This window comes from Streptomyces sp. NPDC005195 (assembly GCF_040608315.1).
Classification (GTDB): domain Bacteria; phylum Actinomycetota; class Actinomycetes; order Streptomycetales; family Streptomycetaceae; genus Streptomyces; species Streptomyces kaempferi.
Genome location: NZ_JBEXHZ010000027.1, coordinates 1 through 56,184 on the forward strand (window position 1 = coordinate 1; position 56,184 = coordinate 56,184).

Here is a 56,184-nt window from a genome sequence, read left to right on the forward strand (position 1 = left end):
GCCAAGGTCCGCAGCGAACGCCAGCAACGCTGGGGACGGCCACGGCCTCAAGCCGCCTAAACAACCCCGGCAAACGTTCGTGGACAACGCACTAGTAGGACTCCGTTAGGTTGCTCTGGCTCTGAGGTTTTGGCTGGTGGTGGATGTTGTGGGCAGGGGGCGGTGGCAGGTGGTGCAGGTGCCGGTCCAGCAGTTCAGCAGGTCTTGGAGGGCGTCGAGGGTCTGGTAGAGGGTGAGTCCGCTGTATCGGCTTTTGGGGCCAGGCGCTGTTCGGTGAGGAACGCGTGGGCGGCGGTGACCAGGGTGACGTGGTGGTGCCAGCCGGTCCAGGAACGTCCCTCGAAGTGGTCCAGGCCGAGGCCGTGTTTGAGTTCGCGGTAGTCGTGCTCGATGCGCCAGCGGATCTTCGCCAGGCGGACCAGCTCGGCGACCGGGGTGTCGGCGGCCAGGTTGGACAGCCAGTAGTCGGTGGGTTCCTCGGCCCCGGCGGGCCATTCGATCAGCAGCGTGACCTCGGGCAGGACACCGTCCCAGCTGCCTGGGTCGGTGGCGGCGGCCTGGGCCAGGCGGCGGGATTTGATACCGGCCGGCCGCACCCGCAGTGCCAGGAAGTGCGAGCGCATCGGTCCGCGGGAGCCTTCCCGCCAGGTCACCTCGTTGAACGCCTGCCGCCCGTGGCCGGCCGCGAGTGCGGCCACCGGGGTCGGCCTGTCGCGGTAGCGGGGCTGGGGTTTGCGGCCGTTGCCGGACCAGGCAGGGGCCGTGGGCAGCGCATCATGCGGGTGGACGGTCACATCCGAGCGGATCGCCACCACGTAGTCGATGCCGCGACGTTCCAGTCCGTCGCGGAAGTCGGCGTTCTGTCCGTAGCCGGCGTCGGCCACCAGCACCGGCGGCACCAGACCCCATCCGGCCAGCTCGTCGAGGGTGTCCAGGGCCAGGCGCCACTTCTCCCGGTGCCCGATCTCGTCGGGGATCTGGGTCTTGCGCCGACGAACCGGATCGTCCGCCCACTCCTGGGGCACGAACAGCCGCCACTGCAGGGGACAGGACGCGGTGTCGGAGACCGCGTGCACGCTCACCGCGACCTGGCAGTTGGCCTGCTTACCCAAGGCTCCGCAGTACTGGTGGGCGACCGCCACCGACATCCGGCCGTCCTTGGGAAACGACACATCGTCCACCGCCCAGGCATCCGGGCCGACCTGGGGCACCATCCGCTGCGCGAGCCGCCGTCTCACCGGCACCGGATCCCAGGTCGACTGGTTCACGAACTGCTGCAGGTTCTGCTCGTTGCCGTCCGGCAGCCGCTCCGCCATCGGCTGGATCGACTTGCGCCGCCCGTCCAGCATCAGCCCCCGCAGATAGCAGTCGCCCTTGGCCCGCTGATCCTTGCGCGGCACCGAGGCGAACACATCAGCGACGAACAGCGCTAACTTCGCCCGAGCACGGTTCACTTCATGTGCATCCACACCTTCCGCGTTCCCTCAGACAGGACCGACAGGCAGACGTAACGGAGTCCTACTAGCTGCGCGTTGCCATCGAGCTTGCTTTCATCTCCACTCGACGCGTCCATCCGACGTGATCGTGACCGAGGCGCGCACCCCGCGTCCGTGCGCCTCGCTCGACCGGCAGGCACCAGCAGGCGTGGGCGCTGAGCGTGCGCCCAGCGCCAGCGCCCACGCCTGCCTCTCCTCGATCAATCGCGCCTTCGTCATGCGTCCCAGCGGTCTTCGGAGATGCGGGCCCGGGCGTGCTCGCCCTCGTGCTGGAGCACGATCAGGGCCATGTCGTCGGCCAGTGACCCGCCCGTGTACGCGCTGAGGTCGGCGCCGATCCTGCGCACGAGGGCATCGGGTCGCTGATCGGCCCAAGTCGTCACCCGCTCCGTGAGGGGGTAGAAGCTGCCCGTTCGGTCGCGGGCCTCGGTGACACCGTCCGTGTACAGCACCAGTCGGTCGCCCTGGGCGAAACGGAAGGTCAATGGGGCGTACTCGCTCTCCGCCAGTGCGCCCAGACCCAGCGGGGGCGCGGGGACGCTGACTTCCAGCGGTGTGACGTGCCTGCCGTGCAGGAGGAGCGGCGGCAGGTGGCCGAAGCTGATCAGGCGGGCGCAGGACTGGTCGTCCGGGATCTCGAGCACGGCCGCCGTGACGAAGCGTTCACCGGGCCAGTCGTCTGGATCCCCGCGGTGAGACTGGCGCAGGTCCCAGCACACGTCGGACTCCAGGGCGGAAGCGAGCCCGGACAGTGTGGAGTGACGGTAGGCGTTGAAGCGGAAGGCGCCGAGGACGGTGTCGATGTCGCTGATGGCTCCGAGCCCCTTGCCGCGCGCGTCCCCGATGATCAGCCGGGTGGCGCCAGGCGCGCGGACCAGTGCGTAGAGGTCTCCGCCAATACGGGCTCCGGTCCCCACGGCCACGTACGTCGATGCCAGGGACACAGCTCCTGCGCGTCGTGGCAGTGGCCGCAGGAGCACGGATTGTGTGGCTTCCGAGACCTGGCTCACGATGGCCAGCTGGCGCTGGTGGCGTTCGCGCAGGCGGGTGGCGATCAGGAGCAGTGTCGAGAGCAGCACCAGGGCCAGCATCTGCACGAGTACGTTCTCGGTCGTCAGCGTGCGTCTCTCGGCTCCCGCGGCGATCAGTGCGGCCAGGGCCAGCAGAGCGGTGACGGCAGTTCGGCGGGTGTCGGCCAGGGCGGCGGCGAGTGCGAGCGGGAGGACCAGCAACTGGGCGAGGTGGATGTTTGGCGGGAGGAACCAGTCGGCTACCGGAACCGCCGCGATTGTCGCGGCCCACAGGGTCACCCATCGGTAGCCCCGTTCTCCCCTCGGTGCCTTGGGCGCCGGCGAAGGCGGTCTGCTCATCAGTGTTCTCCCAGGTTCGGGGCGCGCGTTGATGAAGGGGCGCCGCTGGTACGCACTCCGGCTGCGTCAGGGCACAGGGCGCCGGGGTGACTGCTGCATGCGTCTGGCCGCGGCGGCCGTTCTTGCTGTTCCGGCCTTGTTGAGCGGGCACGTGGTTTCACGCAGCGGCCGGCAGTTGCTGATCAGCCCAGATGATTTTGCCGTCCGGGATGTGGCGGGTTCCCCATCGGCGGGATAGCTGAGCGACGAGGAAGAGGCCGCGACCGTGTTCATCGGTGGACCGGGCGTGCCGTACCAGCGGGTGGCTGTGGCTGGCGTCGGAGACTTCGAGTGTCAGCATCTCGTGGCGGATGAGCCGGAGGCCGATCGTGCGGTCGCTCCTGCACTCGCTGCTGCAGTCGCCGTTGCCGTGGATGAGGGCGTTGGTGAACAGTTCACTGATGATCAGCTCTGTGGACTCGGCCAGGTGTTCCAGTCCCCACTGGGTCAGCTGTCGGGCGGCGAGCATGCGGGCGCGGCTCGCGACCGCGGGGGCGCTGGGGAACTGCCAGGAGGCAACCTTGTCGGTGCTCGGCGAGCACGTCCGTGCCAGGAGCAGAGTGACGTCGTCGCCCGGCGGCTTGACCCGCAGTGTGTCCACGGTCGAGGAGCACAGATCGTCCAGGGTGAGGCCGGGCCGTGAGAGGGCCGCGCGCAGACGGTTCATGCCATCGGTGATGTCCTGGTGGCGGGCCTCGATGAGACCGTCGGTGTAGAGGGCGAGCACGCTGCCTTCGGCGAGTTCCACGGTCGTGGACTCGAAGGGAACCAGCCCGAGGCCCAGCGGCGCTCCGGCGGGGAGGTCGGGGAAGGTGACCTGGCCGCAGGGGGCGATGACCGCGGGCGGGGGATGGCCGGCCCGCGCCATGGTGCAGGTGCGGGTGACCGGGTCGTAGACGGCATACAGGCACGTGGCGGCCATCATCGTGGTGTCCGGGTGACAGGGATCTTCCGCTTCCGCGAAGCGGATGACCTGCTCGTCGAGCCGGGACAGTACTTCGTCGGGAGGCATGTCCGTGTCCGCGAGGGTGTGCAGGGCCGTGCGGAGCTGGCCCATCTTCGCCGCCGCGTTGATGCCGTGTCCGACCACGTCGCCGACGACCAGGGCGACGCGAGCGCCGGACAGCGGGATCACATCGAACCAGTCGCCCCCGATGCCGTGGTGGCTGTCAGCTGGCAGGTAGCGCCAGGCCACATCAGCGGCGGAGCCGCCCGTGGGCCGATGGGGGTGCAGCAGGCGCTGCAGGGCGAGTGCCGCGGAGCGTTCGCGGGCGTACTGGCGGGCGTTGTCCAGGGCGAGCGCTGCCCAGTTGACGAGTTCCTCGGCCAGGAGCAGGTCGTCCTCCTCGAAGGGTCTGGGGTCTTCTGTCCGTGCGAAGACCTCGACGCCGAGCACTACGCCGCGGGCTTGGATCGGGACGACCATCAGCGAGTGCATGGCGTTCTCGCGGATCTTCTTCGCCCGCGCGGGGTCGTGGTGGTCGAGCCACGTGTCGGGGGATGCGTCGAGCACCGGCTCGAAGTGGGATCTCCCGGAGTGCAGGACCCCGGTGAACGGCGAGGTGGGCGGGACGAAGACGGGCTCTCCGCGAGCGAACAGGGACTCCGGTGTTCCCGGGTGGATCGAGGCCAGGCCCGCGCGGCGGAAGACGGGGATGCGCCCGTCCTGCGGGCCGAGATGGGCCAGCGGTTCCTCGCCGAGGGGGACGGACTCCGCGAGGTCGACGGTGACGTAGTCCGCGAGGAGCGGCACGGCCAGGTCGGCCAGTTCCTGCGCGGTCTGCATGACGTCCAGGGTGGTGCCGATGCGCCTGCTGACCGTGCCGAGGATGGTCAGGCGCTCTCGTGCCCGTCGGCTGTCGGAGGCGTCCACGCTCACCACGCACACGCCCAGGGCGCACCCCCGCGCGTCGTCGAGGCGGAAGAAGGACGCCGTCAACGTGCGGCAGTGCCGTTCGTTCGCTGGCAGGAAGGCGCGGTAGTCCACGTTGATCGCCGGGTCGCCGCTCACCAGTACCTGGTGCATCACCGCTTCCAGCGTTTCGGCCTCCCTCCCGGGCGTTGCCTCCGTCAGCGTGCGGCCCAGCCGCTTGCGGATAGGGATGCCGTCCTTGGAGCCCTGGGTGTCGTTGACCTGGATGCAGCGCAGGTGCGTGTCCCGTACGACGACACCGATCGGCGGACAGTTCGGCAGCCTGGCGAGGAGCGGCTCAGCTTCTGTGGCCTTGGCCGGCCACGTGGGAACCAGCGCCTTGTCGGTCGCGCAGACCACCCACCAGCCCCGGCCGTCCTGGCCGGACAGCGATGACACGCACAGGCGCACCTCGATGCTGTGGCCGTTACGGTGGCGCACCTGCACCAGGTTGGACCAGCCTCCCCGAAGGACGCTCTCCTGTGCGACCTGGGAAGCCTTTGCCCGGTCGTCTACAGCGACGAACAGGACATCGGCCGAGCGCCCCACCACCTCCGCGGCCGAGTAGCCGACAAGCCGCTGAGCGGTTTGCGACCACCCGACCACGGTCCCTCGCGCGTCGAGGAGAGCTACCGCTGGGAAGACTGCCTCGGTGGCCGACGACACCTCGGCGGCTGCTGTCTTCGCGGGACTGTCCATGGCTCTTCCCTTCTATCTCCCCCCTCGGCGATGCGGTCCCCCCACTGCTCGGTTGTTCGATGGATGGACGGGTTCAGTGCAGGAGCGATCGAGCTACCGGGCGCGTCATGCCCCTGCCACCAGCGGGAGTCTCGGCCCGTCACGCGTGCTCCGCCGGGGCCCCTGCCGGGCCTGGTCGAAGCCGATGGCCATCGGCTGACACCGACAGCAACAGGACGGCGCACGGTGGATTTCCTGCTCTCCCTCGTACCTCACGCGCCGGTCGGCGACTGCCGAGAAGGCGGTGCGGCCAGGCCCCGGAATCCCAGAACCAAAGGCGCCGGACCGATCCGCAGACCGGCGGTCTGCCCGGCGAATGCGGCGCGACCGAAGTGCGCGATCAAGCCCTACTGCGTCACCAGCGTCGTAACGGACAGTGCCACAGCAGGACCAATCACGGTGTCGGGTCCGGGTGATCACGGCCCGAGGCCAGTCCGGGCGGTGCGTGTGCTCGAAGAGCGCCACACGATTTCACGTGCTTCGTTCCTACTCATGCGGCCAACGGTATGCACACAGTGGTGCCGACTAGTGGTCCATTTCTAGGACAAATATCCATACCAATTCCTGCACACAAGCAAGATCACGATCTATGCAGACAGGACGCTCCCCCTGCTTGTGACCATGTCACTCCGGACACGCGACGGGCCCCGTCATCGCCTACAGCATGAAGCGGTCCTGGCCGTCGAGCGCCGCGATGTATACGGACTGACGGACGCCGGCTGACGGTACAGGCCATCCCCTGGGAAAGAGACCCGTGTGCAGTCGGATAAGTGGTGCACGCCAGCTTCCGTACCAGCATGGCGACGTCGTGGTCGGGCAGGTGCCAGACGGCCTGAAGGGCGGCGAGCCCGCTAGGTTCCCCCGGGCCGGGGCAGGGCAGCCGACCCGAGTGCCGCCATCGTGGCGCCGGCGCGCGATGGCGGGGCGCCCTCGGCCGGAGACGGAGTGTAGGCGGCGCCGTACTCACGGAAGAAGCGGTTGGCCTCCGCGGCGGAACCGGTCATCCGGTGCAGCCAGAACCCGTAGGCCACCGAAGCGATCTGTTCCTCGGTCAGATGCAGCTGCCACCGTTTGATCCCGTGATCGCACGACGCCGTACGGACCTGCTCGGCAAGCCCTTCGGCGGGCGAGATCCGGAGCCGGTCGGCGAGGTGGGTGAACGCGCGCAGGGCTGCCATTTGCGACGGGATGAGTTCCACCGGCCGTCGCGCAGTGGGCTCGGCGGGGGCCGGTTCGGCGCGGGAGCGGAGTCGTCCGTAGGTGAGGGGGTCGTACCCGTGCGGGGTCAGGCAGGCCGCCCACCGTACGGCCCGCCCTCCAACACGGACAGTTCCGCCCGATCCTCCCGCCCGGCCAGCTCCATCAGACCGTGTCCCGCCAGGGCGCCGGCCTGCTGCTGATGGGGCAGGAGGAACTCCGTGTCGAGGGTCCAGCCGTGCCCTATAGCCTGCCCCGCTCAGACAGCGCCTCCAACACCGGCCTCGGGACTGGTAGGCCCGCATGTTGAGGTGTCGCGTATTCCACTTCGGACAACCCTCGTGGTCACTTTGGGTGGCGAGGCCAGTGTTCGTGGTCCGTCCTCGGGCGGATAGGTTCACCGTGGTGTTCGAGCCACTTCTGGAGGGGGCATCGGTGGACATTGTCGCGATCATGGAGGCGCTGGCCGAACAGGGCATAACTGTGCTGTTCAAGGCTGATGCTGAGCGGATGGCAGAGAGGCGGAAGCCCTGGACGTTCGTGGCCAGTGGCGCCCCGTTGCGTGACGACATCCTCGTGCGTACCGATGCTGCGTCGGTGGAGCAGTGCCTCGAATCCTGCCTGCCCCGCTTGCGCGAACTGGGCTTCACTTTTCCCGAGTGACGAGGCATGCCAGCTGGCGTGGAGCGACAGACTCACCGTGTGTGGTCACCGGGGGCGTATCGGCTCCAGGTTCCGCCAGCTTCGGTGACCAGGCGGGTGGCGGTCTTGTCGTGGTAGCCCAGTGCTTTCGCGATGACGGGGGCCGGGGCTTGGAGGACGAGCTGACGGATCGCGGAGGTCCTGCCGCGCTGTGGAGGGACGCCGATCTCGCGCAGGTGGACTTGGAGGCTGACCGGGTTCATCGGTTGTCCGGGCTGGCGGCCGGGGAAGAGCCATTGTGAGCTCCGGCTGCTGGCGTAGGGCAGGTGCTGGCGGGACTGCATGTAGGCCCGTATCAAGTTGCCGACGGGCTCCGGCAGCGGTGACGGCGGGTCTCCAAGCCGGACGGTGACGACAGTCTCGTCGTCGATGACGTCGTCGACGGTGAGGCGGACGATACGACTGACTGGTTGCGCGTAGAGGAGAACGAGCGCGGCGGCAACCCGGGCCCGCAGGGGCAGGGAGTCGTCGTTGAGGACACGCCGGATAATCGCGAGCCGGCGGTGCTGGTGCAGCGGTTCCGAATCCTGCGTGATGACCGCCGTCGGCAGCGTTAGGCGGGGCATCCGGCTGCTCTTCATGCACCACCGCAGGAATGACTGGGACGGACGGCGGGTTGCCAGGCTCTCGGTGTGCCAGGCGTCGATGTCGGCCTGCTGGCAGTGCCCGATTGCGCGTCCTCGGCTGGCGAGCCATGTGAGGAAGGCGCCGGCCTGGGTGAGGTTCCCCCTGCCGGCCGGACAGCTTGATACTGGGATGGATGGTCCCGGAGGAAGCAGTTCACAGGTAGTGAGTAGCAAGAGCAACATGAGCAAGCGGTACACGGCCGAGTTCAAGCGGGACGCGGTCGCCTTGGCGTTGTCCTCGGAGAAGACGGTCACCGAGGTCGCGAGGGATCTGGGCGTGAGTCCGGAAGGGCTGCGCGGGTGGGTGAAGCAGGCGAAGGTCGACCGCGGCGAGGGGCCCGCCGGGGCTTTGACCACTGCGGAGCGTGAGGAGTTGGTCCGGCTGCGGCGGAAGGTTCGCGAGCAGGAGGCCACGATCGAGGTTCTGGGAAAAGGTGTGCCACGAACACGGGAGTTCGCTATGGGTAGTTGAGCGAAAGAACGTGGTGCTGTACGAGTGATGAAGGTAGGCCCTTCGGAGCCGCCCTGCGGGGGGAGGCTTCAAACCGCCACATGCTGCGGAAGTGGTGACGCGACCGTGGTGAGCGATGTGGAAAAGGCGCCCAAGAGGCGTCAGGTGGGGATCAGGAAGACGGAGCGCGAATCCCGTTCACGGGGACGCTGTTGACGCGTCGTTAAGGATTAAGCGGCATCAAAACCGGGGGTTACTTTTTGCCCCGGGATGAGCCTGGCGGATACCCGATCTACTGGCCAGGTGGTGCCCGGCGTAGAGGCGACGTGATCCTGGTCTGCGGCGCTCGTGCGGAACGTGGGAAGGCACGGTTTGATGCTGCGGTAGCCCGATTTGGATGACGCCGCGCAAGGGAGAACCTCAAGCGGAGAACCCGCGAGAGGCTGAGTACCGATGCAAGCTGTGTTGGCGGACCGGTTCGTAGTAGTGATGAAGCTCTTGCTCGGCGCGGTGAGGGTGGAGCGAAGGGGCCGGATTGTCCGTGGTTCGTTTGTCTGGTCAACCGGGTTCTGCTCGGGAGGAGCTGCGTGAGCGAGCTGAAGTCGACAGGGAAGCCGTTTGATATCTCGAAAGGAGAGGTCTGGGAGGCGTATCTGAAGGTGAAGGAGAATCAGGGCGCTGCGGGGGTGGATGGCTGCACGATCGAGGAATTCGAGAAGGATCTGAAGGGTAACCTCTACAAGATCTGGAACCGAATGTCCTCGGGAAGTTACTTTCCGCTCCCGGTGAAAGGCGTGGGAATTCCCAAGTCGCATGGCGACGGGGTCCGTTTGCTCGGCGTTCCGACAGTTTCGGACAGGATCGCCCAGACAGTGGTGGCCAAGCATCTGGAGAAACGGGTGGAGCCATTGTTCCATGCGGACTCCTACGGCTACCGTCCCGGACGGTCGGCACTGGACGCGGTGTCGGCGTGTCGGCAAAGGTGCTGGAAGAAGAAGTGGGCGATTGACCTTGATATCGCCAAGTTCTTCGACAGTGTTCGCTGGGATCTGGTCATAAAGACGGTGGAATCCCATACTGACGCCGCGTGGGTAATTCTGTACGTGAAGCGGTGGCTTGCCGCTCCCGTGCTGATGCCCAACGGCACCTTGCAGCAGAGAGACCGCGGAACCCCGCAAGGATCTGCGGTATCCCCGATCCTGGCGAATCTGTTTCTGCATTACGCATTCGACATGTGGCTCACCCGGACTTTTCCGGGTGTCCAGTTCGAACGCTATGCAGACGATGCAGTGATCCACTGCTCGTCGGAGCGGCAGGTCCGAGAGGTCCTGGCGCAACTTGAGGGCAGAATGGCAGAGGTCGGACTCCAACTGCACCCGGACAAGACGCGGATCGTGTACTGCGGAAGGGAGCGACGCCGTGATGATACGGCCACCTCATTCGCCTTCCTGGGCTTTACATTCCGCAACCGCCCGGCACAGGACCGCCATGGCAAGGTCTTCACGTCCTTCCTCCCGGCGGTCAGCAAGGGTGCCCTGAAGAAGATGAGCGCGGAAGTCCGCTCTTGGCGGATTCACATGCACGTCACCTACTCCTTCGGCGAGTTCGCGAAATGGCTCAACCCGATCATTCGCGGATGGATGCAGTACTACGGGGCCTTTTATCAAACCGAACTGTATCCCCTCCTCCAGCGCATCAACTTCTACCTGCTGCGCTGGGTCCGAAAGAAACACAAGCGGCTGAAGACCTACAAGAAGGCATCGCGGAGATGGGACCAGGTCGTCAAGTCCTACCCGTCATTCTTCGCACACTGGAAATGGGTCAACGTCACCTGAAGACCAGGATGATAAGAGCCCGGTGACGGGAGACTGTCACGCCGGGATCTGTGGGAGCCCGGGGGTGAGATTCCCCCGGGCCACCCGACCGACCGCCTTCTTCGCTCAGGACAAGATGAGGTAGACACCGTGGCACGGTGTCGGTTCATCGATGCGGAGAAGGCATCGGAGGGTAATCCTGCAGGTCACAGCGTTGCGTTTCTGTGCCGTGTGCTGGGAGTGCCCCGTTCCACCTACTACGCGCACAGGGCGTCACGGCCGGCCCGGACGGTGCGGGAGCGGGCCGAGGAGGTGCTGTTGGGCGAGATCCGGGTGCTTCACGCCGGATCTCGCGGCGCCTACGGGGCCCCGCGGATCCACGCCGCCCTGCGGCGGGCCGGGCGGGTGGTGAACTCCAAGAAGATCGAGCGGCTGATGCGCAAGCACCGGATCGTCGGGATCACTCGCCGCCGGCGGAGGGGCCTGACCCGGCAGGCGAAGCGGGCGGTGTTCGCGCTGGACCTGATCGGCCGGGACTTCACCGCGCCCCGGCCCGGGATGCGGCTCGTCGGCGACATGACCGAACTCAACACGCTGGAAGGGAAGTTGTATCTGGCGACCTGTATCGATCTCGCGACGCGGGAGGTGGTCGGCTGGGCGATGGCCGACCACCACCGCGCCGAGCTGCCGGTCGCGGCCTTGCGGATGGCGGCCGGGCGTGGCGGCCTGGAGCAGGATTGCGTCATGCATACGGATCGCGGCAGCGAGTACACGAGTGACGAATTCCGCAGCGAAGTACGCAAGTTGCGCATGAGGCAATCGATGGGGCGCGTCGGCTCTTGTTACGATAACGCCGCCGCGGAAAGCTGGTTCGCCATCCTGAAAGCGGAGATCGGGACGACCATGTGGGAGACCCGCGAGGCCGCCCGGGCCGACGTTTTCCGCTACGTCGAGGTCGAGTACAACCGCAGCCGACTCCGTCGGCACCCCGACTACGGGTACGTCACCCCCCTCGAAACGAGATCCTTGCTCAGGCAGAACCTCGTCCCGGCAGCGTAAACACCCGCTGTCCAGTTCGCGGGGGGAACTTCACCCTGAGGTGACCCCCGGAGTGTGGACACAGGGGTTCATGCCGCGAGTGTGAGTTTACGTTCTGTCTGGTGCTGCTGTTCGAACTCGACGGGTGAGAGGTAGCCGAGCGAGCTGTGGCGCCTTCGCGCGTTGTAGTACGTCAGCCACTGGAAGAGTTCCAGCCTGGCCTGGCTGATCGTCGCGAAGAGCCTCTGGTGCATCGTCTCTCTTTTCAGCCCCTGCCAGAAGCTCTCGGCGAGGGCGTTGTCGTAACTCGACCCGACGCGGCCCATGCTCCTGCGGACCCCGAAACGGTCGCAGACCTGGGCGAACGCGCCCGAGGTGTACTGGGAGCCTCTGTCTGCGTGGAAGATCACCCCGGCCACGCCGCCGCCCCGGGTCGCCACCGCCATCTTCAGTGCGTCGACGACGAGTTCGGTCCGCATGTGGGTGGCCATCGACCAGCCGAGCACCCGGCGTGAACAGATGTCCAGGACACAGGCCAAATACAGCCACGTGCCACCGACCTGCACGTATGTGATGTCGCCGCACCACTTCTCGTCCAGCTGCCCGGCATGGAACACGCGGTTGACCAGGTCCGGGGCCGGCGGCGCGAGCCGGTCGGGGACCGTGGTGCGTTTGCGCCGCCGCAGATGGCGGCCCTCAACCCCGTTGACGCGCATCAGCCGTTCGACGCGCTTGCGGTTGACGGTGCGTCCCAAGCCGCGCAGTTCGGCGTGGATGCGGCGGGCTCCGTACATGCCCTTGTGATCGGCGTGGATCTCGCGGATCTCCTCGACCAGGGCGTCGTCGACTGCCCGGCGGGCCTGTCGGGCCTCCGCGCCGGCAAGCCACCGGTAGTAGCCCGAGCGCGAGACCTCAAGGACCCGGCATATCCGCTGCACGCCGAAGTCGGCGCGGTGGGCGGAGATGAAGTCCCAGCGGCCGGTCATGCCCTCATCTCCTTGGCGAAATACTGGGCCGCCCGGCGCAGGATCTCCCGCTCGAGTTCCCACTCCTTCTCGGCCTTGCGCAACCGGCCGAGTTCGGCCCGGAGCCTCGCCAGTTCCTCGTCCCGATCCTCTGCCGCCTCCTCACCACCAACCTGCCCACGGTCGGCGACCTCGTCGGCCTGCCGGACCCAACTGCGCAGCGTCTCGCCGGTCACCCCGACATCCGCGGCGACCGCGGCATACGTCCGCTTGCCGCCTCCCGCGCGGTACAACGCCACCGCGTCGTTCCTGAACTCCACCGGATATGGAGACTTCCGTCCCACCAGGACACCCTTCCTCGGACCTACAAGATCCATTGTCAGAGTGTCCACACCACGGGAGTCACCTCACCCACGTCCGGGCCCTGAAGGGCGGCCCAAAACCGGACCGAGCCCGGTCGACCGTGCCCGAACAGGCTCCAAGCACCATCTGATCACCGAAGCGCACGGCATCCCGCTGGCAGTGTCACTGACCGGCGGAAACCGCAACGACGTCACCCAACCCATGCCTTTGATCGAGGCCGTCCCACCGGTCCGGGGCCGACGCGGCAGACCACGGCTACGACCGGACACCATCTACGCCGACCGCAGTTACGACCACGACAAGTACCGCAAACAGGTCCGGGCTGTCGGGATCACCCCGGTCATCGCGCGCCGAGGCACCGGACACGGCTCTGGGCTCGGTGTCCACCGGTGGGTGGTCGAGCAGAGCTTCGCCCTGCTGCACTGGTTCCGCCGGTTACGCATCCGCTGGGAGATCCGCGACGACATCCACGAGGCTTTCCTCAGCCTGGCCTGCGGCATCATCTGCTGGAGGCGACTGCGCGCTCTGCCGAGCGACCCCGCGACTGGTCAGCCGCCGCCAGTCGGTTGAGAACTTCCGTCGGGGTGAAGCTCCAGCCGACGAGGCGCGGCCCGCTCCAGTTGATGCCGACCATGAGTCCCTCCCGAGCAACGTCGGGAAGTTCACGGGCGCGCCAGTCCTCCAAGGACACGGATTCGACCCGCAGATCATGCCCCCAGATCTTCGCCGCCCTCTGGGCACGGGCCGAGGTCGACCAGAAGGGAAGACTCCGTGTGCCATCCGAGGAGAGTGACGTTGGACTTCCATCGTCATCCCGGACAAGCCAGACCACTCCGCTCTGACGGACGTCCCGGAAGAATGCTGCCGCTTGCGAACCACTCTGACTCATGGCCACCGAGCCTAACCCTCCCCACCACCCATTTCGTTGGGAGTTCTTTATAGGAGACCTGCATCGGCTCCAGAGCGGGTTGACGTTCCCTGCCCTCCCCTTCATCCCTCGGCGCCATAAGAGGCCCCGGCGGCTGGATGCGGGCGCGGGGAGTGCTGCTCTCGACCCGGACCAGGCAATCTGCCGTCGCGGTACCCGCAGCCGCCTGCCGGTGCAGATGCGTATAGGCAGGAAGGAGGGACAGGCCAGCCCGCCGAGTGGCCAGAGAGACTCTCGCGTTGCCCTGCCTCGCGCTGCGCTGCCCGGTGACCGGCTGCAGTGGCCGCGTCACTCTTGCGGAGGGCGGGACTGAAGCTGGACTCGCACAGCTGCATCTCCGCGCAGGTGAGCGGAGCGGCTTCGCTCGGGCTACCACCGCTTGACTCACCGGCAATAGGAATGTCTGTCACCGGAGTTCGACGGCGTAAGCGCTTCCGCTGAATTCCCAGCCGTCGGTGCCTTCGCCGATGTCGGCGACGATGATGTCGTCGATGAAGCGGTCTTCGAAGTCGTCGTCGCGCAGGTCGCCGGCGAGCCAGAGGGCTTCGATGGCACTCCAGTCGCCGCGGCCGGCGTCGATGCGCAGAGGGGCTGCGCGGCGGGTGCCGCGTTCGCGTTCGTCGTTGCCGGTTTTGACGAGGCCGGTGATCTCGAACTGGCCGTCCTTGACGGTGTCGGGGAGGGGGTCGGCGGGGACGATGGCGACGTTCTCGTAGGCGGTGTGGATGAGGTCGCGGTAGCTGCGGCGGACGTTGTACTCGGAGTCCGACAGCCACTTGATCAGTGTGTCGGGCCGGACGTCGAGGCCGGCGGCGTCAAGGGCTTCGTATCCGCGGCGGGTGCCGGTGAGCTGGCTGAGCTGGGCGTGCCAGTGTTTGGCACTGTAGGAGGCGAGGCGGTGGCGAGGGGTGACCTGGGCGCGCAGGAGGTCGCCCAGGGCGGCGCCGAGGGAGTGGCCGTGTCCGGTGGGGCCGGCCATCAGTCGTCACCTTCCGGGATGAACTCGCCGGACTGGATGAACTTGGCTTTGACCTCGCCGAAGCCGGTGCCGATGCGGTAGGTGCTGGGCGGGGTGTCTTTTGGGGTCCAGAAGATGGCGGCGTCGACGTTGCGCAGGGCGATGAGGGTGTGGCCTTCCTGGACGGCTTTGAAGGCGTTGAGCCAGTGGCGGACGGATGCTTCGGCGACCATGCTCATGCGCCAGTCCGGCCGCCAGAACGGCGACCGGGACTCGGGCCGCTTGGGCCACAGCAGACGCAGCGCGATGGACAGGCGGGTCTTGTAGTTCTTGTACGGCTCGCCGCCGGCCTGGATGAGTTCCGTGCGGGCCTCGCGGGCCGCGGTATAGAACGGCTTGAACAGCGACTCGTTGGCCTTCCCCGTCCACGAGTCGTGGATCGTGACTGGCTGGGTGAGGTGGCCGTCGCGGTGGAGGCGCTCCAGCTGCTTGATGTGCGGGGTGGTCACCCATACCCGGCCCTGCTCGTCGGGCCGGTCGGTGAGCCGCCCGAGCGGGTGCGGCATCTCCGGATAGTTCCAGTCCGGGATGTCGATCTCGTAGATGCCGGCCTGACTTCGGTCGAAGGCATCAAGAGCGCCGGTGTGCAGGAGTTTGTTCGGGGCGAGGGGGACGGCCGAACAGGCGGACGGGAAGGAGCCGTTGCGGTCGATCAGACACAGAACCCCGTCGCCGAACGAAGCGGGTACCTCGAGCTGGTCGCGCCGCACCCGCTTGCCGTTGTCCCGGACGTGGGCGACGCGGGTGCTGGTGACCTCGGGGTGCACCCAGCGGGGCTCGCCGTCCATGTCCTCACTGACCAGCGGCCACGGGCCGCCCTCCCGGTCCTCTTTGCGGATCACCGGGACCGGGTGCATCTTCGAACGGGTCACCGAGTCCTTGAGGATCCGCAGCGCCGGGAACACCGCACCCTGCGGCTCGTCCTCCTCGTCCCCGGGGACCAGGCCGTCATCGTCATCCCGCCTGACCTCATCGTCCGCGTCTTCAGCAACACCGCTGCCGGCGGCAGGCCGGGCGGATTCCGGGGCGGCAGGCTGCTCGGCGGCGTCGGGTCCCGTTGCGGGTGTGGGCGCGTTGTAGGCATGCAGGGCCACGGCGAGCCGGCGCCCCTCGGCGGTCTCGGGCAGCCTGAGCCCGGCGGCCAGGGCCTGCAGCGGGGTGCGGAGTTCGTCGAGGTCCTTGATGTTGCCAGCGGCAAGCGCGGTGCGCAGCGCGGCCAGCAGGTGGGTTGCCTCGGCGGGCAGGCCCTGCAGGGCGCCGGAGGTGAAGGGCAGCGCGGCCGCGGCCAGTTCATGGTCGACGCCGGTGCCGATGACGTCTCCGGCCGCCTGGCTGCCAGCCGCCGCGACATCGGCGGCCGCGGGCGCCGCGGTGCTGGTGTCGAGGAAGCGAGCGTGTGCGAGGTCGGGGCGCAAGCGGGCGTGGCCGATGATGCCCAGGTCCCGTTCGGCGACCGTGACGCTGGTTTCACCGGTGTCGGGGTGTGCGGTGAGGGTGAGGACGACGTCGGCGTCCAGCAGGTCGACGATGGCAGGATCATCGGTGTCCAGGACTGCTAGGACCGGCACATTCTGGCTGCTGGCGATTTCCCGCAGGATCTGACTGGCGGCCGGGAGATGGTCGCCGGACAGCGGCAGGCGCGGGTTGCGGGCCCGCTGCAGACGGTCGACGACGACGAGCGCCAGGTCCCCGGCAACGGGGACCGTCTCGGCGATGGCCTCCGCGGTCAGGTCGCTGCCGTCGTCGATGAGCAGCGGCGCGTGCCTCAGCTGTTCGACGACTTCCTGCTCATGCGGGGTGAGAGCGCCGCTCTTGAGGCGGGCGTAGTCGCCGCCGGCCTCCGCGGCAATGATCCTGCGGGTGATGTCCGCACGGTTAGGGCCCGACGCCGCGTACAGGACACGGTGGTTGAGGTCGAACGCGGTGTGACGGGCGGCCGCGAGACCGATCAGACTTCCGCCGACCTGCGGCGGCGCCGCGACCAGAACCAGCCGGCCCGGGTGCAGACCGCCGGTCGCCGTGTCCAGGCCGGCCAGCCCGAAGGACAGGCCGGGGGCCGTACCGGGGGTGATGACGTCGCCGAGGGCGTCGCCGAGCGTGGCGAGCCGGCGCCCGGCATCACGGGTGGGACTGGGCTGGCTGGTCACCGCGCCTCCTGCGGTCGCCGCATGGTTCGCGGCCGGGTCGGTTGGGGTGCTGCTGATCGGGCCGTCGGCAGGGAGCAGGACCGCGACGGGTGTGCTGCTGCGGCGCAGCACCTGGGGCTGGCCGCCAGCTGCCCGGCTGACCAGGACGCCGAACTCCTTCTGCGCCGCGCTCAGTACCCAGGAGGGGAAGGCGCCGGCCCTCCGCGCAGCGGGGAACCGGTCGAGCGGGGCAAGGAGAACACGGACTTCCTGTTTCGAGCCACGGGAGATCAGAGTGGTGACACCCTCATCCTCGACGTGCTTGACCAGCGCGTACAAGTCTCTGCGAGCGTCAGTCGCGTTCATCCCGGACTCAGACTGCGGTGCCTGGCTCACTCACCCTCCCGGTACTCAACTCCCCCACAGAATACCAAATCTCACTCACGTAAATAGCTGAAGTCATGCATTCACTGAGCGCATGTCACTAAATTAGAAACGTCTGTGCAGGTGAGCGGGGATGCGGGGAGTTCATGGACGGCAGCCTCGCACGACGGGTCGGTATGGCAAAGGTCGGGGCCGCGCCTCGGCCCCGACCTCGGTTCACCGCGTCCTCTGACGAACGCAGCCCTGGCGGGGCAGAGTCAGGCCGGTGATGCCGGCTCCTGATCGTCCTGCGCCTCCCTGTAGACGAGGTGCCCGATGGCGGAGAAGGCCTTGTTCAAGGCGAAGGCGAGTTGTCCGGCCGTTGCGGATGTGCCGGCGTACCGCTGTGCTGCAGTGTCGAGTGACTCGCGATCGACCGGTTCCTTGTTCTGACGGCTCTCCGCGGAGGTCTTGAGCAGGTTCAGTGCCGTCGTCATCTCCCCTGCCACGCGGGTGAGGAAGCTGCAGATGCGGTAGGCGTCCAGCGGGTATTCGATTCCCTGGTACTTGAGGTCTGTGGCGAGCTGGGCGAGCGGGTCTCGGCCGCCTGCCTGTGCTTGTCGGACGCCTCGTGGTGGACCGGGTGCTCAATGGCGAGGGAGACCGAGCCCAGCTCGTCTGCAAGGTTCTCCGCCGCGAGGGATGCCTGCGTGTAGCGCCGGAGCACCTCGTCAAGGGGCACCCCGCGGTAGTCGGTCATCAGCCGATCCCGACCCCTGAGATCTTCCACAAAGGTCCTGAGCAAACTGAGGGGTGGCTGTGAATCGGGAGCCTCTCGCACGCGTACTCTGCGCGCTTGCCCTGCGCCCGAGGCCTCCGCCGGGTGCTCGATCGGCCTCCCCCGGTACTGGAGCTCGGTGACGAACTCGGCGAAGGAGCGGGCGAATCCTCGGAACGGATCCGGGTGCCGTCCGCGGCCCGAACGACACCCGGCATCCGTTCTGTCCCGCCCATGACGCCGTACCGGGCGCCAGTACCGAGAAGACAGCGGCTACTTGCCCTTGGCGGCTTCCTTGAGCTTCGAACCGGCGGAGACCTTGACGCTGTATCCGGCCGGGATCTCCAGCGGCTCACCGGTCTGCGGGTTGCGCGCGGTGCGCGCGGCACGGTGCGTTCGCTCAAAGCTGAGGAAGCCCGGGATGCTCACCTTCTCGTCGCCCTTGGCGACGACATCGCCGACGCTCTCGGCGAGGGCGGTCAGCACCGCGTCGGCGTCCTTACGGGTCACCTGCGCGCGCTCCGCCAGCGCAGTCACCAGTTCGCTCCGGTTCATTGCTTGCTCCATATTTCTGAGTAGTCCCGGTCTGCGGTGTGCAGGCGGGCGAACCGACCATGCTGCCATCGGGCACTGACAGCGTGATCAGCCGGGAAAGATCTCGCTCCTTGTTTCGGCGGCACCGGATGAACCAGACCTCGTCCCGGTACCCGCCGAACTGGGTCCCCGCGAGTTCGGCTACGAGCCCCCCGTCGCAAGACTCGAGCCTGCGGCCTTGTGCCATCTCACGGAGGCGCTCGAGGACTGTGCGGCAGTCCGGGATCGCGCGATGGCCTCCGCCGGGCAGGGGCTGCCAGGTGTAGTTGCCCCAGTAGATCGACGTCACCCACCACCTCATGGACCACCACCACCGGCTGCTCAACGAGCTCGGCGCGACCGACGCCGCGCACCTGCGCGCGATGGTCCCCGGGCAGAAGGTGCTTGTCGCCGGTGTCCGGGCTTCCACGCAGACCCCGCCGATCTCGCGCTGCGCGCGGATGCTCTGAGTCCGGCTGAGGGAGCGACCCGGCAACTCACCCTCGCCAGCGGTGACGAGAAACCGCTGTCGATCGAAGCCGTCGCCGACCGGGCCCGCACCCGGTACGGAAGCCCTGTCATCTACCCGGCCGCCCTCGCGACTGGGGTGCAGAGCAAGCGGCCGGCTCAGACACCGGCCGTACGAGGCCAGACGGTCAGGCGAGCGGAAGGTGCCCCAGCGGCCGGCCCTCATCGGCCTCAGCCCGGAGCAGGGCAGCGATCTCGGAGTCGCTGGTGAAGACAGGGCCCCTCCACCACTCCGGCACAGGCACCGGTGCAAGGCGCACCTCTGTTCCGTAGGTGCGGGCCGTATCGAACAAGGTCTGCAGAACGCCGAGTCCGGCCAGGTTGAGCGCGCCTATGTGAGCGGACCACGTCTGTGTCGCCTCGTCGTATCCGGCGATCGGGCGGAGCGCGTCCAACTGCGCGTTCCACTGAGCCTTCGCCGCCTGCGCGGACGTGATCGTGATCTGCAGGATCCAGCTCGCGCCCTCGGGGACGGGCAGGGGTGTGGGCATGCCCAGACAGTAGAGGGCACGACTGACAACGTCCCAGGCTTCTACAGGCCAGCAACGTGGAAGCGGCCACCGCTCGCTCCGCGCTCGTCGACCCGGTCGGGATGCAGACGGTGTGGGCGGTCCCGCGCGGCGTGCGAACGGAGCGCGGGACCGCATGACCGGCCGTCCTGTCATCGAGCCGGGCACATGTGACAATACGGACGCCGGTGGCCGGCGACAGCGCAGCGCGCCGGAACGTGATTGGACGGGACAGGGTCAGGCAGTCGAGCCCACCTGGCCGAGCGCGGGAAACGGCGGTCTTGTCAGAGCAGGCGCAAGACGCCGACGACCTTGCCGAGGATCTGCGCGTCATCGCCAGGAATCGGCTCGTAAGCCGGGTTCCGTGGCACCAGCCACACCCGGCCGTCCTCGCGACGCAGGACCTTGACGGTGGCCTCGTCCTCCAGGAGTGCGGCGACGATGTCCCCGTGGTCGGCGCTGTCCTGGCGGCGGACGGTGACGATGTCGCCGTCGCAGATCGCGGCGTCCATCATCGAGTCACCTGAGACCGTCAGGGCGAACAGGTCACCGTCGCCGACGACCTGGCGGGGCAGGGTGTAGACGTCCTCCACCATCTCCTCGGCGAGCAGGGGCGCTCCGGCCGCGATGCGTCCGACGAGCGGGACGTCGACCGGGTCGGTGCTGCGGTCGCCGAGTTCGGGTGCCCATGACGGGCGTACGCGGTAGGCGCGGGGGCGCCGCGGGTCGCGGTAGAGGACGCCCTTGCGTTCCAGGGCCATCAGCTGGTGGGCGACGGAGGAGGTGCTGGCGAGGTGTACCGCGGCGCCGATCTCCCTCATCGAGGGCGGGTTGCCCTGCCGACGCACTGATTCGGTGATGTATTCGACGGTGTTCGCCTGGCGGCTGGTCAGCTCGCCGCTTCTGTTGTGAGTGCCCGGGGGACGTCCCGGCGTGCGGGCGCGGTGTTCTCCATCCCGGGCACCTCCGTCAGACAAGATCCTTATTGAACGTGGGTGCTGGGCACCGACTCCAACCCGCTGGCGCCCGGCCTGCTCATCCCCGGCATCAGCACCCGCGTCGTCTCCCGCGCCGACTCGGCCGCCTACGAACACGACCTGTGGGCACTTGTCCGCAGCTTCCGCCCCGAGGGCATCATCTCGACCGTCGAGCATGAACTGCCGAAGCTGATCGCACTTCAGGGCGCGCTTGCCGAGGCAGGGGTCCGCACCGGCTGCCGTCCCGCGCGGCCGCAACTGCCTCGATCGACAAGGCCCGCTTCTACGAGATAGCCGCCGCCCACAAGATCCCCATCCCGGACACGGTGCTCCCCGCCGACGTGCACCTACTGCCCGACACCGGTGATTTCGTCGTCAAGCCCCGCCGCGGACAGGGCGCCAAAGACGTCTACTTCTGCCACACCAGGCGGCAGGCGGAAATTCTGTGCGAACTGGTCGCCGATCCGATTGTCCAGGAGCGCGTCCGGGGGCAGGAGTTCAGCGCCGACTGCCTGGTGGACCGTAGCGGGCAGGCCTCCGTCATCCTGCGCAAACGGCTGCTGGTCCACGGCGGCGCGTCATTGGTCGCCGCCACCTTCCACCACCCGCAGGCCGCCGATCTCGTCCGCGCCACGCTCGGCGCCGTCGGCGCCGCCGGACCCTGCGACGTGCAGGGCTGCCTCACCGACGACAGCGATGCCCGCCCGGTGGTGATGACCGAGATCAACTCCCGTCTCGCCGCCGGATACCGACTCAGCCAGATCACCGGCGCCGACCTGGTCGAACAGGCTCTCAACGGACTGTTCGGCGACCCGATCGACCACGACCGCCTGCAGTACCGGCCCGACGTCTACCTCACCAAGTACACCGCCGTGCTGTCGACCCGCACCCGCCCCTGACCGACCTCGAGACGGGAGTCTCCCCATGCCCGGCACCACGCTGCCGCCCCACCTGCACGGAAAACGGCTGACGCTTCGCCCCTTCACACCTGCGGACGAACCTCAGATCGCCCGTTCTCTCGCAGATCCCGAGATCGCCCGCTGGGCCATCGGAGCCGGCCTGCGTGCCGTTCCCCCCGTTGAGTGCCCCGCCCGCTGGCTCCAGGTCCGCATCACATCCTGGGCCGCCGGCATCCCCGTCTTCGCCATCGCCGACAGCGCCACAGACGCCCTGAACGGCTACATCGGGCTGCGCAGCATCCACAACGGCAACGCCGTCGTCGGCAGTTGGATCGCCCCATGGGCGCGCGGCCGAGGCATGGCCGCAGGAGCCCTGATCACCGCCGCCGCATGGGCCCTGTCCCCCACGTCCGACAACGGTCTGGGCCTGCACCGAATCGAACTGCACCACACCGTCGGCAATCCCGCCTCGTGCACCGTCGCCGGTAAAGCGGCTCTCACTTTGGAGGGCACGATGCGGCAGGCGACCGTCGACGGGCACGGCGTCCGGCACGACTCGCATCTCCACGCCCGGCTGGCCACCGAGCCTGCCCCCCTTCGAGGGCGGTCCGGCCGAGTTTCGCCCACGTGAAAGATCCGCCATGGGACGATACGTTCCCCGGGACAGCCGGGCGTGTCTGGTCACCAGCCGTCCCCGCCGCCACGCACCGTGAGGTTCACTCGTGTCCAGCCGATCCGCTCTCCGGCCCGTGCTCTTGGCCTACCTCTCACGCCATCCCGCGGAGAAGAGCCGACTCGAGGCGCTGACGACAGCACTCGACACTGACGCTGACGCCACGGAGGCCGACGGACTGTCCATCTCCTGCACGGCCCTGGTGATCGACCAGAACCGCTGTGTCCTGGACGTCCCGGCCGCGGCACAGGACGTGCCCGAAACGCCGTCCACGGCCTGGTGCCCCGACGACCGAAGCCTGCTCGCGACCGCAATCCGCGCCGTCCAGGAACAGGCCCAGATCCAGCCCGCCGCACTGTGTCTCACCCCTGAACACACGAACTCCCCCACCGACATCACCGTGAGCATCGACGCCGCCGGGAATCTTCACGCCGACGTCTGCTTCGCCTTCTACCTTGCGCCGAGCACCCGCAGGACTCCCAGGCCTGCGGGCGAGGCGACGTGGCGGCCCGCCGAGCAGTTCACCGCCAGGCCGGCGGCCCTCACACTCAAGAACCTCGACGGTCAGGCAGTCCCGCTCAACGCCTCGGTGGTCATCTACAACGACCAGGGCGAGTACCTGCTGCACCTGCGGGACATGCGCGAGGGGATCTGGGCACCAGGATGCTGGGCCCTGCTCGGCGGCAATCGCGAACCCCAGGACCTGACCCTGGAAGACACCGTCCGACGCGAACTGAAAGAGGAAGCCGGCCTCGTCCCCCAGCACCTGGAGATGTTCGCGACCGAGGAAGCCATCACCCCGGACGGACTGGCGATCCCCGTCCAGATCTACGCTGCCCGCTGGAACGGCGACCCCGCCCGGCTCCCCCTCACCGAAGGCGTCATGCTCGCCTGGTTCCCCCCGGAAACAGTGCCCCGGCTGCGCCTGGGCGGCGGAACCCTCGATCTCGTACGACGGCACTTCCGCAGTCGCAATGCCGCCTGAAGCGATCCAAAGGAGCCATCATGAGGCTCGTGCCAGAAACGCGGTGTTCTGACCGGACCCATTGAACGTCAGAGGGAACCGCGGAGTCGTCGCAGCAGCCTGGGCGGAGCGCCTGTTGTGTGAACGAGGTGAGGCCACCTCTACGAGGCGGTTCAGGCGTCACCGTCCGGCCTTTGCTGGTCAAGGGATGCCCGGAAAGCTGCCAATGCGGCCTGGTGCGTCTGCTCGATGCGGGCGGGGTCACGTTGTCCGTCGCCCCCGCTGCGCTTGCCTGCCTCGGTCAACATTGCGTTGAAGGCCCGCTGGCGCCCCTCCGGTGAGGCCTGTCGGCCTTGCGACTTCAGCAGTTCCACCAGGGCGAACAGCTTCCTGTCGTCGCCTGTCGGGGTCACCCGACCTGCCGCTGCCTGGTCGAGCATCCACTGCACGCGGTAGGCGTCGAACTCCTCGGCATCCTCCCACTCGCGAACCGCGGCACGCAGAGCCTCATCGTCCAGCCACTCACCCTGCACCGTGCGCTCCCCTGCCGCCTCCCTGATCTCTGATCATGGAGGCTAACGCGGATCCACTTCGCAGCCGACGATGGAATCCTGCCGCCACTCTTCCGACCACCTCTCGCGCAGCGCGTCACACGCCCGCGCCGCCTTCGCGTGCTCGTGAAGGCTGCTGAGCCACGCACTGTCGGCAGCCGCGAGGCCGCGCCCGTGACCCGGTTGCTCTCTCAGGGCACGGGCTTGGTAGATCTCTCTCGGGGTGGGTGCGTCGGCCCAGGTCTCAGCCGGCAGGGATGCGAAGAAGACTTCCTCGGGTTCGCGGAGCATCGGCCGGTACACGTGCCGGGTCTCCTGCTCACGCCGGTGGCGTCGCCAGCGGGCGAGTTCGTCCCGCAGCGCGGACCGGGTCTGCGCTGCGTATCGCCAGAAGGCAGAGGACTGCCCGGCGCGTTCACGGAGCATGGCCTCGTAGCGGGATCCGTCGTCTCCGGGCAGGTCACGGGCGGCGGGCTCAGTAGGCGGGAGCTCGGCGCGCTCCTGCCGGCGGCGCAGTTCGTGGCACACATAGGCCGCGGCATCTTTCAGGTACGCGGGGACACCCCAGGTGGCGAGTTCGGCCGCGACCTGCACGGCGGTCCAACCGGCGCTGATGAGCGGGCGCAGGACGTAGGCGATGCGGCGTGAGCAGGCGGTGTAGAGCCACCACACCTCCCGCTGGACCTGCTCGGTGAGCGCGATGGCCTGCTGGCACTCAAGGGCCGTGAACGGCATGCGGGGCCTGCGGTGAGCAGCGGTCTGCCTTTGGGTGCGTCCCGTGTTCTTCTTCTCCCCCACGTCTACCTGCAGATGAGATGGAGCTGAGGTGACCACAACAGAAGGGGTGCAGCGCCGACCCGCCGTCCGGCGTGCTCGTCGTGCCTCTGATCGGGCTGCTGAGACGGCTCGGGCGCGCCCCTTGTCCGTGTAGCCGATCAGGCGGGCTCGGTAGCCGGTGTCGCTGATGCGGTGGCCTTGGGCGTGGTCCCAGGCGGGTGGGGCGACAGGCGCGTAGATGGTGGCAGTGCCGCGGTAGCCGTCGCCAGGGCTGAAAGTGTCACCGCGTCGCGTGCGCAGGATGTTGCGTTTCGAGCCGTGCTCGACCCAGGCGAGGAGGCCGAGCTCGCGCAGGTAGCGGGCATGGTTGAGGATCGTGCGGCGGCTGAGAGCGAGCTCGGCGACCGTCCCGTCGAGGTTGAAGGCGATGTGGCCGTGGCGGCTGCGGTGCATGCGCGCGGCGAACGCGGTCGCCAGGCGGATAGTCGTTGCTCCCGCTTTGGGATGGTGCCGCACCATGTGCCGGGCTGCGGCGAGGAAGGTGTCGGCGCGGCGGAGCTGGCGTGAGGCGGTGGATCCGATCTCCTGGGCTTCCCGTTCGGTGATCAGCGCGAAGCGCCGGTCCGCAGTAGTCGGCGAAGTCTCCCTGTAGGGTGCGGAGTTCGTGTTGTAGTCGTGTTTTCGGGAGGCGTGGCGGTCGGCGGTGTGGTCGGGCATGATGGAATCCGTCTCGGGGCTCGCCCCGTGACAGCACGAGGCTGGAAGGTCAGGTCCGGAAGGTCTTAGGTGCGTTGCTGGTGGAGGGGTGCGACCCTCGCGCTGGCGTTTGGACGGCAGTCGGCCTGGTCGCCACCAGGCCGTACGGCTGTGGGGCGGCTCGGCCTGCTGGCCGTGGACCGCCCCTTTTCCGTTGTTGGGCCTATCCCGCGACGAGGAGGGCGATGAGCACCGCGGCCCCGGCGAGGGGAATGAGCGCGATGTAGGCCTGCGGCCGCAGCAGCACGGGCTTTCCTGGTTTGAGGGATTTCCTTCCGGGCGGCGGCGTCGGGGCGGGCAGCGCCGTGAACTGCCGGTGGGCGGCACGGTTTTGGAGCAGGGCTGCGGGTGTGTGGAAGAAGAGGCTGAGGAGTCCCCACCAGCCCTGCCACAGGGTCCTGGTCGTCATGGTGCGCACCAGGGCGATGCCGCACTGACGGCACAGCGGCTGGTTGACGGTGCGGGTCTGTCCCCACAGGATCAGCCCGGTGTGGGACCTGATCTCCGTGCGGGTGACCGGGTGTGCCTGGCAGCTGTGGCAGCCGGATTCTGACGGTGCTGTCCGGCCCAGGGCGTGCCAGGGGATCGGCGTGTTCGCTGCGGCGATTCCGTTCCAGGGCTGGGTGGTGTACCAGGCCGGTGCCACGTATTCCGGCACGAACTCGTCGTCGCCAGAATGGGGGGTCGGGGTGGTCATGCGGGTGTTCCTCCTCCTGGAACCCGGTGCTGCGGCCGGGCGGTTCACGCGGCCGCGGGACTGACAGGGCTGAAGACCGCAGCCCGACCTGCTGGGCGTGGTGGCCCGTACTGGCCTCTGCTCGCGTGCGTCCGGCCGGTGGTGGGGTCGAGGTGCAGGGTGCGGATCCCGTCGTCGGTCAGGTCGTCGACGAGGTGGCGCAGCAGGGCGTGGCCGGGGGCCAGGTGTCGGGCGGCGGGATGGGTGGCGAGGGGGAGGGTGTAGCAGTGGTGGCCGCGGGTCAGGCACATTTGGGCGGCGACCGTGGTGTCGTCCACGCTGAGTGCGGCGATGGAGGCGTTCGCCGCGCCGAGGTCCTCCAGTACGGCTCCCCATGCCGTGTCATCCGCTCCGTCCTGCGGCGGACTCTGGTCGTGCTGAAGCTCAGCCCACAATTCGACCGCCGTCAGGAGGTCCTGGAGGTGCCGCGTGCGGGTATAGGTGATCGTGCGGTCGGCGGAGAGGCGCGTCCAGGTCCGGCGCCTGCGGGCGTGCTCGCGCTGGATGGAAGGCGGGAGAAGGTCGGAGAGGGCGGGCAGCGGCACGACGGTGGATGTCGGGATGGTGCGAGTCCATGAGATGTCGCCGGCGACGGTGCTCAGCGAGCGACCGAGTGTGCTGTCGGCCGGAACCGCCCGCATGTCGACGTCGGTCTGGTCGTGTTCGGCGACGAGCAGCAGATGGAACGCGAGAGCGTGGGCGACGTCGGGGTCGTCTGCGTGCGGGCCGACGGGGTGCACGGACCACGCGTGCGGCCACGACAGCGGGACGATGCGTGGTCGCGGCCCGTCCTCGTGCCGGGCCAGCGCCAGAGCGGCCAGGGTCCGTCCGGTCGGACTGATGACGGCCAGGACCAGCGGTGTCGCAGTGCAGGGGAGTTGCCGGGCCCACGCTATGAGCCAGCCCGAGGACTGAAAGGGGGTGGCCAGCCGGTCTTGGGCATACAGCTCCCGCCACTGGCGGGTGAGGAGCTCCATGGCATCCGGCCCGCGGTACTCGCGTAGGCACAGTGTCATCTGGTGACCTCGCCCTCGCCGGTGGTGGTGTGGTGGGTTCGGGGGCGGAGGGCGGCGGCGAAGTCGCGGCCGACGGCGGCCGCGGCGGCGGCGGTCTGCGCGCGCGGGTTGGCCTGCATGCGACGGATGACTGCGGAGCCGACGACCACGGCGTCGGCCCAGATGGCCGCGGTGCGGGCCTGTGCGGGTGTGGAGATCCCGATCCCGGTGGCCACCGGCAGGCTGGTGAGATTGCGTATGCGGGTGATCAAGTCGGCCAGGCGGGGGCTGACGGGCTGAAGGTTGCCGGTCGGTGTGTCGGTGGCAGCTGCGTAGAGCATGCCGGTGGCCGCGGCGACGGTGCGGGCCAGGCGGTCCTGCTGGGTGCGGTGGGAGACGAGGGGGATGGCGCCGAGTCCGGTGGCCCAGGCGGCGGCCAGCCACGGTGTCGCTTCCTCTATGGGCAGGTCGGGGATCAGGACGGCGTCGATGCCGGCGGCGGCCGCGGCCGTCGCGAAGCGCAACGGTCCATAGGCGTGCACGGGCTGCCAGTACGACATCGCCACCAGCGCAGCCGGTGAGCTCGACGACAGCTCGCGTGCCGCGGCGAAGACGTCCTCGATGCGGAAGCCCGCGTCCAGCGCGGTCTGGGAGGCCTGCTGGATGACCGGACCGTCGAGCACTCCCCCGGCGTACGGGATGCCCAGTTCGATCACATCGGCGGACTGCGCGAGCAGATGCAGCGCATCCATGCTGGTGAGCCGGTTCGGATAGCCCACGGGCAGATACGTGCCGAGCGCGCACCGGTCCTGTGCCTGTGCCGCGGTGATGACCTGGTGCAGACGTGATCCCGCACCGGCCTGATCCGTCCCGAGCGGCGCCCAAGGCAGAGCGGCGAAGGCGCCCTGCTCGGCGAAGGCGCGGGGGCTCATCGCGGGCCGCCCAGGTAGAGGCCCGAATCCTCAAGTCCGCGGATGGCCGCGTGATCGTGGTCGATCTCCCGCGGGTCTTCTGCCGCGAGCGTCAGGCGCCCCGGCGAGGTCAGCAGATCGACGGTGCGCTTGATCCGCCCGCCGGGCACGAGGTTGCCGACATGGCCGCGGACCGTCGGCAGGTCCAGCAGGGTGTTCACGAGAACTGGGTCGAGGATGCCGTCGTACGGTGCGATCAGCGAGACCCTCGCAACGGTCGCACGCGGCCGGTCCGCGGCGAGCCGGCGGGGCTTGCCGGTGACGACGGCGTGCACGGCGTCGCGGATGTGGTCGCTGCCCGTCGCCTCGCGCATGGAGTGCGGATCGTAGAAGCCCTCCGGTCGGGCCCCGGTCTCGATCATCACCGGGCCGCGGCCGGGTACGTACATCACCTCGGTGTGGGCGGGCCCGTTGATGATGCCGAGGGCGTCGAGGGCGCGCACGGTGTAGTCCGTCAGCACGCGCGGGACGAGCCGGTTGCGGTGGAGGAGGTCGAGACGGTCGTAGAGGTGGGTGCCGGGCGTGCGGCGGTCGGCCCAGCACTCGGTGACCGTGTGCCGGGCAGTACCCCGCAGGTTCGTGGCCGAGACGCTGTTGACGACGTACTGCGTGCCGCGGAGCCGCTCCTGAATGATCAAGTGATTGTTGAGGCCGCCCATCGCATTGGGGACCAGGTGGAGCTTGGTCCAAGCGGCCCGGATGTCGTCGGGGCCGGCGCAGAAGGCGACACCGTCGGATCCCGCACTGTCGGCCGGCTTCACCACGAAGTCCTCTACGTCCGGGAGGGATTGGGCCCAGGACAGTGCGTCCTGGAGCCGGTCGGCGCTCAGGCTGCGGGGTGCGTCCAGGCCAGCCTGTATGAGCGCGGCCGCCATGGCGCCCTTGTCCCGCCGCAGGTGGGAGGTACGCGGATCGTTGCCAGGAAGGTCCAGGCGCGAGGCGAGCTGCTCCGTGAGCGGAACCCCGATTTCAGTACCGGCGACCACCGCGGTGACGCGCAGCGCGCGCAGGGTCTGCGCGGTCGCGTTGAGGTCTCCGTTGTGGGTGACGACGCCCTGGTAGCCGATGGGCGCGATGCCACCTTGGTAAAGGGGAGGCAGTGCTGCCGTTGCGGGGCTGACCGCGACGCACTCCCATCCCCGGTGCACGAATTCCGCCCGGTAGTAGCGGCCGGAGCTGAACGGGGCGACCACAGCGACGCGGCCGCCGGAAAGTACGGCCGCTGCGCGCAGCGGCGAGGTGACGGTGAGCGAGGACGTGTCCATCTGCAACTCCAGACTGGGGATGAGTTGGGTAGCCGGGCGGTGTCAGCGGACGCAGGCGGTGATGCGGTCGGCCGCCGGGCGTAGTGCCGGCGCAGATCGTGACGGGGCGGCGAGGGCGAGTCCGTAGAGCTCGCCGGGCGAGGTGAACCACCGCATCAGGTCGAACCCGGCGGCAGCGAGCTCGCTGCGCACCCCGTCCTCGTGGAACTTCGCCGAGATCTCGGTGCGCAGCTCCTCGCCCTCGGTGAAGTCGACGGCGAGATCGAGGGCGGGGGTCTTCACGGTTTGCTCGGTCCGCGAACGCAGCCGCATCTCGATCCACTCGTGCTCGGCGTCCCAGAGGGCGATGTGGGTGAACGCGTCCGGGTCGAAGTGGGCGCCGAGCTCGCGGTTGACGACCGTCAGGACGTTCTTGTTGAACTCGGCCGTGACTCCGGCCGCGTCGTCGTACGCGGCGACGAGCACCGACTCGTCCTTGACCAGGTCCGTGCCGAGGAGCAGCGCGTCGCTCGGCTCCAGCCAGGCGCGGACAGAGGTGAGGAACGCGGTGCGTTCGGCGGGCAGCAGATTGCCGATCGTTCCGCCGAGGAACGCCACCAGCCGCGGGCCCGGCGTGTGGGGCAGGTGAAGCGGCGCGGTGAAGTCGGCGAGGAGAGCGTGGATGTTCAGGTCCGGGCGCTCGCTGATGAGGAAGTGTCCGGCCTGGGTGAGGGCGCTCTCGCTGACGTCGACCGGCAGGTAGGTGTGCAGTCCGGGCAGTGCGTCGAGGAGCAGACGGGTCTTCTCCGACGAGCCCGAGCCGAGTTCGACGAGGGTGCGCGCGCCGGTCGCGCGGGCTATCTCGGGGGCCTGGGCGGCCAAGATCTCGCGCTCCGCCCGGGTGGGGTAGTACTCGGGCAGTTCGGTGATCTTGTCGAAGAGCATGCTGCCGTGTGCGTCGTAGAACCACTTGGGAGGCAGTGTCGTGGGCGAGCAGGTCAGGCCGTGCAGGACGTCGGCACGCAGTGCGGCCTCGGTGGCGTCCTCGGGCAGGGTGCGGGTCAGGTGGAAGGAGCTCACAGGGTCGCCTCCAGGGGAGGTACGGGGTGTGCGTGAACGTGCGGAGCGTGGTCGTCGGCCTGGGCCGACCGCCGTTGCGCGGTGAGCAGGATCAGTACGCCAACTGCCGTGGTGGCGGGGAGGAAGAAGGCGTGCAGGACGCCGACGGCAGCGGTGCCCAGGGCGCAGCCGACATCGAGGGCGGCGACGAGCAGGGCCTGCGCCTCGGTGGCGGTGCCTCGTGGGGCGAGTGTCCCGGTCATCGCGAATGCGGCGGCAAGGAGCGGCGCCATGAACAGACCGGTGCCGGCAGTCGCGGTGAACACCGTGGTGGGGCCGCCTGCCACGATCACGACGAGCCAGCCCGCACTGAACAGGGCCGAAAGAACGATCAGTTGCGAAGGTGCGGTGCCGGGCCAGGACCAGGCTCCGTAGACCAGGCCGCCGAGGACGGCGCCGGCGGACAGGACTGCGGGGAGCCCTCCGGCCAGCCAGGGCGTGTGGTATTTGGTGGCGGCCGTGATGGCGAGGGGTGTGATGGCGCCGATCGGAACGCCGATGCAGACCATCGCGGCGTACAGGGTGCGCAGATGCGGGGACCTGAGCGGTTCCAGCCAGTCGCCCCGGCGCTTGTCGACGGGAGTCCAGGAACGGGAAGCGTGTGTCGTGACGACCGACGCGGTGCCTGTGATGGCGAGGACTGCCGTCACCAGCAGCGCCGCGGACGGGGAGGCCGCCAGGGCGATGCCCGCGACGATGACGGGTCCGGCGATGTAGATCATTTCCTGGCTTGAGGCGTCCAGGGCCAGGGCCGTGCGCTGGTGGTCGCGGGTCGGCATCACGGAGCCGGGGCCCATCCCCCACAGCGATCTGAGACCGGCTTCCAGCGGAGGCTTCGTTCCGCCGGCGATCGCCACCGCGGCGCCGACCTGCCAGAGCTGGCTCGATCGGGCAGCAACCGCGACCAGGGCAGCACAACTCACGAGGCTGCTCACTGCGAATACCGCGGTCTGTCCGTGCCGGTCGGCCTGACGACCGATCAGCGGGCCTCCGGCTGCGCTGGCCAGCAGGTAGAGCGCCGCCAGAGCCGCTCCACTTGCGGCGCTGGCGGCGTGGGTGCCTGCGAGGACGATGGCCAGCGGCGCCATCCCGTTCGGCAGCCGGCCCACGAGCGTCCCGGCCAGCAGTTGCTTCGCTTCCGGTTCGCGTAGGACATCCCGGTACCGCAGCCGTACTGACCTGCCTGGGGCCGGGGTCGCCGCCTTTGCGGCGGTCACGAAAGCTCGGTCTTCTGCGCACGCGGGTGGCGCAGCAGCGCGTGCAGCGGCAGGCAGGCGGCGGCGCCGAGGAAGCCGCAGGACAGCGTGGTGAGTGCGGCCAGTTCGCTGCCGCCGTGGGTGAGGGACCAGCCCGCGAGGGTGGGGGCGCACATGATGGCGGCGGCGAGGGTGGTGCCCCAGATGCCCGCGTAGGTGGCGCGGGCGTGCGAGGGGGAGATGCGGTTGACGATGTCGCCGGCCGCGACGAACGCGATGATCTCCCCGGGGACGGCGAGGAAGGCGGCGGCGCTGTAGCCGAGGGTGGTCGATGCCAGGCCCGCAGAGCCGATTCCGGCCCCGAGAACGAGTCCGCTCAGCGCGAGCGGCCCGACCATCGCAGTGGGGCGGGCCGCACGCCGCGCGAGCAGCGGGTTGAGGAGCGGGGAGATCGCCAGGACCGCGACGGCGCTCGTCACCTGAGTCCACCCGTACGAGGCGGCGTCGAGCCCGTCGGACGCCATCATCAACGGCAGCGCGGAGAACAGCGCGCCGACCGGAATCAGTGTCAGAAGGCTGGCCAGCCACAGCACCCACAGCCGCGGATCCGTGATCGCCTCCCTGTAACCGCCGCGCTCGACGACGTCCGTGCGCGTGGTGCGGGGAAGGACCCAGAGGACGATTACGGCGATCACGGCGCACACGGCGCCGTTGGCCCAGAACAGGGCGGGGATGCCGGTACGGCCGGCGAGTGCGCCGCCGAGGGCTCCCGTGGCGGCGGCGCCGACGTTCGTGGCGAAGTGCCGCCAGCCGTTGGCCTTCGCGCGCCCCACCTCGTCAGGGATGACGTCCGCGACCACCGCGGCGATGACCGGTCGCGGAGCGTCATAGACCGCGCCGGACACCGCTGTCGCCGCGGTCAGCGCGACGGTTGTGTGCACCTGGGCGAGCACAGGGAACGTAGTCGCGGCCAGGAGCATGGCGCCGGCGAGGGTGGCGCGTCGGCCGACGTGGTCGGCAAGCCACCCGCACAACATCTGCCCCATCAGCCAGCCGGCGCCGAACACCGCCAGCACGATGCTCGCCACAGAGGACGTCAAGTGCAGTCCGTCCAGGCGGTAGGAGAGGAACGGGTAGACGAAGCCGCCGGCGCGCACGGCGAAGGTGGTCAGTAGCAGTGCCCAGATGACGAGGGGCCAGCGGGCCGGGGTCGGTCTGGTAGTGGTCTGGGCGGGGACGGCAATGGCGATGGGGAGGGCGGACATGGGCAGCTCCAGGCAGTCTCCGGCGTCATGAGTCCTGGGCGTCGGAGGGCGCGGAAGGGGGTGGGGGAAGGGGTGCCGCCGGGGGACGACGGCACCCCTGGGAGACCGAGTACGCCCGCAGAGGTGGAGGAGACACACGGGCCCGCGCTGGCAGGACAGCGGGTTCGGTCCCTGCCCGGTCAGGCAGGGGGACTGCTAACCGGGGGACGAGAGGGGCAGGACGGGGCTGCGGCCGGTCTGTCGAGACGGGCCGCGTGGCTTCGCTCACCGACCTCACATAACGGTGTGTACGCTCAGCAGCCCTGGGTGCCCTTGTCGACCAACGTCCGCACGAAGGTCCAGTTGACCCATCCCGTGGTGCCTGCGGGCAGGCCGTTGCGCGACTTGGAGCGCAGGGTGACCTTGTACCACTCGCAGTTGCCGAACCCGCCCGGGTTCGTTGCGGTCACCCTGATCTTGTCCCCGGAGGCCACCAGCCCCCTGACAGTCGTGCTGTAACCCGGAGCGGTACGGAAGCGAACTCCGTTGCCGCCCTCTATCGTTGTGTTGTAGTCGCGCACGTTGTGCACGCTGTAGGCCGAGGCCGGGCTCACTGCCACAACGCCGAGAATCGCTCCGGCGGAGGCTGTCACGGCCGCCAGACGGCGCGACGCTTTGATTTTGGACACAGGTGTCTCCCTGAGATGTGCGGGGAGCTCGGTGCGCAGGCCCTGCGACGTTTGGGCAGTTTCTCCCGAAGGCGGGCAGGTCTATCCTGTGCCGTGGCAGCGTGCTCGCAACACGCGGCCGAGCTCCACCAGCGGTTTGGTTTGGGTTCTTGCTCTGGTGGTGCCATGACTCGTACTGAGTCGTTCAGTGGTGGCCGTTCCTTTGCCAAAAGGGACGGCCATCGCGTTGTGGTGAGTATTCGTGACAGGCGACCGCTCGCAACGGTCGACTGGACATGCCCCTACGGTTCAGCGACCCGGGCCGGCATCACCGTCAGCGCTCACGACGATCCGATGTTCCTGCGGCTGCACCAGGCCATGGACGTCGCCGAGCTGGGCTGCCTGGCGTAGAGCGCGGCGGCGCCGGAGGCGGGCCTGGTGTGTCCTTGCCTCGCGTGCGACTTCGTCGGCAACCCAGGCTTCACGGCGTCAGATGTGCCCGTGCAGACGGCGCCGGGGGCACGGCAGAGAGTATCCCCAATTGCGGCTTGCCGGTTCGTAGTGCGGATGGTGCGGACCCGGGCATATCCGTCCCTTCGTTGCGCTCCTGGCGAATGCATGCACTGTGCGGTGATTCCGTTACCAGGCGGCTTTGTTGCGGAGCTGGCGACGTTGTGCTGGGGCGATCGCACCGCCCCGAGTCGCGGAGCTTACGTGATGTGATCCTGCCAACCTCGAGCGACTGATGTCAACAGCAGTAGCCTTTGGAGGCTACTTGTGACGCACAAGGGCTGTGGTGGCGTGCCACAACGGATATGGTCTGCCTCAACCAGTCGGCCCCCCACCCAACATTTCAGGAGACCTGCCGGTGAGAGACCCGCGTCGTGCGCTCGCCGAGACACTGAGCCAGATCGATGCCCTCCTTGGGGAAGGGGCCAGTCGCGAGGATGCGCTTAGCGTGCCGGAGTTGTCCGCCGAAAGCGGCGTTCCGCAAGACGTCGTCAAGGCACTTCTGGACGGCCAGGCGGCTCCGCCCGAGGACATCACCGACCGGATCATCAGTCGCATCGTCCACCTGCGAGAAACACGGCGGCGCCCCGACGGAACTCAGCACTCCTACGAGGAAATCGCCCTTTCATTCGGGGCATCCCGGGCGTCCTTGAAGACCCTCGTCAGCCGCCAGCGGAAAGCGGCAGCAGCGGACCTGGATCCAGGGCTGCGGGGCCGCGCCAGCGGTCCGTTGGCGTCCACGACGGCCGGCGTCGAAAAGTTCTTCTTCGGTGAGCCCAGCGGCTGGTTGTCGGCGGAGCCAGAGTCTGCCCTCAATGACACCCTCCAAGGGGTGCTGGCCAAGCTGCGTGCGGCAGCGCGAGGCGAGCCGTACACCGCTCCTCGCGAATCCGCCATGCGAACGGCGGTCGCCCTGCCCGATGACAAATGGGAGCTCGTCCAAGGACTCATCGAGGCCCTGGAGAAGCAGGTCCGCAGGGAGCGCGGCTTCGATTGATGTAGCAGATCGCGACCGCCATGTCAGATTTGACGATGTGGCAAGGGCGTCGCGGCAGGAGGGTGAGCAGCGGCCGAACCGGTGCCGGTTCGGCTGTCTGACCAGACGACGGCTTCAAGGCGAGGGAACGGTATTCCGTGTCGCGAGTACGGACGCAGACAGAGCAAAGGATGAAGGCGCTGAGCTCCAGGCTGGTGGCCGGCCTCGCGCACGCCTCTCCCGACGACGACGGGCTTTTCGGTTCGCTGGAGACTCTTCTGAGCGACATGCGCCAACGCCCAGTGATCCTGAAGCGGACTGCGTTTCCGCCCGAAACGGCAAGTGGGCTGTGGGTGAACTTGCCCGACATGGACATCCTGGCCGTGCGCGAGGACACCACCGACGAAGGACACGCGCATGTGATCCTGGGCCATGAAATCTGGCACATGTTTCAGGGTCACTGCGCTGCCCATGCATCTGCGGGTCTCGCTGCCGCCCGCACCCAGTCCGGGGATACGGAGACCGTGGGTCGCGTCGCCAGGCACATCCTGGCCTCCGACGACGGGCGGTTGAGCAGCAGGGCGTACGGCGACCTCACAGGCGCGGCGCGTACCGGCTTTGACGCCGGCGTGGAGGCGGAAGCCGAACTGTTCGGGCTGAGGTTCGGCACGGACCTGCGGGCCGTCCGCAGCAGAACTCACCGGCAGCCCGACTCAGTAGCTGGACGTATCCAGGAGTCGTTGATGGGCCCCTGGGCCTGATGGACGTATGGATCTATTTCCTGGCAGCCGTTGCCCTATGGGCCGGCCTGGCCGCTCAGATTTCCGGCCTGCGGCGAGCATGGCGCGATCCCTTCAAGCGTGCCCTCTGCGCGGTGATATTCCTCGCGGGCTTGTGCTTTGCCCTTGGCGCTCCGCCGACCATCGCCTGGATCAACCGCACTCTTGGTGAACCCAACGCAGCGGCACCAGTGACCTACAGTACGGTGACGGCTTTCAGCGCCTCATCGCTGGCTCTCGTCATCAAGTGGCGCGGCGGTGACCCGGAACGGGTTCGGCGGCTCTCTCGGCGCTGGCTCGGCACCTACAGCCTGGTCGTCATCCTCGAAGTGATCCTGTTCGTGGTCGGAAGCGCGCCCACCGAGCGCCGCACTGACTTTGATACCTACTACGCCGGCACGCCGTTCATCCGCGAGATGATCCTCTTGTACCTGATCGCGCACTTTGCGGCCGCGTCGACCACCATGGCTCTCTGCTGGCGCTGGACCGGCCAGACCACCGGCTGGACCCGCAGGGCCCTCAAGCTTTTCGCGCTGGGCTGGCTGTTCAACTGCGCCTACGGGGCCTTCAAGCTGACCGCCATTTGTGCCCGCTGGACCGGCCGCGACTGGGACGGACTGAGTACTCAGCTCGCACCTCTGCTGGTCGCGGCCGGCTCCGCTCTCGTCGCGGCCGGCTACGTCGTGCCTGGACTCGGCCCGTGGTCCAGCAGCGCGCTCACGCTTGTGCGACTGCGGCCGCTCTTCCGGGTGTTGGTCGACCCGGCTGACCGGCGGCACACGGTGTCGCTGTCGTGGCGCTCACTCGCCGATGTGGAACTGCAGCTCACCAAACGCACCACGGCGATCCGGGACGGCCTCAGCCGCCTGACCAGCCACCTTGATGAAGACGTGCGCACCCGCGCATACAGCAGAGCAATCACTGACGGCGCCAGCGCGGCGGCTGCCGACCTCATCGGATCCGCAGCGATGGTCGCCGTCGCCGCAGAGGCCTGCTCCTGCAGCTCTGAACCACACGCCACCGATGCACTGCGGGTATCCAACGGGCCTGCGCGCGGACGGTTTTGGTGGATCTCCTTGGGTGCTGAGCAGACTGATCTCATCCGCCTGTCGCGAGCTGTTCGCACGCCCATCGTCAGGGCGATCGTGCGCGCCCAGGTTGAGCCGGGTGTCGGAGAGCGCAACGGCCACGACAGCCGAGACCTACCGGCCCACCCGCTGCGCAGGTTGCCTGGTTGGTTCTCCCGTTGAAGCTTATTCGGAAATCCAGAGGAATGTCGGCTTTCCGCCGGGAGTATCTCTATGAATCATCCCGGTAATACACAGATTGCTCCGCGCAGACTCCAGCACTGCACCAAAACCTGCAAATTGATTGACGGTACCGAACAGGAATCCACGGATTGGCCAAGTGTGCAATAGCATGCCCGTTAGCATGGACATGCCGCACCGTGTCGAAGCTTGCCGGTAAGGCGAGGCCGTGTGCACCGAGTCCACTCCCGGGGGCCAGCCCATCCAATGAACAGTAACTCCGGCTTCTACGTCTCCGGCGGACTACTACTGCTGGCCTGTCTCCTCAAGCTTCCGGCATTCATGCGTAACCGAGGGCGGGATTGGCTGCTCTCCTCGATCTGCGCGCTCCTCCTGATCGGCTCGTGCGTCCTGCTGACCGCAGCCCCCAGCTCGATCGTATTCATCAACCGTGTCACAGGCGTCGCCAACTTCGCTGCCGCGTTCATCTACATCCTGCTGACCTCGTTCTCCGGGGCATCAATCGTCCTCGTTCTCAACTGGCAAGGCGGACCCGATCCGGACCAGACACGGCGCCTGTCCCGCATCACTATCGCCGTATACAGCACATGCTGCCTTGTAATCGCGGGCCTTTTCTGGCTCGGCACCGCCGACATCGAGCAGATCCACACTTTCGATGCTTACTACGCCACCACCCCCTTCATTGGCGAGATGATCGTCCTTTATGTGCTCGCGCACGCGGCAGCCTCGCTGATCACCAGCCGCCTCTGCTGGCGCTGGTCACACGAGGTGCACGGGACGCTCCGAATCGGACTGCGCGTAGTGGCGGTGGGCTACCTGATGCACTGGGCGGGCTACGACCTGGCCGTGATGGGTGCTGTAGCCGCCCGATGGGCGGGTGCCAACGCCGACTTCCTCATCGACTTCGCCCGCGCGACTACCGGGCCCAGCGCGGTCCTTGTCTCGACCGGCTTCATCATTCCGCTCCTCGGCCCCCGCGGCGAGGATGCGGTCCGCTACTGGCGGCTTGCCCCTCTAGCCCGGGCTGTCCGCCCCGTCCACGGAGCTCCCAGCCCCGTCACACTGCCCTTGCCGTGGTGGAAACCGAACTTACAACTGCGGCTGACGCAACGGCAGACGTACATCTCCGACCGGATCGTCGCCTGCCGGGGCCACTTCGATACCCGCATCCGGGACGAGGCACGAGCAGCCGCTCTGGCAGAGAAGACCACAGAGGAAGCGGCCGCCGTCATCGCCGAAGCCGCCATGATCGCTGCCGCGGTCGAGCTGCACCGTTCGGCCAACGGCCACTCCCCTCTTCCGCCGCCTCTGGCTGCACCAGCCCGCGCGACCTTCCACGGCGACCTGGCCAACATCTCGCGGGCCCTGCGCTCCCCCATCGTCAAGAACGTCCGACGGCGCACACGCATGGACACGGCCACCGTGTGAAACGCGCCTAGTTCGCAGGTACGCCACGCGAGGGAGCTCCGGACGCGTGCGGTGAACGGCGGCGTCCTACACGGACGGCCCCATCGGCACGAGCGGTCCGTGCCAGGCGATCTGCTCGGCCCAGCCAGGTGGGAGTTCGCCTGGGGTGTGCACGGCGAAGTCGCTGATCTCGACAAGCTTTTCGGCTATTTTTTCGACGACCGGAAGGTACGTCGGGTCCTGGGGTACCGGGGCCGGATATTCCTCAAGGAACCACGCCGTGACGGCGTCGAGGAAGTCCTGGAACACGTGCCGCCACTCATCGTCCCGCTGCCACGGCCGCTCGGCCCAGCCATGAACGAGCAGGCACGGTGACTCCTGGCCGGAGGCGTGGAGTCCGGGGATTTCGGCGACCACGAACACCTCGGCAGCCACGGGATACCTGTCTGCGGTGCCAGCGCGCGTAAGGGTGCGGAGGTGGTCGGCGAGCTGCTGGGCCAGAGCCCGCCGACTCGTTCCCGCGAGCACATGGGGAATCAGGGTGAAACAGACGGGGCGCAGATCTCCTGGTGAGACTGTCGGCGCCGAAGCAACTTCGTGCTCGTCCAGTTGCGGCTGACGGGAGGACCTACGCTCGCTCATTCCCTGCTTCCTCTTCGCTTCGATCGAGTGCGTGCACCATGGCACGTTCATCTTCGGTCAGGGGCGGCCCCGACAGCGCAGGCAGGACCGGACCGGCCAGAGTCGCCCGCAGGAGGAAGGGACGCACCAGCCGGATCGCATCCTCCTGCAGCGTGGTGACAGCGCACATGGCGCTCGAGACGGCGTGCGAGGTGGTGGCCACCCTGGTCATACGGCGGGTGTACCGGGTCAAGAGACGGTCCATAACCGTGGGGGCGCTGCCCTGCACGCCCGGGAACCACCTGTCCTGAGAGGTACTCATAGCCCAGGCAGCCGCCACTGGCTTGGCGACGGCTCGCTGGACGCGCCGCGCGAAACCGGGCGTGTCCAACCCGCGTTGCTGCAGCTCCCGGTAAAGGGCTTGGGCTCCCAGCGCGGCGACGGACATGCCTTGCCCGTATACGGGGTTGTAGGTGGCGACGGCATCGCCCAGCACAACAAACCCCTCGGGCCAGGCAGAGGCCTTCTCGAAGAAGCGGCGGCCGTTGCGGGTGCTGCGTGTGAGCGTGACCTCGGAGAGCGGCTCGGCACCGGAAATCAGCTGGCCCACAATGGGGTGGCGCACATCACGAGCGAAGCGGACAAAACCCTCGGCGTCGGCGGGAGGCTCGCCACCTCGGGTCCCGCCCAGGCTGACCAGCCACCGATTGTCCTCGATGGGCACGAGATTCGCGGAACGGCCCGGCTCGGAGGCGAAGGGATCCGCCGTCACCTGGGTCACCGGGAACATCTCAGCACCCTCCGGGACGCGGTACAGGCGGCTGGCGTAGACGAGCCCGGAGTCGACGATGAATTCCGGCACATCCGTGATGCCGAACTCGCCGAGCCAGTGCACGGCCCGTGACCCGCGGCCGCTCGCGTCGATAACCAAGTCCGCGAAAACCTCCGCTTCCTCGTCGTCCGCGGCGGAGATGCGGACACCACTGACCCGCTCGGCGGTGCCCAGAAGCGCCACTGCCTGAGCGGTGCGTATCTCGATGCCAGGAGCATCCAGTACCGCGTCGCGCACGGTCCAGTCCAGCAGATCTCGGCTGGCGGTCAGCAGGAGGTGCTCCTGACGTCCCCAGCGCCGGAACCAGCCCTCCGAGCCGAGGGTGATGAGGGAGGTGAGGGAGGACTCGTGCGCACCTGCGGCGAGGAGCCTCTTGCGTATGCTCACGCCAGGTATGAGCGCCTCGATCGCATCCCGCCCGCTGGGCAGAAGGACGTGTGCGTGGTGACCCTGAGGGAGCCCCTTACGCGGCTGCGGGACATCCGCCAGGGTGTCGCGCTCAAGAATGGTCACCTTGTCGACGCTCTGGGACAGCGCGGACGCAGTAAGCATGCCCGCCAAGCCACCGCCTATGACGACTGCGCTACGCGACATGCTTCTCCTTGATCTCGGCGGTGGAGACTTCACCGTACCCTCACGCTCGGCGGCCACGTTTTGAGATCAGAAAAGAGAACTGCCGCGCGCGGACGGGCAAGTGACGCGCGTTGCATCAGCCTGGACGGCGCCAGCCCTTGTGTTCTCGAGATGGCTACGGTGCCCCGCAGGTGGAGGCTGGCTGCAGCGTGCAGATCTCGGACACCTTCTCTCCCGACGCCGAAGCGCGAGACGAAGTGGATGCAACGCGCTACGCGGCCAGGTCCAGGAGCGCCCACACCTGGCGACCGTCCACAGCTGTTTCCGTGCCACAGCTCACCGCGCCGAGCTCCCGCAGCCGGGACAGAACGTCAGCCTCCAGGTCCGGAGGCTGAGGCTGGTGGCTGAAGGCCAGCAGAAGGATCTGACCGTCCTGTTCGGCTAGGTGGAGACTGACGTGGCGGCCGCCGTCGGCGACGACCGTCGCCACCAGGTGCCGGACCAGGTCCTCAAGACAGTCGGGAGCTGTCAGTCCCCACTTCCCGACCCTGTCGGCCACCGCGGCGGACCCCTTGCGTGGCGCCCACGGCTGCGCCTCCAGGGACCATGCCGCGCCCTGACGGTTCCTCATGACCGGGCGGCCACCGCGGCCAGAGCCCTGACGGTGCGGCAGGGAAGAGGGACCCAGTCGGGTCTGCGGCGGGGGCGGCGACGGCGGCTTCTTCGGAGGCGGAGGAGTCCTCGGCGGATAGTCCGGGCGCGGTTTGATCGCCTCAGGCTCGGTGTTCGGCTCCATGGCGACCCCCGGCGTATGCCCCGTGCGTGGTCACCCATCGTAGAGGTGTCATCAGCTCTCCGGAATGAGATTGCCCGCATCCCCTCCTGCCGGCCGCCGTGCGGCGCCCACAAACTCCTGCATGGGGGTGAGCCGACGTGCGGATCACAGGCGCAGTCTGTGAACCACTTTCGAGTGACGGCTCACCCCAGCCGGACCGGCAGACCTCCGGCAAACTCCCGCGGACACCGGTCTCCGTACGGGTGCCGTGCCCGGCAGCACGTCAACCCGACGCATTCACCGCATGCATGGACGTTACCTGTGACCGTAACGGCGATGTAGACGATAAGTCACGCACGCTGATGTATCACCCATACCGGGCTGTGACCGGGGCAGGGTGTGGGTGTCGGCCGGCAAGGGCCGCCGCACCACCCGCACACCAAAGCCGCTCGCGCAGCCCCTATCGACAGCGCAGTGGAAGTGCCCGCAGCGCAAGGAGACTTCATGTCCGCATCAGCGTCTGTCCGTCGTCTCGCCGCTGCCGCTCTGACCGTCGCGGCTGTCGCCGGAGCGGGAGCACTGCCGGCCTCCGCCGCCGACCATGCGCCTCGCGGCCGGGCAGCGGTGAAGATCAGCCGCGTGCTGTACGACTCGCCGGGCCGCGACGACCGCAGCAACCGGTCCCTGAACGACGAGTGGGTGGCCCTCACCAACACCACTCGCCGTGCGGTCAACCTGGACGGCTGGACCGTGTCCGACCGGAGCGGCCACACCTACAGCTTCCGTCACTACCGCCTTGACGGCCGTTCTACCGTCCGTTTTCACACGGGCGTCGGCCGCGACACGTTCCGCGACGTGTACCAGGACCGCCGCAACTACGTCTGGGACAACCGTTCCGACAGCGTGATCCTCCGCAATGACCACCGTCGCGTCGTCGACGTCATTGCGTGGGGCGGCCACCGCGGCGGCCGTCACTGACCCGGCCCGGCCCGTGACCGGGTAGGTGCGGGCATCACCCGGGTGGTGCATCCGGTCCCCCCTCCGGATGCACCACCGGTCTGGCCGGCGCCCCGTGGGGAGGCGGCGGGCGAAGTCGTAACGGCGCAGCAGGCGATGGGCATGGCGTTGCCGCGCGGTGCGCGCGCCGACGGCTGCGCGGAGCGGGTGCGGCCCGTCTGCGCATTCGCGGGATCAGGACGGTGTCCGTGCCGCTGCGGTCGCCTGTCTGTCTGCCGCGCTGGTCGGCGCGCGGTAGATGGCGCCGTACTCGCGGCTGAAGCGGTTGGCTTCCGCGGCGGAGCCGGTCAGCCGGTGGAGCCAGAACCCGTAGGCCACCGATTCGATCTGTTCCGGGGTCAGGTGCAGGCGCCACCGTTTGATCCCGTGATCGCACGACGCCGTGCGGACCTGCTCGGCCAGCCCCGCCGCAGGCGAGACGCGGAGCCGGCCGGCGAGGCCGACGAACACGCGCAAGGCCGCCATCTGCGACGGGATGAGCTCCACCACCTCCCCCACCGCTGCTTCGCCAGGCGGTGGCTCGGCCCGGGGGCGGATCCGGCCGTAGGTGAGGGTGTCGTGCCCGTGCGAGGTCAGGCGAGCCGCCCACCGTACGGGCCGGCCCTCCAGCACCGACAACTCCGCCCGGTCCTCCCGACCGGCCAGCTCTACCAGACCCCGGCCCGCCAGGACGCCGGCGTGCTGCTGGTGCGGCAGGAGGAACTCGGTGTCGAGTGTCCAGCCGTGCCCGGCCGCCTGCCCCCACTCCCACAGCGCCTCCAGGACCGGCAGCACCTTCTCCCAGTTCCGCATCCCACTCCCCCGCCTGCTGTGTGTGCCTATGCGCCTTTGCCGACCGTAGGCATGACTTCGACGCAGACAGGCGGAAAGCAGGGAGAGGCCAGCCCACCGAGTGATCAGGCACAACCGTGTTGCCCGGCCCCGGCCTCCGTGCCGCAAGGCAGCGGAGTCCGGTATCGGAACCGGTTGCAGCGGTAGGGATCAGCGCTCTCCGGTGCGGTCGACGGTGACGAGACTCGCGGGTGCCTCCGCTGCCGCCAGCACACTGCCCCGGCCGCCAGCGTGCCTACCGTCGGATTCCGTAGTCGTCTGCGCTGATGTCGGCAGTCCTCTGCATGCCCGCTGTGGGGCTGTATCGAGTCGACTCCCTCGTCAGGAATGACGGTGCCACTCTGGGGCGATGGCCGTGGCCTGCTTGTGTGACAGTGCGATCCGGCGCCGGGTGGGGTCGACTTCGAGGATCTTGACGGTGAGTGCTTCGCCGACCTGGACGACGTCTTCGGGCCTTTCCACGTGCACATCGGCCAGCTCGGTGTTGTGGACCAGTCCCTCGAAACCGTGCTCGCAGTCCTCGACGCGGACGAAGGCGCCGAACGGGACGAGCTTCGTGACGGGGCCGGTGACGATCTGACCGACCTGCCGTGCGAGATCCAGCATCGGATCCGCCTGCAGCGCCTTCAGTGATAGCGGCACACGCTCCCGCACCATGTCGACGTCGAGGATCTCGGCGGCGATCTCCTGACCGACAGTGACGACATCAGAGGGGTAGTCGATGGGCCGCCAGGACAGTTGGGGAATGTTGATCATCGCGGTGAAGCCGCCGATGTCCACGAACGTGACGCCGAAGCTGGCGATCTCGGTCACCGTCCCGGTGATGACCTGCCCTCGGTACAGAGTCTTGAGGATGGCCCAGTGCCGGTCGCTCTGGGTCGGCTCAGTCCTCCAGCGGGCTCGCAGGACGCCGTCGCTGTCGGGTAGGACGGCGGTGAACAGAGGCTGGCGTTCGTCGGCATACATGGACAGAGCAGCTGCGGCGCGGGCGCCGGTGGTCTTCGTCGCGAGCTCCACGAACTGGGTCTCGTCGGCGGTGGTGCTCGTAATCTGACCGTCTGCGTCCTCCCAGACGAACTCGATCAGGCCCTCTTCGGGGAGAGCGGCGAGTACGGCGGCAACGTCGGTGGACAGGTCCGGCCAGACGGCCAGCTGAGCGCGGGGGGTCAGGCGAGCGCGGACCTCGTCGAGGGTGCCGTCGTTGAGCCGGTGCCAGCGTGTGACGTTGCTGGCGTAGACCTCTTCCAGGATTGCTGCCTGGCGCATGGCCACGCACCAGCGCAGCCGGGCCCAGAAGACGTCGTCCGCGGGGCGCTGTTCGCCCGGCTCGTCGTAGTCAGCGTCATAGGGGGAGGCGTCCAGAGGTTCCGGGAACAGGCCGAGTGCGCGGGTGCGGGCCAGTGCCTCCTCGCAGGGCTTACTGCTGCTGATGTAGGCGTACTGGTCCCATCCGACGTGGATGGTGAACCTGCCTTCCACTTCGAGGCGGCACCAGACGCCGTTACCGCGGAGCATCGCCCGGACCAGTTCGAGGCCGAGGGTGATCGAGACCTCCGCGCCGTCGTGGAAGCCTGCGAGATCGGATGAGAAGAGTCCGGCCAGTCCATCCCCCTCGATGGCCGGCTCGGCGCCGGGGTCGACAAGGCCGGTTGCAAGCTGCGGCTCCCGGACAGCCAAGCGGTCGATACCAGCGTGTTCTGCAAATGCGGCCACCGCCTGCAGGTAGGCCGATTCGACAGGTCCGTGGTCGCTGACCGCCTCGACGGTGCCGATGTAGCTGCCGTTTTCATCCCGGTCGGCGGGATCGTACTTGGTGATCCGGTAGACGAAAGGAAGCACGTCACTTCCCGCCGGATGCCGACGGTGCCACAGGGGTCTGGCGGCGTTCCAGGACGCGGTAGCTGACGGAGAAGGGGGCAGCGAGGCCAGCGATGGTGTGCTCGCCGCTACGGCGCTCTTTGACCAGGTGGGACGCAAGCGCTCGGGGCCGGTCAATGGGACCGGCCCCGAACATGTCGCACCGCACCATCACTGCCCGCGCCCCGGCGACGAACGACGACGGCGCCGGCCGCCGGGTGGCCGCGATGATGTGCGAGGTCGTCGGCAGGGAGAAGTCCAGCAACGCGCGGCGCAGCGGCCCGCGCTGGTACAGGGTGCGCCGTCCGGCTGGCGCGAGCTCGTTCATCCGCGCATCGTGGTGCGGGTATTGCCCGGTCGGTACGGGGATTCCGGCGCCCTTCGCGGACTGCACCGGAGAGTGCTTGGCCCTACCGTTGAAACCGGTGTCGATACCCTCTGGCTCTCGAAGGGGCGCCTGCGGCCGCGGTGCGGGAAGTCTGTGGACTGCGGCAGGCGGCCCTGTAGAGCGAAATCCCGCCCCCGGGTATCGGAGGCGGGATCGTGTGGAGCGCCGGGCAGGCCTTGTACCTGCATCTCCCCCCAGGAAGCGGGACGTCTTTCCAACAAGGTCGACCTGCTCTGGTCACGCGCCGGCGGCGCCCAGTGGCCGGATGCGCCACCGCGCGCCGCCGGGCTGTGCTCGGTGTGGTGACCGGCTGTGCGGCCACCGGTGGGTGGGGGTTTTAGAGGCGGCGGTCGTGGTGGTTGCCGTCGTGGCCGCGGCCGTCGTGGTGGTGTCCGCGGCCCCAGGAGGCGTCGTCGATGAAGCGGCCGTGGTCGTTGCGGAGAGTGGCGGTGTCGGAGCGGTTGTCCCAGACGTAGTTGCGGCGGTCCTGGTAGACGTCGCGGTAGGTGTCGCGGCCGATGCCGGTGTGGACGCGGACGGTGGAGCGGCCGTCGAGGCGGTAGTGGTTGAAGGTGTAGGTGTGGCCGTCTTCGTCGGACAGGGTCCAGCCGTCGAGGTTCACGCTGCGCCGGGAGGTGTTGGTGACGTCGATCCACTCCCGGTTCAGGGAGTAGTTGGAGCGGTCGTCGAAGCCCGGGGAGTCGTACTGCACGTCGCTGATGACCACACTCGAGCGGTACGCGGCGGCCTGGTGAGGGCTGGACTGGGCGGAGGCCGGCAGGGCGGCCGCGCCGAGGGCGGCGCCGGCGGCGAGCGTGGTGGCGGCGATACGGCGGATCGAACGAGAAGACATGGGCACTCCCCTGAGGTGCATGCCCACGAGCCGGTCGATGCGGCGGCCGGGGTGGGCGGTGTGCGGATCCCGACTGGTGCCGAGGACCCACAGCTTGGTCGCCCGCCGGACTCGATGGGAGTTGCGACGTTTCATGTTGCCGTATACGGACATTTCCGTGACTGTCGCCTGCGGTGCGCAGTCAACGGTGCAGGCGGTGAAACTCCGTTCGCGGGAGGGTGCATGAACCCGGTGGCCATCGCGGTGGAAGCGGATTCCAGCTCCCCGCGCGCCTGCAGCACGCCACCTGTGCGCCCCCTGTCAGGACGCTATTCGATGAGTAACAGACGACATCAGCCGATAAGCGAACAGCGAAACGATAGTCGCAGATGTGTGCGAATCTATGTCCGGAACGGAGCCGTCGGTCCCGTGCCGCCGGCCAGCCTCACAGCTGCGAGCAGAGTTGATCTGCTCCCGCCTCAGAGCTAGGCGGTGATCTTGTCCAGGAGGTGAGGGCCGCTGTTGCGGACGCTGTTGACGGCTGTGGTGACCGGCCGGGTGTCGAGGTGTCCGTCGGCGGGCTGGGTGAGCAGCGCGTGCAGGTCGTCGGGGTCTTGGTGGTGGGGGTCGAGCCAGGCGTAGTAGTGGTCGGCGGTGAGGGCTAGTGGCATGCGGGGGTGCACTCGGCCGGAGGCGTCGGTGGCCTCGGTGGTGATGATGGAGCAGGTCATCAGCCAGGCGCCCGGGTCGTCGTCCGGCTTGATCTCGGGGTTGCGCCAGTACTCGTACAGTCCGGCGAGTGCCATCACCTGGTCGTCCTCGGGGTGGATGAAGTAGGGCTGCTTCCGAGCCTTGCCGGTGGCCTCGTCGACGGCTTGCTGCCATTCGTAGAAACCATCGGCCGGCAGCAGACCGCGTCATTTGACGAAGGCCCGGCGGAAGGCGGGTTTCTCGTGCACGGTCTCCACCCGCGCATTGATCATCCGCGCGCCGAACTTCACGTCCTCCGCCCACGAAGGGACCAGAACCCAGCACAGCAGCCGCAATTCTCGCTCCACCGATGCATCGTCGCCCTCTTCGTGTCGCGGGCGCTCAAGGACCGCCCACCGCCCAGACGTTGTTGGTCGGGGCGACGTTCCAGTTCGGCGCCAGCTCTTCCTCGGGGTACCAGTCGGTGGCGTGGAAGAGCTGGACCAGGTCCTGGGGACTGCGTGTGGAGCCGTAACGGCCGCACCTGCAGCCCACTGTGCCTCACCGCCCGGTGGCGCCGCAGTCCACCAACTGCTGTGTGCCGGGCGAACCTCAGGCCGCGGCGGCCGCTACGTGCAGGTACAGACCGCCGCAACCGTGCGAAGCCCTCCCCCTGCCGAGCTGCGTACGGCTACCGTAGCGATACAACCTGTATGGAGGAGCCTGTGAGCGCGCAGCCCGAGGAAGCCCCTGCACCACCCGCACCGGCGGCCGCCGCCCATCTGCTCGCTCGGCTGCGCGCCGACAGGCGGGCCGCTTCGTGGGTGCCTGCTTTCGAGCGGGACTGGGCGAAGGCCCTTGAGGACTCCCGGCACACCTACAGCCTCACGCCACTGCACGACGTCGTCCGTTCCTGGCAGCTACGCGTTGCGGCGGCGCCGGCCGTCGACGCCTTCACCGACTCCGGCCGTGACGAGAGCGGCTTCGTGGATCTGGACGACGTCCTTGGTGCCCGCCCGTGACTGATGCGCTGTGGGGGGTGCGGCTGTCGCCGCAGGCCGGGAAAGTCGTGGCCGAGCTTCCGGAGTCTGCGACGGAGATGGTCCGTGACGTCGTCGACCTTGCCGCTCGGACCCCGTGGGGGTGGCCGCAGTAGAACGCGGGCGACGCCGAAGGGGAGGATGTGCGGGCCGCCTCGGTCGGGCAGTTGTCCGTCGTCTACTTCATCAATCGGCCGCTGCGGCACCTGTCCGTCCTGGACATCGTTTGGCTCGGCTGAACACTACGATTCTCCCGGTCACGGGCGCGTGCGGCGTGTCAGGCAGTCCGTCATCTCTTCGGCGGCGGCTTGCCGGGCTGGGATGCCTCCACGACATACCGCACGTCGTACTGGACGACGAGCCCCCGCCCCGGGGCGGAGGCGACGATGCCCACGTGCCGCTCACCGAGTCGTCAGCTGAACCTCCGGCATGGGCTGAGGACGACGTTCCGTCCGCGTTCGACGGGTTCGGCGGCCCTGCACCCGAGTAGACGGCAACACGATCCTTCTCAAGGAGGTGAGGAGCTAACTCTGAGCTTGCCGTTCAACTTCAGGCACTCGATGCGGTCGTGGCAACGGTGACCTGAGCTGTCCAGGACTCGGGCTCCCGGGGCGGATCCCAGGTCACATCGACGTTTCGGGTGGCTCGACCAGCCTCTTGCCGCAGCGGCTCCCATCTCTCTCGGTTGCCCACCCCGCCTCACGCCCATCTCTACAGTGGAGACAGCCGTCCCTGGGGTGGGGCTCGGCAAGAGACCTCCTTCCGGGAGTGCCATGGGACTCTGCTTCGACCTCGCGACGTCCAACGTCGTGGCCCATCTGCTCGATCCGGGCCGTCGACCCCCTCGTCTGCAACACAGTGAGATCTCGTACTTCCTGCACGTTATGCAGCATCGCGACGACCGGTTCATCTCCTCATCGGCCGAACTGGCCGATGAGGTACGGAATCGGGCTGTCACATCCGGCCAGCGCCTCCGCGGGTTTTCTGACCGCTCGGACGTACTGGCAGGACGTGACGTCCGGTACGTACTACAGCCGCTGGAAGAGCTGTTCGGCCGGTACGAAGCCGTCGTCCTCCCTGTCGGCACCTCGGAACACGAAGACCAGTTAAGCCGGTTCGCCCAGGAGGCGGCGCACGCCCCCGGACACGGCCTGCTTGTACTCATGCCGCAGCTGTACATGCCGGAAGTGAACGTGCTCGTCCTGGACCCCGACGACGGAGTCAACGACGCCTTGAAGCGCAGCAACGAATGGCCGGGCGCGGTCTTCGCCGTCCGCGGCAAGAGCTCGTTCTTCGTTCCCTTCGACGCCGCTTACGCCGCCGTTGCCGGCGCGGCCTCGGCAGACGCCGACCTGAGGTCGGTATTGCGCACGGCTCGGGACCGCGCGGAGCTGCAGGCAGTGACAGCCCGCAGCAGTCACCGCCGGCTGTTGCATCTCAGCGACCTTCATCTGGGGCCCAAGCAGACGGGCTGGCGGCGCGAGTACCTGAGGCGCGCGCTCTCACGTCTCGACCCCCTGGATCGAGTCGTCATCACCGGTGATCTCTTCGACCAGCCCCGCCCTCGTCATCGAGAGCAGTACGACGAATTCGTGAACCAGCTCCGCGATCTCACTCGGGCCGAACCGGTCGTGGTGCCGGGAAACCACGACCAACGAATCTTCGGTAACAAGGTCGGGCGACTGGGGAGCCGACGCAGTGAACTGGCCGAGGTGCGATGGGACCGCGGGGCCGTGCACGACCGGGACGCCAAGCTCGTCTTCCTCTGCTTCAACTCCTCGAAGAAGGGTGATGCCGCGCGCGGTGGCATTGGCGACAAGCAGTTACTGAGCGTCGCCACTTCGTACGATGCGGCCCGGCGGATCGCCGGGTACGACGACTGTCTGCGTATCGCGGTCCTGCACCACCACCCGTACCCGTACCCACTGCCTGACGAGGAACCAAGGTCAGGGCACCACCCCAGCGAGGATCCGGTGTCGGGGCACAAACAGACCTGGATGAAACGAGCCTGGAGCCGGTTGCCTCGGGAACGCCTGCTCGAGATGGAGGATGCCAAGCAGTTCCTGAACTGGTGTGCGGCCCGTGACGTGAGCCTCGTACTCCATGGGCATCGACACCGGAGCCGGCTGGTTTCCGACAGCATCCCCGTCAGCGGCGTTCCTTTCCGCAGGCACGACCTGACGACCGTGGGCTGCGGCACCTCGCTCGGCGCGGGTGACTCCCCGCTGTCGTTCAACGTGATCGATTGGAATTCGGCTACAGGTGGCTGGGCCGTCGACTTCCAGGAGAGCGAGCCCGACGGTCGCGGATTCCGGTCAGTGGCCGTCCGCGCTTGCATCGCCCGGAATACTGACGGCAGGTAGGGGGCAGGGGCGGAACCTCACCGGTCGGACAGGCGGCGACCGCCCCTGCCACTATTTTGACGGACGGCGAGGGCTGGACTGTCGCGGTCCAAGAATGCGCTACCGACGCCCGGAGCCTCCGGTCGGTCGCCGTCCGGGCACATAGCGCGGGAGGCGGAAGCGATGCGAGTTCCGCGGGGTGGACGGGGCGACAGGGGGGGCCTCGATGGTCGGATCGACGCGCTCCCACCGCAGGTGCGACGGGTGAGCCGTGCCCACGTCCTCGGCGAGCTGGTGACGTAGCTCGCTGGCGAGATGCCGGACCATCCGCGACTCTTCCTCGGCGAGGGGCGGGCCGGAGGGCTCGCCGTGCGAGTCCTGGGATCCGGCGGCGATCAAAGCATCCTGGAGCGCCAAATAGCAGGTCTTTGCGGCAGGCGTCAGGAACATGCCCCCCGCCTTCTCGCTGAAATACCAGGCGTGAAATGTCCTCGCGAACGCCAGGAGCTGTGCTCGGTCCGGTTCCTCTCCCGGGCGCCACCTCCGTGGGACGCGCTCCGTGAGATGGAACAGCGTCGCGTAGTGCTCAAGACGGCGATCACGTACTGAGAGGTCGTAGGAATGGCGCAGTTGCATGAGCATGTTGGCGCGGTTCGTCAGAAACCCTGCCGCCGCACCGGCGAGACCTCCGAAAGCAGCTCCAAGCAGACCGATGAGGACCGTCATGACCACCCCCGTCGCCGACCGCCGCGCCTTCCCCAAGACATCACAGTACGGCCGACGTCTCAGGCTGCCACAAGGGCGCTCTCCCGCGAAACGGTGCAGGGTCGTAGCGGCGGGGGCGGGGAACAGTCGTGTCATCCGTTCGTATGAAGCTGTCGGTACGGCTGCTTTCGTAGCTTCCCAGCGGCCTCGTCCCTGGCCTGCACCCAATTGTAGAAGCCGTCGGCCGGCAGCAGACAGCGGCGCTGGGCGAAGGCCCGCCGGTAGGCAGGCTTCTCGTGCACGGTCTCCACACGCGGGTTGATCATCCGCGCACCGACCTTCACGTCCTTCGCCTGGGGCGGGACCAGCCGCCAGGGCAGCGCCCGCAACTTCCGCTCCGCCGACGCATCGCCGTCCTGTTCACGTTCGCGCGCCGTGCGCTCGAGGACAGCCCACACGTCATTGGTCGGGGCGACGTTCCAGTTCGGCGCCAGCGCTTCCTTGGGCCGCCAGTCGGCCACGTGGAAAGGCTGCACGAGGACCTGGGGACTGCGGGTGGAGACGTAGCGACCGTACGTGCACTCTCCCAGCGCTGCTGAGGCTCCGCCCTCTGTTCCCCACGGTGGGCTGCCGCCACGGCTGTGTGAGCGACTCGAATTCCCGTCGTCGGGGTGCGTGCGTGTGCCCGGCCACCCACCACGTGCCCCGCTCGCGCCACACCGTATCTGCGTGGTTATTCCGCGCGGCGGATACGAATGGGCCCCCGAACTTGGCGGGGGTCCACCGGCACGCCACGTTGGGTGACGATCACCCGGCCGATGTCAGAAAGCCGGACAGCGGCGCGGCGCACTCGCTCCATGAGTTCTCGCCAATGGTCGCCCGGAGCACGATCGAGCGCACGCGCTACCTCTGACGGGCAGACCGACGCGCCTGAAGGCCGCTGCTCGAGCAACTTCAGAACGGCGGCTTCTACGGCCTCGTCGCTCAGGGACATCAAAAGGTGTTCCCTCCATTGGTGGCCGGTCCCTTCTTGTGAGGGGCGAGCTGGATCTCTGCGTGTCGATCTGGCGCCGCCCTATTTACCACTGAGAGTAATCACACAAGTAGGGTAAATCCATAAAAATGGTTATCAAGCCGCCTGTGCGGAACTCGTACGGCATGGAGGAAGCCATGCGTCGAATAACAGTGCAGAGGCGTCAAACCCAAACCGATCCCCGCCGCCCTCGCGAAGAGCCCAAGACTCCTTCGCATCCGTGGGTCCGCAAGGAAATCGCACGGACATGGTGGCCAGAGGGGTAGCCCTGCGTATGAACGCGGAGCTTTTCGTCGAGGCCGTAGCGTTCTTCCCTGCCCCGAGTGCGGCATTCCTTACCCAAGGCACACACCGCGGTAACCGTGCGCCTCGAACAGTCAGCGCTCGAAGTGCACACCACCCCCCACCCGCAGATCCTTGGTTCAGGGGCGCAGCAAGGTTTTGATCATGCCGTGCTCTTTTGCCGCGAAGGCGGCGTAGGCCTGTGGCGCCTCGTCCAGCGGCAGGTGATGGGTGGCGAAGGTGTCGACGCCGAGAGGGTCCTCGTCGGTGAGCAGCGGCATGAGGTCGGGGACCCAGCGCCGTACGTTCGCCTGTCCCATCCGGAACTGAATCTGCTTGTCGAACATGCGCAGCAGGGGCAGGGGGTCCATGGCGCCGCCGTACACGCCGGAGAGGGAGACGGTGCCGCCGCGCCGTACGAGGTCGATGGCCGCGTAGAGCGCGCCGAGCCGGTCCACACCGGCCTTCTCCATGAATTGCTGGGCCAGCGTGTCGGGCAGCAGCCCGGCCGCCCATTGGGCGGCTTTGGCTATGGGGTTTCCGTGCGCTTCCATGCCGACCGCGTCGATCACGGAATCTGTGCCGCGGCCGTCGGTCAGTGAGCGCACCGCGTCCCCGAGGTCCTTTTTGTGGCGTCGCAGGTCCAGGCATTTCACGCCGTGGGCGGTGGCACGCTCGAGGCGTTCGTCGACGAAGTCCACACCGATGACCAGCCCCGCACCCCGGTGCTGGGCGATGCGGGCGGCCATGTCGCCGATCGGTCCGAGCCCGAGTACGGTCACTGAGCCGCCGGGCGGCACCGCGGCGTACTTGACGGCCTGCCACGCGGTCGGCAGCACGTCGGAGAGGAAGACGAAGCGGTCGTCGGCCGGTCCGTCGGGCACCTTGATCGGAAGGGTGTTGCCGAACGGCACCCGCAGGTATTCGGCCTGTCCACCCGGCACCTGTCCGTACAGCTTGGTGTAGCCGAAAAAGGCTGCTCCGGAGTCGTAGGCGTGTACCTGCGTCGTCTCACACTGCGAGTGCAACCCTTGCGCGCACATGTAGCACGTGCCGCAGGACACGTTGAAGGGGATGACGACCCGGTCTCCGGTGGCGAGAGCGTCCACGTCGGGGCCGGTCTCCTCGATCACGCCCATGGATTCGTGGCCCAGGATGTCGCCTGGTTCGAGGAACGGGCCGAGGACTTCGTACAGGTGCAGGTCGGATCCGCAGATCCCGGTGGACGTGATCCGCACGATCACGTCATCGGGCTGTTCGATCACTGGCTCGGGAACTGTTTCCATCCTGACGTCACGCCGGCCCTGCCAGGTCAGTGCACGCATACTGGCTGCCTCCTAGATCATGCTTGGGAACGGTGGTGTCTGCGGCCGCGCATCCGCGCTCCCTTTCCGCCCAAGCGGGAGCAGCACCTTACTCACCAGGATGACGACCTCGAGGTGCACGACAGCAGGCAGAGCTGCGCGGCCAGCGTTGCTTCCATGTTTGTCTTCAACTGCTGGGCGCGAATGGCCTGAAGAGCATCGCGTCCTGTTGGCAGAAACCACTCGTCTCTCAGACGGCAGTCCCTACGAACGAAAGAACTGCTGGAGTGGCTATGTACCCGTCAGTGGGTCTTGCGTCCGTCTCGCGGATCTTGAGGATCGATGCCGGTGGTGGCGGAGGCATCCTTGGTTCCGCTGGGACGCCGTGAGCGGCCTCTGGGCCCGGTGTCGTGCATGCCTGGCTCGGCGCCGCCGGCCTTGCTCTGGTCTTCCCCGCGTCGGTTCGTGCTTTTCACGGGTTCGCCGTGAGGATTACCGGCCTCTTCCTTGGAGATCTTGCGGCCGGGTCCTTTGGGGGGAGCATGCTCGTCGGGGTGGAACGAGCGCTGAGCGCTCGGGTTTTCCTGTTGTTTGGTCTCATCGACGTCCGGAGACCAGCCGTGCTGGTGCGCTCCCTGATGCTGGCTGGGGTGCTCACGGGACCCGGAAGAAGACGGTTTCGACTGCTTCGCCATGACCGGCCTGCCCTCTCCACACGAAGGACGGAGTGTCTGGCTCCGAAGATCGCGAACTCACCGTGCTGATGCGCTTGCTGCCAGTCGGGCTTGTTGTTCACCGGGGGCGTCGGCAGAGGCAGCCCGTCCGTGACATGGCTCTCGCGTCGGCAGAAGTTCTACCTGTGCATGGGATCTTCATGCCCGAATGGTGCCATTGACCTGCAGGTTTGCGCCGGGAATGCAACTGGGCCTTCCTTTCGCTGCGGCCCCTCAAGACCAGGGTAGACACGTTCTCATCCCGTCGCTCGATCGTTGACGAGGACAGCGGAGGTCCCCTCCGGCGCGCGCAGTACGTTCGCATTGACTCTGGTGTGAGCCAAGCGCCCCGGAGAGGGCTGTACTGGTCCGCTAGGCAGCCGGTCTGGTCAGTGCAGGGTGCAGGGACGCGAGGAGGTCCGAGAGCCCCCCGGGTGCTCGTCCATGCAGGCGGGCGGCTGTGTGGACGGGATGCTGATCGGTGCGGGCGATGCGGTGGCCGGCTTCGGACAGCCGAGCTGCGAGGTCGCGGTCCTCTCCGGTGGGCAGTGAGGCAAAGCCGCCCACTCGCAGGTAGGCCAAGGCGGACACCCCGAGGTTCGCGCCATGAACATGCGGGTGCTCCCACGCCTTATGCGTCTCGCTGACGCGCCGGGTGCGGAAATAGTGCGTGTTGTGCCGTGCCTCGAGGAAGAGGGCAGTTGTGGTGGGGGCGAGGCGGATGGTGCCCAGAACGACGTCGTACCCCCGCCGGGCCCAGTCCATCTGGTGGGTGAGCCAGGCTGTCGGCACCGTGGAATCGGCGTCCGTCATGGCCAGCCACACGTCCGGGCCAGCGTCTTCCAGCAGTTCCAGTGCGCGCTTGGTGCCGACGGTGCGCGCGGCGCCGACATTATGGCTGCCAGTACTCACGACATGGGCTCCCCCGCGGACAGCCACAGCCGCTGTGGCGTCCGTGCAGGCGTCCGCGGTCACCACAATCACCACAGGGATCGGTGCCGCTCGTGCGGCGGCTACCTGCACGCTGCGGAGACAGGCACTGATGCGGTGTTCTTCGTTGTGCGCGGGTATGACGACGCCCACGGCTCGGGGCGTCACGCCAGACCTTCCGCACGGGCCGGAGAGAGTGCTGGGCCTGCGTCTCGGCTGTGTTCGTGAACGGTGAGAGTGAAGTCCGGGTCGTCATAGCGGGCCAGTCGTTTCAGCTCGGGCACCATGTCGAGGCTTTCGGCGATGTCCCGGCCCGTGCAAGTGTGCTCGGCGACCGAGTGGTTCCAATGCACGGTGACGAGATGGCCTCCCTCTTCGAGGCTCTCCGCACTCTGGTTCAGCAGCTGCGTTCGGGTGGCGGAGTTGAAGTAGTAGAGGAGTTCGGACAGTACTACCAGGTCGAAGGACTCCTCCGGCCACTGCTCGGGCACCGTCATCTGTCGCACCGTGACGTGGTCCGCGTTGGCGGTGCGCTGCGTCGTGGCCTCGACCGCCGAGGGAACACGGTCCGTGGAGAGAAGTCTGTCGCAGCGGGCGGCCAGGAGTCCGGTCAGCACGCCCACCGAACAGCCCGGCTCGAAAGCACTCAGGTAGCGCGGGTGGGGCAGAGCCGCGACGGTCAGGTTGTACTTGCGGCGGTCGTACCACCGTTCTGCCAGGCGCCAGGGATCGGCAGCATCGGCGTACTGACGGTCGAAGTAGCTCGCGGGGGTGTTCAACGGATCACCGTCTCGAAGGTGCGGGTGTGATGGGCTATCTCCTGGGGCGGCAGCACCGGGCCGATGTGCCCTGCGCGGGGCTCCAGTTGACTCGTGAACCGTGCCACTGCCGCTTTCTTGCGCACGGCCGCCGCTTCCGGTAGCGCCACGACCGCAGTTCGATGCCACGGCACGCGGGAGTCGTTCGGGCGGGCCCAGTGCCACATCCACACCGGGTAGGACCACGCTGATACGCAGCTGTCGCGGGCCGCGCGCTGAGCGGCTCGGCCCGCGGCCTCGTGGTCACTGTGCAGGTCGCCCTCCCACGGCGCCACACACACCGCGGCGCCCACGGCCTCGAGGACTTCACCTATCGCCACACGGGCCTGATCCTCATACTCAGCCAGAGCGGTATCG

Annotated in this window: 55 protein-coding genes and 2 pseudogenes (1 of these 57 only partly in view); 18 read left to right on the forward strand and 39 right to left on the reverse strand. The window is 68.1% G+C overall.

Annotation, left to right across the window (positions count from 1 at the left end; all coding sequences use genetic code 11):
- Positions 1-194 precede the first annotated feature (194 nt).
- The 4 genes from ABZV34_RS24610 to ABZV34_RS24625 all read right to left on the reverse strand — a co-directional run bounded on the left by ABZV34_RS24610 (position 195) and on the right by ABZV34_RS24625 (position 6,733).
- Positions 195-1,469, reverse strand: coding sequence for an IS701 family transposase (locus ABZV34_RS24610; RefSeq protein WP_356280503.1), 1,275 nt, complete (start codon positions 1,467-1,469; stop codon positions 195-197).
- Positions 1,470-1,711: 242 nt separating this feature from the next.
- Positions 1,712-2,866 carry a PP2C family protein-serine/threonine phosphatase gene (locus tag ABZV34_RS24615; RefSeq protein ID WP_356280506.1) on the reverse strand — a complete coding sequence of 385 codons (1,155 nt, stop codon included), beginning with the start codon at positions 2,864-2,866 and terminating at the stop codon, positions 1,712-1,714.
- A gap of 157 nt (positions 2,867-3,023) precedes the next feature.
- Positions 3,024-5,516, reverse strand: a complete 2,493-nt coding sequence (locus ABZV34_RS24620) for a SpoIIE family protein phosphatase (protein WP_356280509.1) — start codon at positions 5,514-5,516, stop codon at positions 3,024-3,026.
- Between the two features lie 890 nt (positions 5,517-6,406).
- On the reverse strand, positions 6,407-6,733 hold the full coding sequence (locus ABZV34_RS24625; protein ID WP_356280511.1) for a DUF6417 family protein: 327 nt from the start codon (positions 6,731-6,733) through the stop codon (positions 6,407-6,409).
- Positions 6,734-7,157: 424 nt separating this feature from the next.
- On the opposite strand from ABZV34_RS24625, the gene ABZV34_RS24630 reads away from it, so the two are divergent.
- A complete protein-coding gene (locus ABZV34_RS24630) occupies positions 7,158-7,415 on the forward strand; it encodes a hypothetical protein (protein WP_356280514.1) in 258 nt (85 codons plus the stop codon).
- A gap of 32 nt (positions 7,416-7,447) precedes the next feature.
- Here ABZV34_RS24630 and ABZV34_RS24635 read toward each other — a convergent pair whose 3' ends face one another.
- The gene (locus tag ABZV34_RS24635) at positions 7,448-8,020 is read right to left on the reverse strand and encodes a hypothetical protein (protein ID WP_356280517.1); all 573 of its coding nucleotides are present in this window, start codon (positions 8,018-8,020) and stop codon (positions 7,448-7,450) included.
- 241 nt (positions 8,021-8,261) lie between these two features.
- Between ABZV34_RS24635 and ABZV34_RS24640 the strand changes: the two genes are divergently transcribed.
- The 3 genes from ABZV34_RS24640 (at position 8,262) to ABZV34_RS24650 (ending at position 11,404) form a co-directional block, all read left to right on the forward strand.
- Positions 8,262-8,552 carry a transposase gene (locus tag ABZV34_RS24640; protein WP_356280520.1) on the forward strand — a complete coding sequence of 97 codons (291 nt, stop codon included), beginning with the start codon at positions 8,262-8,264 and terminating at the stop codon, positions 8,550-8,552.
- A gap of 566 nt (positions 8,553-9,118) precedes the next feature.
- Complete coding sequence (gene ltrA, locus ABZV34_RS24645; protein ID WP_356280523.1) at positions 9,119-10,366, forward strand: group II intron reverse transcriptase/maturase; 1,248 nt, start codon at positions 9,119-9,121, stop codon at positions 10,364-10,366.
- A 69-nt stretch (positions 10,367-10,435) separates the two neighbouring features.
- On the forward strand, positions 10,436-11,404 hold the full coding sequence (locus ABZV34_RS24650; RefSeq protein ID WP_356280729.1) for an IS3 family transposase: 969 nt from the start codon (positions 10,436-10,438) through the stop codon (positions 11,402-11,404).
- A 68-nt stretch (positions 11,405-11,472) separates the two neighbouring features.
- On the opposite strand, the gene ABZV34_RS24655 is transcribed toward ABZV34_RS24650, so the two are convergent.
- A protein-coding gene (locus tag ABZV34_RS24655) for an IS3 family transposase (protein WP_356280732.1) occupies positions 11,473-12,692 on the reverse strand; the annotation gives its coding sequence in 2 pieces (ribosomal slippage) (positions 11,473-12,437 and positions 12,437-12,692; 1,221 coding nt in all).
- Between the two features lie 40 nt (positions 12,693-12,732).
- Between ABZV34_RS24655 and ABZV34_RS24660 the strand changes: the two genes are divergently transcribed.
- Positions 12,733-13,281, forward strand: a complete 549-nt coding sequence (locus tag ABZV34_RS24660; protein WP_356280526.1) for an IS5 family transposase — start codon at positions 12,733-12,735, stop codon at positions 13,279-13,281.
- Here the strand turns inward: ABZV34_RS24660 and ABZV34_RS24665 are convergent.
- From ABZV34_RS24665 to ABZV34_RS24685, 5 genes are all read right to left on the reverse strand, one after another.
- A complete protein-coding gene (locus ABZV34_RS24665) occupies positions 13,211-13,705 on the reverse strand; it encodes a DUF2750 domain-containing protein (protein ID WP_356280529.1) in 495 nt (164 codons plus the stop codon). The genes ABZV34_RS24660 and ABZV34_RS24665 overlap by 71 nt on opposite strands.
- A gap of 340 nt (positions 13,706-14,045) precedes the next feature.
- The gene (locus tag ABZV34_RS24670; protein WP_356280532.1) at positions 14,046-14,618 is read right to left on the reverse strand and encodes a hypothetical protein; all 573 of its coding nucleotides are present in this window, start codon (positions 14,616-14,618) and stop codon (positions 14,046-14,048) included.
- Positions 14,618-17,149 carry a DnaB-like helicase C-terminal domain-containing protein gene (locus tag ABZV34_RS24675; protein ID WP_356280535.1) on the reverse strand — a complete coding sequence of 844 codons (2,532 nt, stop codon included), beginning with the start codon at positions 17,147-17,149 and terminating at the stop codon, positions 14,618-14,620. The genes ABZV34_RS24670 and ABZV34_RS24675 overlap by 1 nt, the downstream gene beginning before the upstream one ends.
- Before the next feature lie 275 nt (positions 17,150-17,424).
- Positions 17,425-17,643, reverse strand: coding sequence for a hypothetical protein (locus tag ABZV34_RS24680; RefSeq protein ID WP_356280538.1), 219 nt, complete (start codon positions 17,641-17,643; stop codon positions 17,425-17,427).
- A gap of 554 nt (positions 17,644-18,197) precedes the next feature.
- The gene (locus ABZV34_RS24685) at positions 18,198-18,479 is read right to left on the reverse strand and encodes an HU family DNA-binding protein (RefSeq protein ID WP_356280541.1); all 282 of its coding nucleotides are present in this window, start codon (positions 18,477-18,479) and stop codon (positions 18,198-18,200) included.
- A 338-nt stretch (positions 18,480-18,817) separates the two neighbouring features.
- Here ABZV34_RS24685 and ABZV34_RS24690 point away from each other — a divergent pair, with 338 nt between their 5' ends.
- Positions 18,818-18,967 (forward strand): hypothetical protein, encoded by a 150-nt coding sequence (locus ABZV34_RS24690; protein WP_356280544.1) that lies wholly within the window; start codon positions 18,818-18,820, stop codon positions 18,965-18,967.
- 186 nt (positions 18,968-19,153) lie between these two features.
- Here the strand turns inward: ABZV34_RS24690 and ABZV34_RS24695 are convergent, their stop codons facing one another.
- Both ABZV34_RS24695 and lexA read right to left on the reverse strand, forming a co-directional pair.
- Positions 19,154-19,516, reverse strand: a complete 363-nt coding sequence (locus ABZV34_RS24695; RefSeq protein ID WP_356280547.1) for a hypothetical protein — start codon at positions 19,514-19,516, stop codon at positions 19,154-19,156.
- A gap of 302 nt (positions 19,517-19,818) precedes the next feature.
- Entirely contained in the window at positions 19,819-20,520 is a 702-nt protein-coding gene (lexA, locus tag ABZV34_RS24700) for a transcriptional repressor LexA (RefSeq protein WP_356280735.1), read from the reverse strand.
- A gap of 9 nt (positions 20,521-20,529) precedes the next feature.
- Between lexA and ABZV34_RS24705 the strand changes: the two genes are divergently transcribed.
- The 4 genes from ABZV34_RS24705 (at position 20,530) to ABZV34_RS24720 (ending at position 23,068) form a co-directional block, all read left to right on the forward strand.
- Positions 20,530-20,805, forward strand: a complete 276-nt coding sequence (locus ABZV34_RS24705) for a hypothetical protein (protein ID WP_356280752.1) — start codon at positions 20,530-20,532, stop codon at positions 20,803-20,805.
- Positions 20,806-20,837: 32 nt separating this feature from the next.
- A complete protein-coding gene (locus tag ABZV34_RS24710) occupies positions 20,838-21,410 on the forward strand; it encodes an ATP-grasp domain-containing protein (RefSeq protein WP_356280550.1) in 573 nt (190 codons plus the stop codon).
- A 25-nt stretch (positions 21,411-21,435) separates the two neighbouring features.
- Entirely contained in the window at positions 21,436-22,041 is a 606-nt protein-coding gene (locus tag ABZV34_RS24715) for a GNAT family protein (RefSeq protein ID WP_356280553.1), read from the forward strand.
- Between the two features lie 91 nt (positions 22,042-22,132).
- The gene (locus ABZV34_RS24720; RefSeq protein ID WP_356280555.1) at positions 22,133-23,068 is read left to right on the forward strand and encodes an NUDIX domain-containing protein; all 936 of its coding nucleotides are present in this window, start codon (positions 22,133-22,135) and stop codon (positions 23,066-23,068) included.
- 152 nt (positions 23,069-23,220) lie between these two features.
- Here ABZV34_RS24720 and ABZV34_RS24725 read toward each other — a convergent pair whose 3' ends face one another.
- The 10 genes from ABZV34_RS24725 to ABZV34_RS24770 all read right to left on the reverse strand — a co-directional run bounded on the left by ABZV34_RS24725 (position 23,221) and on the right by ABZV34_RS24770 (position 33,325).
- Positions 23,221-23,580 carry a hypothetical protein gene (locus tag ABZV34_RS24725; RefSeq protein ID WP_356280558.1) on the reverse strand — a complete coding sequence of 120 codons (360 nt, stop codon included), beginning with the start codon at positions 23,578-23,580 and terminating at the stop codon, positions 23,221-23,223.
- Between the two features lie 42 nt (positions 23,581-23,622).
- Positions 23,623-25,092, reverse strand: coding sequence for a hypothetical protein (locus ABZV34_RS24730; protein WP_356280561.1), 1,470 nt, complete (start codon positions 25,090-25,092; stop codon positions 23,623-23,625).
- A 202-nt stretch (positions 25,093-25,294) separates the two neighbouring features.
- Complete coding sequence (locus tag ABZV34_RS24735; protein ID WP_356280564.1) at positions 25,295-25,828, reverse strand: hypothetical protein; 534 nt, start codon at positions 25,826-25,828, stop codon at positions 25,295-25,297.
- Between the two features lie 44 nt (positions 25,829-25,872).
- Positions 25,873-26,883 carry a GNAT family N-acetyltransferase gene (locus tag ABZV34_RS24740; protein ID WP_356280567.1) on the reverse strand — a complete coding sequence of 337 codons (1,011 nt, stop codon included), beginning with the start codon at positions 26,881-26,883 and terminating at the stop codon, positions 25,873-25,875.
- On the reverse strand, positions 26,880-27,794 hold the full coding sequence (gene trpA / locus ABZV34_RS24745) for a tryptophan synthase subunit alpha (RefSeq protein ID WP_356280570.1): 915 nt from the start codon (positions 27,792-27,794) through the stop codon (positions 26,880-26,882). Before trpA ends, ABZV34_RS24740 begins: the two co-directional genes overlap by 4 nt.
- Entirely contained in the window at positions 27,791-29,098 is a 1,308-nt protein-coding gene (locus tag ABZV34_RS24750) for a hypothetical protein (RefSeq protein ID WP_356280573.1), read from the reverse strand. Before ABZV34_RS24750 ends, trpA begins: the two co-directional genes overlap by 4 nt.
- 42 nt (positions 29,099-29,140) lie before the next feature.
- The gene (gene egtD, locus ABZV34_RS24755) at positions 29,141-30,157 is read right to left on the reverse strand and encodes an L-histidine N(alpha)-methyltransferase (protein WP_356280576.1); all 1,017 of its coding nucleotides are present in this window, start codon (positions 30,155-30,157) and stop codon (positions 29,141-29,143) included.
- The gene (locus ABZV34_RS24760; RefSeq protein ID WP_356280578.1) at positions 30,154-31,413 is read right to left on the reverse strand and encodes an MFS transporter; all 1,260 of its coding nucleotides are present in this window, start codon (positions 31,411-31,413) and stop codon (positions 30,154-30,156) included. The genes egtD and ABZV34_RS24760 overlap by 4 nt, the downstream gene beginning before the upstream one ends.
- Positions 31,410-32,657, reverse strand: a complete 1,248-nt coding sequence (locus ABZV34_RS24765) for an MFS transporter (protein WP_356280581.1) — start codon at positions 32,655-32,657, stop codon at positions 31,410-31,412. The genes ABZV34_RS24760 and ABZV34_RS24765 overlap by 4 nt, the downstream gene beginning before the upstream one ends.
- A 293-nt stretch (positions 32,658-32,950) precedes the next feature.
- On the reverse strand, positions 32,951-33,325 hold the full coding sequence (locus ABZV34_RS24770) for an SH3 domain-containing protein (RefSeq protein ID WP_356280584.1): 375 nt from the start codon (positions 33,323-33,325) through the stop codon (positions 32,951-32,953).
- A gap of 231 nt (positions 33,326-33,556) precedes the next feature.
- Here ABZV34_RS24770 and ABZV34_RS24775 point away from each other — a divergent pair, with 231 nt between their 5' ends.
- The 5 genes from ABZV34_RS24775 to ABZV34_RS24795 all read left to right on the forward strand — a co-directional run bounded on the left by ABZV34_RS24775 (position 33,557) and on the right by ABZV34_RS24795 (position 38,265).
- Positions 33,557-33,715, forward strand: coding sequence for a hypothetical protein (locus ABZV34_RS24775; protein ID WP_356280587.1), 159 nt, complete (start codon positions 33,557-33,559; stop codon positions 33,713-33,715).
- 457 nt (positions 33,716-34,172) lie between these two features.
- Positions 34,173-34,811: a hypothetical protein gene (locus ABZV34_RS24780; protein WP_356280590.1), complete on the forward strand. Its 639-nt coding sequence runs from the start codon at positions 34,173-34,175 to the stop codon at positions 34,809-34,811.
- A gap of 170 nt (positions 34,812-34,981) precedes the next feature.
- Positions 34,982-35,551, forward strand: coding sequence for a toxin-antitoxin system, toxin component (locus ABZV34_RS24785; protein ID WP_356280593.1), 570 nt, complete (start codon positions 34,982-34,984; stop codon positions 35,549-35,551).
- On the forward strand, positions 35,551-36,819 hold the full coding sequence (locus ABZV34_RS24790) for an MAB_1171c family putative transporter (RefSeq protein ID WP_356280596.1): 1,269 nt from the start codon (positions 35,551-35,553) through the stop codon (positions 36,817-36,819). The genes ABZV34_RS24785 and ABZV34_RS24790 overlap by 1 nt, the downstream gene beginning before the upstream one ends.
- Positions 36,820-37,083: 264 nt before the next feature.
- Complete coding sequence (locus ABZV34_RS24795; protein WP_356280599.1) at positions 37,084-38,265, forward strand: DUF6545 domain-containing protein; 1,182 nt, start codon at positions 37,084-37,086, stop codon at positions 38,263-38,265.
- A 66-nt stretch (positions 38,266-38,331) separates the two neighbouring features.
- Here the strand turns inward: ABZV34_RS24795 and ABZV34_RS24800 are convergent, their stop codons facing one another.
- The 3 genes from ABZV34_RS24800 to ABZV34_RS24810 form a co-directional block, all read right to left on the reverse strand.
- Positions 38,332-38,886, reverse strand: coding sequence for a hypothetical protein (locus ABZV34_RS24800; RefSeq protein WP_356280602.1), 555 nt, complete (start codon positions 38,884-38,886; stop codon positions 38,332-38,334).
- Entirely contained in the window at positions 38,873-40,291 is a 1,419-nt protein-coding gene (locus ABZV34_RS24805) for a pyridine nucleotide-disulfide oxidoreductase (RefSeq protein WP_356280605.1), read from the reverse strand. The genes ABZV34_RS24800 and ABZV34_RS24805 overlap by 14 nt, the downstream gene beginning before the upstream one ends.
- Before the next feature lie 250 nt (positions 40,292-40,541).
- Positions 40,542-40,901: a hypothetical protein gene (locus ABZV34_RS24810; RefSeq protein ID WP_356280608.1), complete on the reverse strand. Its 360-nt coding sequence runs from the start codon at positions 40,899-40,901 to the stop codon at positions 40,542-40,544.
- A gap of 648 nt (positions 40,902-41,549) precedes the next feature.
- Here ABZV34_RS24810 and ABZV34_RS24815 point away from each other — a divergent pair.
- Positions 41,550-42,023, forward strand: coding sequence for a lamin tail domain-containing protein (locus tag ABZV34_RS24815; RefSeq protein ID WP_356280611.1), 474 nt, complete (start codon positions 41,550-41,552; stop codon positions 42,021-42,023).
- Positions 42,024-42,236: 213 nt separating this feature from the next.
- On the opposite strand, the gene ABZV34_RS24820 is transcribed toward ABZV34_RS24815, so the two are convergent.
- The 5 genes and pseudogenes from ABZV34_RS24820 to ABZV34_RS24840 form a co-directional block, all read right to left on the reverse strand.
- A complete protein-coding gene (locus tag ABZV34_RS24820; RefSeq protein WP_356280614.1) occupies positions 42,237-42,854 on the reverse strand; it encodes a DUF6417 family protein in 618 nt (205 codons plus the stop codon).
- Positions 42,855-43,214: 360 nt separating this feature from the next.
- Positions 43,215-44,732, reverse strand: a complete 1,518-nt coding sequence (locus tag ABZV34_RS24825; RefSeq protein WP_356280616.1) for a S1 RNA-binding domain-containing protein — start codon at positions 44,730-44,732, stop codon at positions 43,215-43,217.
- Between the two features lies 1 nt (position 44,733).
- Positions 44,734-45,078 (reverse strand): hypothetical protein, encoded by a 345-nt coding sequence (locus ABZV34_RS24830; RefSeq protein WP_356280619.1) that lies wholly within the window; start codon positions 45,076-45,078, stop codon positions 44,734-44,736.
- Positions 45,079-45,475: 397 nt separating this feature from the next.
- Entirely contained in the window at positions 45,476-45,991 is a 516-nt protein-coding gene (locus tag ABZV34_RS24835) for a lamin tail domain-containing protein (protein ID WP_356280738.1), read from the reverse strand.
- A gap of 464 nt (positions 45,992-46,455) precedes the next feature.
- Positions 46,456-47,215 (reverse strand): annotated as a pseudogene (locus tag ABZV34_RS24840) (SOS response-associated peptidase).
- 170 nt (positions 47,216-47,385) lie between these two features.
- On the opposite strand from ABZV34_RS24840, the gene ABZV34_RS24845 reads away from it, so the two are divergent.
- Positions 47,386-47,682, forward strand: a complete 297-nt coding sequence (locus ABZV34_RS24845; protein ID WP_356280622.1) for a DUF6247 family protein — start codon at positions 47,386-47,388, stop codon at positions 47,680-47,682.
- A gap of 791 nt (positions 47,683-48,473) precedes the next feature.
- Positions 48,474-50,063, forward strand: coding sequence for a metallophosphoesterase (locus ABZV34_RS24850; RefSeq protein ID WP_356280624.1), 1,590 nt, complete (start codon positions 48,474-48,476; stop codon positions 50,061-50,063).
- Between the two features lie 99 nt (positions 50,064-50,162).
- Here ABZV34_RS24850 and ABZV34_RS24855 read toward each other — a convergent pair whose 3' ends face one another.
- The 8 genes and pseudogenes from ABZV34_RS24855 to ABZV34_RS24890 all read right to left on the reverse strand — a co-directional run.
- On the reverse strand, positions 50,163-50,768 hold the full coding sequence (locus ABZV34_RS24855) for a hypothetical protein (protein ID WP_356280626.1): 606 nt from the start codon (positions 50,766-50,768) through the stop codon (positions 50,163-50,165).
- A 155-nt stretch (positions 50,769-50,923) separates the two neighbouring features.
- Positions 50,924-51,337: pseudogene (locus ABZV34_RS24860) on the reverse strand (SOS response-associated peptidase family protein); the annotation flags it as partial.
- Positions 51,338-51,480: 143 nt separating this feature from the next.
- Positions 51,481-51,741, reverse strand: coding sequence for a DUF3253 domain-containing protein (locus ABZV34_RS24865; RefSeq protein WP_356280629.1), 261 nt, complete (start codon positions 51,739-51,741; stop codon positions 51,481-51,483).
- Positions 51,742-52,202: 461 nt separating this feature from the next.
- On the reverse strand, positions 52,203-53,387 hold the full coding sequence (locus ABZV34_RS24870) for an alcohol dehydrogenase catalytic domain-containing protein (RefSeq protein ID WP_356280632.1): 1,185 nt from the start codon (positions 53,385-53,387) through the stop codon (positions 52,203-52,205).
- Positions 53,388-53,668: 281 nt separating this feature from the next.
- A complete protein-coding gene (locus ABZV34_RS24875; RefSeq protein WP_356280635.1) occupies positions 53,669-54,061 on the reverse strand; it encodes a hypothetical protein in 393 nt (130 codons plus the stop codon).
- Between the two features lie 390 nt (positions 54,062-54,451).
- A complete protein-coding gene (locus ABZV34_RS24880; protein ID WP_356280638.1) occupies positions 54,452-55,177 on the reverse strand; it encodes a glycosyltransferase in 726 nt (241 codons plus the stop codon).
- Positions 55,174-55,788 (reverse strand): SAM-dependent methyltransferase, encoded by a 615-nt coding sequence (locus ABZV34_RS24885; protein ID WP_356280641.1) that lies wholly within the window; start codon positions 55,786-55,788, stop codon positions 55,174-55,176. Before ABZV34_RS24885 ends, ABZV34_RS24880 begins: the two co-directional genes overlap by 4 nt.
- Positions 55,785-56,184: the 3' portion of a PIG-L family deacetylase gene (locus ABZV34_RS24890; RefSeq protein ID WP_356280644.1), read on the reverse strand. It continues 377 nt past the right edge of the window; 400 of the gene's 777 nt are visible here — the last part of the coding sequence; its start codon lies off the right edge, out of view; its stop codon occupies positions 55,785-55,787. Before ABZV34_RS24890 ends, ABZV34_RS24885 begins: the two co-directional genes overlap by 4 nt.

Excerpts from the sequence above, each read along its gene's own strand:
- ABZV34_RS24615 (WP_356280506.1), bottom strand. The coding sequence starts at position 2,866 with ATGAGCAGACCGCCTTCGCCGGCGCCCAAGGCACCGAGGGGAGAACGG.
- ABZV34_RS24620 (WP_356280509.1), bottom strand. The coding sequence starts at position 5,516 with ATGGACAGTCCCGCGAAGACAGCAGCCGCCGAGGTGTCGTCGGCCACC.
- ABZV34_RS24625 (WP_356280511.1), bottom strand. The coding sequence starts at position 6,733 with ATGGCAGCCCTGCGCGCGTTCACCCACCTCGCCGACCGGCTCCGGATC.
- ABZV34_RS24635 (WP_356280517.1), bottom strand. The coding sequence starts at position 8,020 with ATGCCCCGCCTAACGCTGCCGACGGCGGTCATCACGCAGGATTCGGAA.
- ABZV34_RS24640 (WP_356280520.1), top strand. The coding sequence starts at position 8,262 with ATGAGCAAGCGGTACACGGCCGAGTTCAAGCGGGACGCGGTCGCCTTG.
- ABZV34_RS24665 (WP_356280529.1), bottom strand. The coding sequence starts at position 13,705 with ATGAAGGGGAGGGCAGGGAACGTCAACCCGCTCTGGAGCCGATGCAGG.
- ABZV34_RS24670 (WP_356280532.1), bottom strand. The coding sequence starts at position 14,618 with ATGGCCGGCCCCACCGGACACGGCCACTCCCTCGGCGCCGCCCTGGGC.
- ABZV34_RS24675 (WP_356280535.1), bottom strand. The coding sequence starts at position 17,149 with ATGAACGCGACTGACGCTCGCAGAGACTTGTACGCGCTGGTCAAGCAC.
- ABZV34_RS24680 (WP_356280538.1), bottom strand. The coding sequence starts at position 17,643 with ATGACGACGGCACTGAACCTGCTCAAGACCTCCGCGGAGAGCCGTCAG.
- ABZV34_RS24685 (WP_356280541.1), bottom strand. The coding sequence starts at position 18,479 with ATGAACCGGAGCGAACTGGTGACTGCGCTGGCGGAGCGCGCGCAGGTG.
- ABZV34_RS24690 (WP_356280544.1), top strand. The coding sequence starts at position 18,818 with ATGGACCACCACCACCGGCTGCTCAACGAGCTCGGCGCGACCGACGCC.
- ABZV34_RS24695 (WP_356280547.1), bottom strand. The coding sequence starts at position 19,516 with ATGCCCACACCCCTGCCCGTCCCCGAGGGCGCGAGCTGGATCCTGCAG.
- ABZV34_RS24715 (WP_356280553.1), top strand. The coding sequence starts at position 21,436 with ATGCCCGGCACCACGCTGCCGCCCCACCTGCACGGAAAACGGCTGACG.
- ABZV34_RS24730 (WP_356280561.1), bottom strand. The coding sequence starts at position 25,092 with ATGCCCGACCACACCGCCGACCGCCACGCCTCCCGAAAACACGACTAC.
- ABZV34_RS24735 (WP_356280564.1), bottom strand. The coding sequence starts at position 25,828 with ATGACCACCCCGACCCCCCATTCTGGCGACGACGAGTTCGTGCCGGAA.
- ABZV34_RS24740 (WP_356280567.1), bottom strand. The coding sequence starts at position 26,883 with ATGACACTGTGCCTACGCGAGTACCGCGGGCCGGATGCCATGGAGCTC.
- trpA (WP_356280570.1), bottom strand. The coding sequence starts at position 27,794 with ATGAGCCCCCGCGCCTTCGCCGAGCAGGGCGCCTTCGCCGCTCTGCCT.
- ABZV34_RS24750 (WP_356280573.1), bottom strand. The coding sequence starts at position 29,098 with ATGGACACGTCCTCGCTCACCGTCACCTCGCCGCTGCGCGCAGCGGCC.
- ABZV34_RS24765 (WP_356280581.1), bottom strand. The coding sequence starts at position 32,657 with ATGTCCGCCCTCCCCATCGCCATTGCCGTCCCCGCCCAGACCACTACC.
- ABZV34_RS24785 (WP_356280593.1), top strand. The coding sequence starts at position 34,982 with ATGAAGGCGCTGAGCTCCAGGCTGGTGGCCGGCCTCGCGCACGCCTCT.
- ABZV34_RS24790 (WP_356280596.1), top strand. The coding sequence starts at position 35,551 with ATGGACGTATGGATCTATTTCCTGGCAGCCGTTGCCCTATGGGCCGGC.
- ABZV34_RS24795 (WP_356280599.1), top strand. The coding sequence starts at position 37,084 with ATGAACAGTAACTCCGGCTTCTACGTCTCCGGCGGACTACTACTGCTG.
- ABZV34_RS24800 (WP_356280602.1), bottom strand. The coding sequence starts at position 38,886 with ATGAGCGAGCGTAGGTCCTCCCGTCAGCCGCAACTGGACGAGCACGAA.
- ABZV34_RS24805 (WP_356280605.1), bottom strand. The coding sequence starts at position 40,291 with ATGTCGCGTAGCGCAGTCGTCATAGGCGGTGGCTTGGCGGGCATGCTT.
- ABZV34_RS24810 (WP_356280608.1), bottom strand. The coding sequence starts at position 40,901 with ATGAGGAACCGTCAGGGCGCGGCATGGTCCCTGGAGGCGCAGCCGTGG.
- ABZV34_RS24815 (WP_356280611.1), top strand. The coding sequence starts at position 41,550 with ATGTCCGCATCAGCGTCTGTCCGTCGTCTCGCCGCTGCCGCTCTGACC.
- ABZV34_RS24820 (WP_356280614.1), bottom strand. The coding sequence starts at position 42,854 with ATGCGGAACTGGGAGAAGGTGCTGCCGGTCCTGGAGGCGCTGTGGGAG.
- ABZV34_RS24830 (WP_356280619.1), bottom strand. The coding sequence starts at position 45,078 with ATGAACGAGCTCGCGCCAGCCGGACGGCGCACCCTGTACCAGCGCGGG.
- ABZV34_RS24835 (WP_356280738.1), bottom strand. The coding sequence starts at position 45,991 with ATGTCTTCTCGTTCGATCCGCCGTATCGCCGCCACCACGCTCGCCGCC.
- ABZV34_RS24850 (WP_356280624.1), top strand. The coding sequence starts at position 48,474 with ATGGGACTCTGCTTCGACCTCGCGACGTCCAACGTCGTGGCCCATCTG.
- ABZV34_RS24855 (WP_356280626.1), bottom strand. The coding sequence starts at position 50,768 with ATGACGGTCCTCATCGGTCTGCTTGGAGCTGCTTTCGGAGGTCTCGCC.
- ABZV34_RS24865 (WP_356280629.1), bottom strand. The coding sequence starts at position 51,741 with ATGTCCCTGAGCGACGAGGCCGTAGAAGCCGCCGTTCTGAAGTTGCTC.
- ABZV34_RS24870 (WP_356280632.1), bottom strand. The coding sequence starts at position 53,387 with ATGCGTGCACTGACCTGGCAGGGCCGGCGTGACGTCAGGATGGAAACA.
- ABZV34_RS24875 (WP_356280635.1), bottom strand. The coding sequence starts at position 54,061 with ATGGCGAAGCAGTCGAAACCGTCTTCTTCCGGGTCCCGTGAGCACCCC.